The sequence below is a fragment of the Reyranella aquatilis genome, from assembly GCF_020880995.1.
Lineage (GTDB): Bacteria > Pseudomonadota > Alphaproteobacteria > Reyranellales > Reyranellaceae > Reyranella > Reyranella aquatilis.
The window spans coordinates 1-57,671 of record NZ_JAJISD010000005.1; the positions used below are offsets into that span (position 1 = coordinate 1).

42 protein-coding genes (1 of these 42 running past the window's edge) are annotated in these 57,671 nt (G+C 67.0%); 24 read left to right on the plus strand and 18 right to left on the minus strand.

Going from position 1 to position 57,671, the window contains the following annotated elements; all coding sequences use genetic code 11:
- Positions 1–217: 217 nt before the first annotated feature.
- Together LJ725_RS12630 and LJ725_RS12635 are read right to left on the minus strand one after the other, a co-directional pair.
- Positions 218–991 carry a potassium channel family protein gene (locus LJ725_RS12630; RefSeq protein WP_230551020.1) on the minus strand — a complete coding sequence of 258 codons (774 nt, stop codon included), beginning with the start codon at positions 989–991 and terminating at the stop codon, positions 218–220.
- A gap of 67 nt (positions 992–1,058) precedes the next feature.
- Positions 1,059–2,768: an N-acyl-D-amino-acid deacylase family protein gene (locus LJ725_RS12635; protein ID WP_230551021.1), complete on the minus strand. Its 1,710-nt coding sequence runs from the start codon at positions 2,766–2,768 to the stop codon at positions 1,059–1,061.
- A 200-nt stretch (positions 2,769–2,968) separates the two neighbouring features.
- On the opposite strand from LJ725_RS12635, the gene LJ725_RS12640 reads away from it, so the two are divergent.
- The 3 genes from LJ725_RS12640 (at position 2,969) to LJ725_RS12650 (ending at position 6,556) form a co-directional block, all read left to right on the plus strand.
- The gene (locus LJ725_RS12640) at positions 2,969–4,198 is read left to right on the plus strand and encodes a cation:proton antiporter (RefSeq protein WP_230551022.1); all 1,230 of its coding nucleotides are present in this window, start codon (positions 2,969–2,971) and stop codon (positions 4,196–4,198) included.
- Between the two features lie 105 nt (positions 4,199–4,303).
- On the plus strand, positions 4,304–4,813 hold the full coding sequence (locus LJ725_RS12645; RefSeq protein WP_230551023.1) for a hypothetical protein: 510 nt from the start codon (positions 4,304–4,306) through the stop codon (positions 4,811–4,813).
- 234 nt (positions 4,814–5,047) lie between these two features.
- Positions 5,048–6,556, plus strand: coding sequence for a phospholipase D-like domain-containing protein (locus LJ725_RS12650; RefSeq protein ID WP_230551024.1), 1,509 nt, complete (start codon positions 5,048–5,050; stop codon positions 6,554–6,556).
- 75 nt (positions 6,557–6,631) lie between these two features.
- Here LJ725_RS12650 and LJ725_RS12655 read toward each other — a convergent pair whose 3' ends face one another.
- Together LJ725_RS12655 and LJ725_RS12660 are read right to left on the minus strand one after the other, a co-directional pair.
- A complete protein-coding gene (locus tag LJ725_RS12655) occupies positions 6,632–9,778 on the minus strand; it encodes an efflux RND transporter permease subunit (RefSeq protein WP_230551025.1) in 3,147 nt (1,048 codons plus the stop codon).
- 3 nt (positions 9,779–9,781) lie between these two features.
- A complete protein-coding gene (locus tag LJ725_RS12660) occupies positions 9,782–10,960 on the minus strand; it encodes an efflux RND transporter periplasmic adaptor subunit (RefSeq protein ID WP_230551026.1) in 1,179 nt (392 codons plus the stop codon).
- 146 nt (positions 10,961–11,106) lie between these two features.
- Here LJ725_RS12660 and LJ725_RS12665 point away from each other — a divergent pair, with 146 nt between their 5' ends.
- Positions 11,107–11,988: a hypothetical protein gene (locus LJ725_RS12665; RefSeq protein ID WP_230551027.1), complete on the plus strand. Its 882-nt coding sequence runs from the start codon at positions 11,107–11,109 to the stop codon at positions 11,986–11,988.
- On the opposite strand, the gene LJ725_RS12670 is transcribed toward LJ725_RS12665, so the two are convergent.
- Together LJ725_RS12670 and LJ725_RS12675 are read right to left on the minus strand one after the other, a co-directional pair.
- Positions 11,975–12,490, minus strand: a complete 516-nt coding sequence (locus LJ725_RS12670) for a DUF4136 domain-containing protein (protein ID WP_230551028.1) — start codon at positions 12,488–12,490, stop codon at positions 11,975–11,977. The two genes, LJ725_RS12665 and LJ725_RS12670, sit on opposite strands and share 14 nt — an antisense overlap.
- A 128-nt stretch (positions 12,491–12,618) precedes the next feature.
- Complete coding sequence (locus tag LJ725_RS12675) at positions 12,619–12,810, minus strand: hypothetical protein (RefSeq protein ID WP_230551029.1); 192 nt, start codon at positions 12,808–12,810, stop codon at positions 12,619–12,621.
- Between the two features lie 451 nt (positions 12,811–13,261).
- Between LJ725_RS12675 and LJ725_RS12680 the strand changes: the two genes are divergently transcribed.
- From LJ725_RS12680 to LJ725_RS12700, 5 genes are all read left to right on the plus strand, one after another.
- The gene (locus LJ725_RS12680) at positions 13,262–14,536 is read left to right on the plus strand and encodes an MFS transporter (protein ID WP_230551030.1); all 1,275 of its coding nucleotides are present in this window, start codon (positions 13,262–13,264) and stop codon (positions 14,534–14,536) included.
- A gap of 41 nt (positions 14,537–14,577) precedes the next feature.
- Entirely contained in the window at positions 14,578–15,390 is an 813-nt protein-coding gene (locus LJ725_RS12685) for a glycoside hydrolase family 25 protein (protein WP_230551031.1), read from the plus strand.
- A gap of 73 nt (positions 15,391–15,463) precedes the next feature.
- Positions 15,464–15,832, plus strand: a complete 369-nt coding sequence (locus LJ725_RS12690; protein ID WP_230551032.1) for a hypothetical protein — start codon at positions 15,464–15,466, stop codon at positions 15,830–15,832.
- Positions 15,833–16,160: 328 nt separating this feature from the next.
- The gene (locus LJ725_RS12695) at positions 16,161–16,391 is read left to right on the plus strand and encodes a hypothetical protein (RefSeq protein WP_230551033.1); all 231 of its coding nucleotides are present in this window, start codon (positions 16,161–16,163) and stop codon (positions 16,389–16,391) included.
- An 80-nt stretch (positions 16,392–16,471) separates the two neighbouring features.
- Positions 16,472–16,825, plus strand: coding sequence for a bleomycin resistance protein (locus LJ725_RS12700; RefSeq protein WP_230551034.1), 354 nt, complete (start codon positions 16,472–16,474; stop codon positions 16,823–16,825).
- 6 nt (positions 16,826–16,831) lie between these two features.
- Here LJ725_RS12700 and LJ725_RS12705 read toward each other — a convergent pair whose 3' ends face one another.
- The 3 genes from LJ725_RS12705 to gcvA all read right to left on the minus strand — a co-directional run bounded on the left by LJ725_RS12705 (position 16,832) and on the right by gcvA (position 19,338).
- Positions 16,832–17,485, minus strand: coding sequence for an HAD family hydrolase (locus tag LJ725_RS12705; protein WP_230551035.1), 654 nt, complete (start codon positions 17,483–17,485; stop codon positions 16,832–16,834).
- Between the two features lie 37 nt (positions 17,486–17,522).
- On the minus strand, positions 17,523–18,281 hold the full coding sequence (locus tag LJ725_RS12710) for an aspartate/glutamate racemase family protein (protein ID WP_230551036.1): 759 nt from the start codon (positions 18,279–18,281) through the stop codon (positions 17,523–17,525).
- Positions 18,282–18,348: 67 nt separating this feature from the next.
- The gene (gene gcvA / locus LJ725_RS12715; RefSeq protein ID WP_230551037.1) at positions 18,349–19,338 is read right to left on the minus strand and encodes a transcriptional regulator GcvA; all 990 of its coding nucleotides are present in this window, start codon (positions 19,336–19,338) and stop codon (positions 18,349–18,351) included.
- A gap of 153 nt (positions 19,339–19,491) precedes the next feature.
- Here gcvA and LJ725_RS12720 point away from each other — a divergent pair, with 153 nt between their 5' ends.
- Together LJ725_RS12720 and LJ725_RS12725 are read left to right on the plus strand one after the other, a co-directional pair.
- On the plus strand, positions 19,492–20,061 hold the full coding sequence (locus tag LJ725_RS12720) for a pyridoxamine 5'-phosphate oxidase family protein (protein WP_230551038.1): 570 nt from the start codon (positions 19,492–19,494) through the stop codon (positions 20,059–20,061).
- 5 nt (positions 20,062–20,066) lie between these two features.
- A complete protein-coding gene (locus LJ725_RS12725) occupies positions 20,067–20,480 on the plus strand; it encodes a hypothetical protein (protein ID WP_230551039.1) in 414 nt (137 codons plus the stop codon).
- 63 nt (positions 20,481–20,543) lie between these two features.
- Here LJ725_RS12725 and LJ725_RS12730 read toward each other — a convergent pair whose 3' ends face one another.
- On the minus strand, positions 20,544–21,470 hold the full coding sequence (locus tag LJ725_RS12730; protein ID WP_230551040.1) for a GlxA family transcriptional regulator: 927 nt from the start codon (positions 21,468–21,470) through the stop codon (positions 20,544–20,546).
- 89 nt (positions 21,471–21,559) lie between these two features.
- Here LJ725_RS12730 and LJ725_RS12735 point away from each other — a divergent pair, with 89 nt between their 5' ends.
- From LJ725_RS12735 to LJ725_RS12760, 6 genes are all read left to right on the plus strand, one after another.
- The gene (locus tag LJ725_RS12735) at positions 21,560–22,396 is read left to right on the plus strand and encodes a dienelactone hydrolase family protein (protein WP_230551041.1); all 837 of its coding nucleotides are present in this window, start codon (positions 21,560–21,562) and stop codon (positions 22,394–22,396) included.
- A 93-nt stretch (positions 22,397–22,489) separates the two neighbouring features.
- Positions 22,490–23,629, plus strand: a complete 1,140-nt coding sequence (locus LJ725_RS12740) for an aromatic ring-hydroxylating oxygenase subunit alpha (protein ID WP_230551042.1) — start codon at positions 22,490–22,492, stop codon at positions 23,627–23,629.
- Between the two features lie 74 nt (positions 23,630–23,703).
- Positions 23,704–24,222, plus strand: a complete 519-nt coding sequence (locus LJ725_RS12745) for a DUF1993 domain-containing protein (RefSeq protein ID WP_230551043.1) — start codon at positions 23,704–23,706, stop codon at positions 24,220–24,222.
- A 307-nt stretch (positions 24,223–24,529) separates the two neighbouring features.
- Entirely contained in the window at positions 24,530–24,889 is a 360-nt protein-coding gene (locus tag LJ725_RS12750; protein WP_230551044.1) for a hypothetical protein, read from the plus strand.
- A gap of 4 nt (positions 24,890–24,893) precedes the next feature.
- Complete coding sequence (locus tag LJ725_RS12755; RefSeq protein ID WP_230551045.1) at positions 24,894–26,009, plus strand: BMP family ABC transporter substrate-binding protein; 1,116 nt, start codon at positions 24,894–24,896, stop codon at positions 26,007–26,009.
- 179 nt (positions 26,010–26,188) lie between these two features.
- The gene (locus tag LJ725_RS12760; protein ID WP_230551046.1) at positions 26,189–29,365 is read left to right on the plus strand and encodes a beta strand repeat-containing protein; all 3,177 of its coding nucleotides are present in this window, start codon (positions 26,189–26,191) and stop codon (positions 29,363–29,365) included.
- 30 nt (positions 29,366–29,395) lie between these two features.
- Here the strand turns inward: LJ725_RS12760 and LJ725_RS12765 are convergent, their stop codons facing one another.
- Positions 29,396–30,433 carry a glycosyltransferase family 9 protein gene (locus LJ725_RS12765; RefSeq protein WP_230551047.1) on the minus strand — a complete coding sequence of 346 codons (1,038 nt, stop codon included), beginning with the start codon at positions 30,431–30,433 and terminating at the stop codon, positions 29,396–29,398.
- A gap of 199 nt (positions 30,434–30,632) precedes the next feature.
- Here LJ725_RS12765 and LJ725_RS12770 point away from each other — a divergent pair, with 199 nt between their 5' ends.
- From LJ725_RS12770 to LJ725_RS12780, 3 genes are read left to right on the plus strand one after another with little or no spacing between them, the layout of a single operon-like run.
- Positions 30,633–32,567 (plus strand): tetratricopeptide repeat protein, encoded by a 1,935-nt coding sequence (locus LJ725_RS12770; RefSeq protein WP_230551048.1) that lies wholly within the window; start codon positions 30,633–30,635, stop codon positions 32,565–32,567.
- Complete coding sequence (locus tag LJ725_RS12775; protein ID WP_230551049.1) at positions 32,564–33,223, plus strand: ABC transporter ATP-binding protein; 660 nt, start codon at positions 32,564–32,566, stop codon at positions 33,221–33,223. The genes LJ725_RS12770 and LJ725_RS12775 overlap by 4 nt, the downstream gene beginning before the upstream one ends.
- Positions 33,224–33,239: 16 nt before the next feature.
- Positions 33,240–34,511 carry a hypothetical protein gene (locus LJ725_RS12780; protein ID WP_230551050.1) on the plus strand — a complete coding sequence of 424 codons (1,272 nt, stop codon included), beginning with the start codon at positions 33,240–33,242 and terminating at the stop codon, positions 34,509–34,511.
- A gap of 194 nt (positions 34,512–34,705) precedes the next feature.
- On the opposite strand, the gene LJ725_RS12785 is transcribed toward LJ725_RS12780, so the two are convergent.
- From LJ725_RS12785 to LJ725_RS12800, 4 genes are all read right to left on the minus strand, one after another.
- Entirely contained in the window at positions 34,706–36,073 is a 1,368-nt protein-coding gene (locus LJ725_RS12785; RefSeq protein ID WP_230551051.1) for a glycosyltransferase family protein, read from the minus strand.
- A gap of 99 nt (positions 36,074–36,172) precedes the next feature.
- Complete coding sequence (locus tag LJ725_RS12790; RefSeq protein WP_230551052.1) at positions 36,173–40,696, minus strand: beta strand repeat-containing protein; 4,524 nt, start codon at positions 40,694–40,696, stop codon at positions 36,173–36,175.
- A gap of 244 nt (positions 40,697–40,940) precedes the next feature.
- Positions 40,941–45,584 carry a beta strand repeat-containing protein gene (locus LJ725_RS12795; protein WP_230551053.1) on the minus strand — a complete coding sequence of 1,548 codons (4,644 nt, stop codon included), beginning with the start codon at positions 45,582–45,584 and terminating at the stop codon, positions 40,941–40,943.
- A gap of 245 nt (positions 45,585–45,829) precedes the next feature.
- Positions 45,830–49,945, minus strand: coding sequence for a hypothetical protein (locus LJ725_RS12800; RefSeq protein ID WP_230551054.1), 4,116 nt, complete (start codon positions 49,943–49,945; stop codon positions 45,830–45,832).
- A 303-nt stretch (positions 49,946–50,248) separates the two neighbouring features.
- On the opposite strand from LJ725_RS12800, the gene rfaE1 reads away from it, so the two are divergent.
- The gene (rfaE1, locus tag LJ725_RS12805; protein ID WP_230551055.1) at positions 50,249–51,817 is read left to right on the plus strand and encodes a D-glycero-beta-D-manno-heptose-7-phosphate kinase; all 1,569 of its coding nucleotides are present in this window, start codon (positions 50,249–50,251) and stop codon (positions 51,815–51,817) included.
- On the plus strand, positions 51,814–52,794 hold the full coding sequence (rfaD, locus tag LJ725_RS12810; RefSeq protein WP_230551056.1) for an ADP-glyceromanno-heptose 6-epimerase: 981 nt from the start codon (positions 51,814–51,816) through the stop codon (positions 52,792–52,794). Before rfaE1 ends, rfaD begins: the two co-directional genes overlap by 4 nt.
- 290 nt (positions 52,795–53,084) lie before the next feature.
- On the opposite strand, the gene LJ725_RS12815 is transcribed toward rfaD, so the two are convergent.
- Positions 53,085–54,101, minus strand: a complete 1,017-nt coding sequence (locus LJ725_RS12815) for a hypothetical protein (protein ID WP_230551057.1) — start codon at positions 54,099–54,101, stop codon at positions 53,085–53,087.
- Between the two features lie 168 nt (positions 54,102–54,269).
- Positions 54,270–56,273: a M10 family metallopeptidase C-terminal domain-containing protein gene (locus tag LJ725_RS12820; RefSeq protein ID WP_230551058.1), complete on the minus strand. Its 2,004-nt coding sequence runs from the start codon at positions 56,271–56,273 to the stop codon at positions 54,270–54,272.
- Between the two features lie 236 nt (positions 56,274–56,509).
- On the opposite strand from LJ725_RS12820, the gene msrB reads away from it, so the two are divergent.
- Together msrB and msrA are read left to right on the plus strand one after the other, a co-directional pair.
- Positions 56,510–56,959 (plus strand): peptide-methionine (R)-S-oxide reductase MsrB, encoded by a 450-nt coding sequence (gene msrB / locus LJ725_RS12825; RefSeq protein ID WP_230551059.1) that lies wholly within the window; start codon positions 56,510–56,512, stop codon positions 56,957–56,959.
- On the plus strand, positions 56,956–57,474 hold the full coding sequence (gene msrA / locus LJ725_RS12830) for a peptide-methionine (S)-S-oxide reductase MsrA (protein WP_230551060.1): 519 nt from the start codon (positions 56,956–56,958) through the stop codon (positions 57,472–57,474). Before msrB ends, msrA begins: the two co-directional genes overlap by 4 nt.
- Before the next feature lie 18 nt (positions 57,475–57,492).
- Here the strand turns inward: msrA and LJ725_RS12835 are convergent, their stop codons facing one another.
- Positions 57,493–57,671: the 3' end of an AsmA family protein gene (locus LJ725_RS12835; protein ID WP_230551061.1), read on the minus strand. 2,944 nt of this gene lie beyond the right edge of the window; the window shows 179 of its 3,123 coding nt (coding positions 2,945–3,123); its start codon lies off the right edge, out of view; the stop codon is at positions 57,493–57,495.

The following is a 57,671-nucleotide window of genomic DNA, read 5'->3' on the forward strand; positions in this document are numbered from 1 at the left end:
AGCCCGCAAAGGTCGCCATCGTCGCCTGCATGCGCAAGCTCGTGACCATCCTCAACGCAATCCTCAGGGACAAAAAGCCATGGGCAAACGCTTGACCCTCACGACGGTCGCTCAGGATGAGGTCATAGGGGCTTTTCATAGCCTGTTGTTTTGGTGCATTCATTTCCGGCCCGGCTCTCGGGATGAGGTCCGTGGGTCAGTCCGAGACGAAGCGGCCCTAGATCCCCTCGTTCGGGATCTTGAGCACGATGCCGCAATGCTTGCAGTGCACCGCGTCGATGTCGTGCACCAGCAGCGCGCAGGAGGGGCATTCGTAGCGGACCTTGTAGGGTCGGAAGATGGCCTGCAGCAGGCGCAGGAAGAGGCCGACGCCCACCACCATGATGATGACGGCGAGCAGGCGGCCGCCGGGCGTCTTGAGCGTGATGTCGCCGAAGCCGGTGGTCGTCAGCGTGGTGATGGTGAAGTAGAGCGCGTCGACATAGTTGGCGATCTGCGGGTTGATGCTGTGCTGGGTGACGTAGACCACCGACGTCACGATGAAGATGAAGACGCCGAGATTGACCGTGCGCTGGATGATGTCCTCGTTGCGCCGGAACCAGGCCGAATCGTGCCGCAGGTCGCGCAGCAGGTGGTAGGAGCGCAGCAGCCGCAGCGCGCGGGCGATGCGCAGGAAGGCGAGATTGTCGAGGAAGACCGGCAGCAGCAGCGACAGGATCACGATCACGTCGGCCGCCGAGGTAAGGCTGAACAGGTGGCGCATCGGCCGGCGCTGGACCCACAGCCGGGCCGCGAACTCGACGGACAGCAGGACGCCCAGCGCGAGATCGAGCGCGATCATCCAGGGCTGCTGCCCGCCGAACGGCGCCAGCAGGAACACGCCGATGGTGGCGATGTCGAAGGCGACGAGACCGTAACGAAACCGTCGCGCCTCCGGGCCGTCGCCGAAATAGAGATCCCGGAACTTCTCGCGCAATGACGTCGTTGCCATTCCTCCAGATATCATGGCCGAGGGTTCGGGGCACCGGGCGGGTGGAAACGACTCCGCCGCGCGACGACTACCCCGCGGCCTGCGCCGTCGGCATCGCGAGCGTGGGCGGGGCGGTGCTGAAGGAGCGCAGGACCTGCCCGGGCGGCGTCACCTTCACATAGTCCTCGCCGTCGAAGACCTGGACGCCGTTGACCCACACGCCCTTGAGGCCGGGAGCGCTGCGGATCAGGCGGTTGGCGCCGGCCGGAAGGTCGGCGACGCGGCGGGTGCGGCTGACATGGATGGTCGCCGGATCGAACAGCATGAGGTCGGCCCAGGCACCGACCTCGATGCGGCCGCGGTCGACGATGCCGTAGATGTGGGCCGGATCGCCGGTCAGCTTGCGGATGGCGTGCGGCAGGCTGAAGCGGCCGAGCTCGCGCACCCAGCGGCCGAGCAGGTGCATGGCGTAGCCCGCGTCGCAGAACAGCGTCAGATGCGCGCCGGCGTCGGACAGGCTGATCAGGTTGCCGTCGTCCGCGATGAGATCGCCGACACGCTTCTCGTCGACGTTCAGCAGCCGCACGATGAAGGTCGTCTCGAGATCGTCGGCGAGGCCGATGTCGAGCAGCGCGTCCACCGGATCGATGCCGCGCTCGCGCGCGATGTCCTCGATGGTGCGGCCCTCCAGGGCGGGTTCGGTCGGCGACACGGCCACTTCCATCAGGTGCCAGGTGCCGTTGAAGATGCGGCCGCCCTCGACCGGCGTCGCCAGCGACGTCTTGAAGGCGGCGCGAAAGGCAGGATCGACGAACAGCGCGCGATGCTGTGCCTTGTCGCCGGCCTTGGGCCACGGCGCAATGGTCTGCAGCATGTAGGCGTTGAGCAGCCCGAAGTTCATGTTGAGTGGCTGGCACGAGGCCTGGGCATAGACCGCGTGGCCGCGCGTGCGCGCCTCGGCGCAGGCGGCGGAGATCCCCGGCGCATGCTCGGGCCTGGTCGGATAGTCGAGCAGCGGGCAGTAGATCACCGGCCGGCCGGAGAGCCGGGCCAGTTCCTCCATGAAGGGAATGGTCGAGCGCTGGCCGCAGGTCGCCATGGTGACGCCGTGGCCGTGCCGCGCCATCACGCGCGCCAGCGCGCGGAACTCGTCGTCGCTGGCCAGGCGCGAGGGCACCGGGATGCCGCCATAGCCGTTGTGGTTCTCGAAAGTGGAGGAGCCGAGCCCGATCGCGCCGGCCGCCAGCGCCTCGTCGAACAGCGAGGACATCTTCGCCAGCTCATCCGCCGTCGCCTCGCGCTCGGAGCCCGCGTCGCCCATCACCACGGTGCGCAGCGCCGAGTGCGAGCAGAAGGAGGCGACGTTGGGCGTGACGCCGCGCCGGGCGATGAAGTCGAGATAGCTTCCGAAATCGTCGAACTGCCAGTCCACACCCTCGCGCAGCGCGTCGAGCGACATCGCCTCGACCTCGGAGAGGTTCTTCAGCAGCGTGTCACGCGTGGCTGGCGTCGCGGGTGCAATGCCGAACCCGCAATTGCCGATCACCACCGTCGTGACGCCCAGCGCCGGCGATGGCGAGGCCGTAGAGTCCCAGGTGAGCTGCGCGTCGTAGTGGGTGTGCACGTCGATCACCCCGGGCGCCAGCACCAGACCCGTCGCGTCCACCGTCTCGCGCGCCGGCCCGAGATCGCGGCCGATGGCGGCGATGCGGCCGTCCTTCACCGCGACGTCCAACTTGCGCAGCGGGTTGCCCAGACCGTCGGCCATGTCGGCATTCGTGACGACCAGATCGAACATGCAATCCTCCCGGAGCGTGCGGCACTTCGAGTGCGTTTGGCCGCCATTCTCCGCGAGAAGCGTGAGGTTGTACCGCCTCAATTCGCGGCATTTCCGCGTCGTGGATGGATCGGTATCGAACCGACGGCGGAACGACGCTCGGGTTTGCACGTTGGGGTCCGCAATTTCGCGGCCCCGGACTTCGGTCCCGAGCGAGGATCATGGACCCCTATATCGTGATGCTCGCCGGCTTCGGCGCGATCGTGCTTCTGACGGCATGGCTTCCCATGGTGCTGAAGGAGCTGCCGCTTTCGCTGCCGATCTTCTGTGTCGCGGTCGGCGCCCTGCTGACCGGCCTCTTCGACCAGGCGCAGGCGCCCTCGCCCCAGGCCCATCTCAAGCTGACGGAACGGCTGACGGAAGCCGTGGTCATCGTGGCGTTGATGGGGGCGGGGCTCAAGCTCGACCGGCCGCTGGCCTGGGCGACCGCCGGCCTGACCTGGCGGCTGCTGGGAGTTGCCATGCCGCTCACCATCGTCGCCATCGCCCTGCTGGCGCACGGGCTGCTAGGCGTCGGGCTGGCCGCGGCGCTCCTGCTGGGCGCCGCGCTCTCGCCCACCGATCCCGTGCTGGCGAGCGACGTCCAGGTCGGCCCGCCCGGCCAGGGCGGCGAAGACGAGGTGCGCTTCACCCTGACGGCCGAGGCCGGACTGAACGACGGGCTGGCATTTCCTTTCGTCCATCTTGCCATCCTGCTCGCGACGGTGAGCTCGGCCGACGCGTCCTGGCTGGAGTGGGTGACGCTCGACGTGGGGTGGCGGCTGGCGGCGGGGATCGCCGTCGGGGTCGCCGTCGGCCGCGGCCTCGGCTGGCTGACCTTCCGTCTCCCCAACCGCTCCAAGCTCTCGCGCACCGGCGACGGGTTCGTGGCGCTGGGCATCACCGCGATCGCCTACAGCCTCGCCGAGATGGCGCACGGCTACGGGTTCCTGGCGGTCTTCGTGTCCGCCGTCGCCTTCCGCGGCTTCGAACGGCGGCATCACTACCACGAGAAGCTGCACGACTTCGTCGAGCAGATCGAACGCCTGCTGATGATGATGCTTCTCGTGCTGTTCGGCGGCGCGCTGGCGGAGGGCGGCCTGTTGCGCAACACCGACTGGGCGATGGTCGGGTTCGCCGCGCTCACGCTGCTGGTCGTGAGGCCGCTGGTCGCCTGGATCAGCCTGCTCGGCCGCAAGGAGCCCACGCCGGAACGGGCGATCATCGCCTTCTTCGGCATTCGCGGCATCGGGTCCGTCTATTACATTGCCTTCGCGCTGGGCCGGGCGCCGTTCGCGGAGGCGGACCTGCTGTGGAACGCGGTATCTCTGGTGATCCTCGTCTCGATCACCCTGCACGGCACGACCGTCACGCCGATAATGCGGTTCATCGACAAGCGCCGCGGGCGCTGACGCAAGATCTCAGCCCGCCGGAACTTGCACGGCGAAGGACCGTTGTGTGTGCGGCATCGGCCGGACTGCGGAGGCCTCATCACGCGCCCGACGGTGGAGGACGGCATGAATCTCAGAGCCCTGGCGGGCAGCGTTGCCTCCCTCACACTATTGATTGCCGGACCGGCCTTCGGCCAGGGCACGTTCGGTCTCTCGATCGAAAACTGTTCCGATTACGTCGCCCGGGCGATGAGCCAGGTCCAGATGGCATCCGGCTGTAGCGTCTCGGGACCGAGCTGGAGCGCCGAGCCGGCCGACCATGCCGCCTGGTGCAAGCGCGCCTCGGCGCGCGAGCGCGGCCGCGAGGACGAGGCGCGCCGCAACGTCTTGATCACGTGCCGGGGAGATTTCGGCACCGTACAGATCAAGAGCTGCAACGAGTACGTGGCCCGGTCGCGCACGCAGCTGGAGCTTGCCCAGGCGCTCTCATCGAGCTGCACCTTCGACGGGATGCGGTGGAGTTCGAACATCGTCCAGCACATGCACTGGTGCAACCGCACGCCCGTCGACCGGCACGCCACCGAAGACGCCGCCCGCCGCAGGGAACTGGCCTCCTGCACCGCCCGGTCGAACTAGACCGGGGCGCCACGATGAAGATGAAGCGCCCGAGATCGATCGTGCGCCGGATGAGCCCGTAGCGGAACCTGCGGGCCTCCCTGTCGTGCCGCGCAAGCTACAGGAACTTTTCGTGCCATCGCTTCGTTGCCATGCCTCCGGATATCATGGCTTCGAGTCGGGGCACCGGGCCGCGCTTGCCGATGGCAGGCCCGTCGTCACCAAAACGACTGCCAGATGCGCTACGATGGGCCCATGAGAGACAATGAAAGTCCGGACCCGCCAAACCTGTTCTGGCGGCGGGAGACGGCGACACGCGCCGGGCTGATCGTCGACGCGGGCGCCTATTTCGAGGCCGGCCGCAAGGCGATGCTGAAGGCGCGCAAGCGCATCATGCTGATCGGCTGGGACTTCGACGCCCGCATCGCGCTCTCCGACGAGCGCCTCCCGGGCGAGCCGCGCACGCTGGGCGAGTTCGTGCTGTGGCTGGTGAAGCGCAATCCCGAGCTGGAAGTCTTCCTGCTGCGCTGGAACATCGGGGCGCTGAAGGCGCTGTTCCGCGGCACGACGATCTTCACGCTGATGCGCTGGATGGCCCATCCGCGCATCCACACGCGGCTCGACGGCGCCTCGACGCTGGGCGCCTCGCACCATCACAAGATCGTCGTGATCGACGATTGCCTGGCCTTCTGCGGCGGCATCGACATGACCAGCAACCGCTGGGACACGCCCGAGCATCGCGACGGCGACCCGCGCCGCGTCGGACCCGATGGCAGCCCCTACGCGCCGTGGCACGACACGACCTCGATCCTCGAGGGGCCGGTGGCGCAGGCGCTGGGCGAGCTGTCGCGCAAGCGCTGGCAGGCAGCGGGCGGCCACGCACTCGAACCGGTCGACTGCGGCGTCGACTGCTGGCCGGAGGGCGTCGAGGCGCAGTTCCGCAACGTCTCGGTGGCGATCAGCCGGTCGCGGCCCGAGGGCGACGATGGCGGCCCGCCGGTGCGCGAGATCGAGGCGACGTATCTCGCGCTGATCGCCCGCGCCCGGAAGTACATCTACGCCGAGAGCCAGTATTTCGCGTCGCGCCGCATCGCCGAGGCGATCGCCCACCGACTGGAGGAGGCCGACGGGCCCGAGATCGTGCTGGTCAATCCGTTCAAGTCGCAGGGCTGGCTGGAGCCGGTGGCGATGGATACCGCGCGCGCGCGCCTCTACGCGGCGCTGGAGCATCTCGATTGCCACGCGCGGCTCCGCATCTATCACCCGTTCACGCAGGCCGGCGAGCCGATCTACGTGCACGCCAAGATGATGATCGTCGACGACGAGGTGCTGCATGTGGGCTCGTCCAACATGAACAACCGCTCGATGCGCCTCGACACCGAATGCGACGTCACCCTCGACGCGGCCGTGCCCGGCAACGAGAGTGCCGCGCCGACCATCCGCGCGCTGCGCGACAGGCTGCTGGCCGAGCATCTCGGCGTGACCGCCGAAGCGGTGGCGGCAGCGGTCGACGGCAAGGGCTCGCTGATCGCCGCCGTCGAGGCGCTGCGCGGCCAGGGCCGGTCGCTGCGCCCCTACGAGATCCTCGACCTGCACGAGGTCGAGACCTGGCTGGCCGACAACCAGGTGCTCGATCCCGAGGGACCCGGCGAGATCTTCGAGGCGACGTCCAAGGGCGGCCTGCTGCGCGGCCTGCGCCGCCATCTCCACACCCACGCCGACCGCATGCGCCACCGCCTGCACAAGCACCGCTCGCGCGCCTGAACGCCAAGGCGGAAGGTCCCTGCCCGCATTCCAATGGGGAGGCGATTCTGCTTCGCTCGGAAAGACCCGATCGCCCTAGCCCGGCCGCTTGCGTCCGCGGAACGGGAGACGCAGCAGCGCCGGGAAGGCGCCGCGCATCTTCTCGAAGGCGACGTAGAGGCCGGGGATCACGAAGATGCCGAGGCAGGAGGCCGCCAGCATGCCGCCGAACACGGCGGTGCCGACCGCGCGCTGGGTCGCCGCACCCGCGCCCGAGGCGATCACCAGCGGCACGAGGCCCAGGATGAAGGCGAAGGACGTCATCATCACCGCGCGGAAGCGCTGCCCCGCGGCCGAGGTGGCGGCCGTTACGGGATCGCTGCCGCCGGCCCGCTCGTGCATGGCGACCTCGATCACCAGGATGGCGTTCTTGGCCGCCAGCGCGATCAGCACGACGATGCCGATCTGGGCATAGACGTTGTTGGCGAGGCCGGTCAGCCAGAGCGCCGCCAGCGCACCGAACAGGCCGACGATCACCGACAGCAGCGCCGCCACCGGCAGCGCCAGGCTCTCGTAGAGGCCCACCAGGAACAGGTAGGCGAACAGCACCGCCAGCGCGAGCACGAAGCCGGTCTGGCTGCCCGCCTCCTTCTCCTGCTGCGCGGTGCCGGCCCACTGGTAGGAATAGCCCGGCGGCAGGCTGGCGCGCGCCACCCGCTCCATCGCCGCGATCGCCTCGCCCGATGAATAGCCCACGGCGGGCGCGCCGTTCAGCGTCACCGAGCGCAGGTTGTTGTAGCGGTTGATGGTGGCGGGCGCCGTCGTGAGTTCGAGCGTCGCCATCGCCTGCAGCGGCACCAGCTTGCCGCTCGACGAGCGCACGCGCACCCGCTTCACGTCCTCGATGGTGCGGCGGTCGAGCGCGTCCGCCTGCACGCGCACCGTCCAGGTGCGACCGAACATGTTGAAGTTGTTGACGTTGCGGCTGCCCATCGCGGTCTGCAGGGCGGCGAAGATGTCGGGGATGGCGACGCCCAGCGTCTCGGCGCGGTCGCGGTCGAGTTCAAGCCGGATCTGCGGCGTCGAGGCGCTGTACGTGGTGAAGACGCCCGCCAGCTCGGGCGCGGCCTGGGCCGCGTTGATGACGCCGCGTGCCACCGCCACGATCTCCTCGGGCGGTGCGCCGGTGAGGCTCTGGACCTCGAACTCGAAGCCCGAGGAATTGCCCAGCCCCGCGATCGGCGGCGGGTTGAAGGCATAGATGTTGGCCACCGCCACGCGGTCGAACGCCCTGTTCAGCCGCTCCAGCACCGCGAAGGCCGTCATCTCGCGGCCGGGACGCTCGGCGTAGGGCTTGAGCGACACGATCATCATGGCGCGGTTGGGCAGGTTCAGCCCGTCGAGCAGGCTGTTGCCGCTCACGGTGAAGAAGTTCTGCAGCCACGGCTGGCCCTGCAGCATGTTCTCGACCTGCATCACCGCCTCCAGGGTGCGGCTGGTCGAGGCGGCGTCGGGCAGCTGGATCTCGGCCATGAAGGAGGACTGGTCCTCGTCGGGCAGGAAGCCGGTGGGCACGACGCGCAGCAGCCCGCCGGTCGCCAGCGCGAACAGGCCGACCAGGCCGACCGCCAGCAGACTGCGGCGGATCAGCGGGCCGGCGACGCGCAGGTAGCCGTTGCGCGTGGCGTCGAGGCCGCGCTGGATACGGGCCATCAGGCCGCGCGGCGCGCCGCGGCGGGTGAGCAGCAGCGCGCACAGCGCGGGCGACAGCGACAGCGCGTTGATCGCCGAGATCACCATGGCGACCGAGATCGTCACCGCGAACTGCTGGTATAGCTTGCCCGCGATGCCCGGCATGAAGGCGGTCGGGATGAACACCGAGAGCAGGACCAGGGTGATGGCGATGATCGGGGCCGTGACCTCGGCCATCGCCTTCTCGGTGGCCTCGGCGGGCGTGAGCCCGGGCTCCTTCTCCAGCGTGTGCTCGACCGCCTCGACCACCACGATGGCGTCGTCGACCACGATGCCGATGGCCAGCACCAGCGCCAGCAGCGACACGGTGTTGAGCGAGAAGCCCAGCACCTGCATCACCGCGAAGGTGCCGACCAGCGCCACCGGCACGGCGATGATGGGAATGAGCGTGGCGCGCACGCTGCCGAGGAACAGGAAGACCACGAGGGCCACCAGCACGAAGGCCTCGATCAGGGTCTTCACCACGCTGTGGATCGTCGCCTCGACGAACACGGTGGTGTCGTACATGACGTCGAAGGCCACGTCCTCGGGCAGCCGGTCCTGCAGCTCCTGCAGCACCTTGCGGACGCCCTCGGCGGTGGCGAGCGCGTTGGCGCCGGCCAGCTGGTAGATCTGGATGCCGGCCGCCGGCTTGCCGTTGTAGCGCGTTGTGACGTCGGCATTGGCCGAGCCCAGCTCGACCCGGCCGATGTCGCGGATGCGCAGCAGCGCGCCCTCCGGCGTGGCGCGCACGCTGATGTTGCCGAACTCCTCGGCCGAGGTGAGCCGCCCCTTGGCGGTGATGTTGAGCTGGAAGTCGACGCCGTCGAGCAGCGGCGCGGCGCCGACGCGGCCGACCGCGGCCTGCATGTTCTTGGCCTCGATCGCCTTCACCACGTCCTGCGCGGTGACGCCGAGGCTCGACATGCGGTCGAGGTCGAGCCAGACGCGCATGGCGTAGTCGAGGCCGCCGAATAGGCCGGCCGAGCCAACGCCCGGCACGCGCTGCATGGCGTCGAGCACGTTGATGGTGGCGAAGTTCGACAGGAACAGCGCGTCGCGCGTCCCCTTGGGCGAGTAGACCGCGACCACCTGCAGGAGCGCCGAGGACTGCTTCTTCACCAGCACGCCGTTGCGCTGCACCTCGTCGGGCAGCTGAGGCATGGCGCGGTTGATGCGGTTGTTGACGTTGACCGTGTGGTCCTGCGGGTTGGAGCCGACCTTGAAGTAGATGCTCAGGCTGTAGCTGCCGTCGCTGCCCGAGGTCGACTTCATCGAGATCATGTTCTCGACGCCGTTGACGTTGCGCTCGATGATCTGCGCCACGCTCTCCTCGACCACCTGGGCCGAGGCGCCGGCATAGCTGGTCGTGACGGTGACTTCCGGCGGCACGATGTTGGGGAACTGCGCGATCGGCAGGCTGCCCAGCGCCAGCAGGCCCGCGATCACCATGATCGCGGAGACGACGAAGGCCAGCCGCGGGCGGCGGATGAAGAGCGAGGCGATGCCCATGGATCAGCGCTTCGGCTGGTCGGCGGCGGCCGGCGCGGCCTGCGTCTCGACGGTCATGCCCGCGCGCACGCGCTGCTGGCCGCGCACGATCACCCGGTCGCCCGCCTTGAGGCCGCTCGCCACCGCGATCATGCCGTCGCGCACGAAGTCGACGGTGATGCGGCGCTGCTCGACGACGCCCTTGCCGTCGACGACATAGACATAGGGGCCGGTCTGGTCGATCGCCATCGCCGGCTGAGGCACCACCAGCACCTTGGCCGGCTCGTTGCCCTCGACGATCACCCGCACCGTCTGGCCGTCGGTCAGCAGTTCGTCGGCATTGTCGAACACCGCGCGCGCCATCTGGCCGTCGGTGTTGGGATCGACCGTGACGTCGATGAAGTCGACGCGGCCCTTCTCCGGGTAGAGCTTGCCGTCGGCCAGGCGCAGCCGCACCGGCAGGTGCTCGCCGGCGCGCAGGTCGCGCCGCACGTTCAGCAGCTCGGCCTGCGAGACCGAGAACAGCACGCGGATCTGCCGCTCGTTCACGATGGTGGCCAGCACGCCCGATTCCGGCCCGACGATGTTGCCCGGCGAGACGGCGGCGCGGCCGATCAGGCCGGCGATTGGCGCGGTGATCTTCGTGTAGGAAAGCTGCAGCTCGGCATCCTCGAGCTGGGCCTCGGCGTCGTCGAGCGTGGCCTTGGCCTGCAGCTGCTCGCTCAGCCGCTGGTCGTAGGCGACCTGCGAGACGTTGTTGGTCTTGAGCAGGTCGGCGGCGCGCTTCAGCTGCGCCTCGGCGTTGATCAGCGCCGCCTGCGCGCCGTCGCGCAGCGCCCGCTTCTGGTTGACGGCAATGCGGTAGGGCGCGGGATCGATGGTGAAGAGCAGCTGGCCCTCCGTCACCTTGGCGCCGTCCTCGAACTCGCGCTTGCCGAGCACGCCCTTCACGCGGGCGCGCACCTCGACCTTGTCGAACACCGCGATGCGGCCGATGTATTCCGACTGCGGCGCCAGCGGCCGCAGCTCGGCGGGCTGCACCAGCACGACCGGCGGCGCGTTGTCCGCGGCCTTCGTCTGGGCACCGGCCGCCGGGGCCAGGGCGAATGCCAGCAGCCCCGCCAGGGCAACCACCGCCGGGCGCAGGCCGCCGCGCGGCGGCGTTCCGGTGTCGTTGCGGGGAACGCGCGGCCAGTGGATCATCGTTCTACTCCGGAAAACGTCGAAGCCTTCCCTCGACCGGCCCCGGACACTTGCAGGCTTCGTCACCCGGGCGGACATAACGCATCCCCGTTTCAATATCGCTTCGCCATGATCGAGATCAAGCCAGACGGACCGGGAGACGGACGATGACGGCGAATGCCGCGCCCGGCTTCGACGAACTGCCCGTGCCGCTGGCATTGGGCTCGACCTTTTTCCACCCTGCGATCGAGCAGGTGCGCAAGTTCGCCGACGCGGTCGAAGACCCGGACGGCTGGCGGGTCGGCGATCCGTCGGACGGCCTCGTCCATCCGCTCTTCCTCGCCACCTATGTCTGGTTTCCGTCGGGCTTCCTGCGGCGCGCGCCGGGGGAGGCCGGGCATTTCGAGCTCTTCCGGGAACGCTATCCGCATCTGGTCGGCACGCCGTTCCTGCATTCCAGGAGCACCGCGCGTTTCTGCCGCCCGTTCGCGCTGGGACGACCGGTGCGCGCCGACGTGGCCGTGATCGCGAAGGACCGACGGCGGGGCCGCGACTTCATCGTGATGCGGGCCTCGTTCTTCGACGCCGATGGGCGGGCGCTCGCGCAGTTCGAGCATGCCTGCGCCATCCGCGGCAACGGCGCGCCGTCCGCCGCTGCGCCACGACCGTCGGCGCCCGTCGCGGCGGAGCCCGGCACCGTCCTGCCGCCCCGCCGCATCGAGATGACGCTGGAGAAATCGCGCCTGTTCAGCCTGCCGGGCGAGAACCACCACACCGACGACCGGCGGGCGCAGGCCCTGGGCGCCCGGGTCGCGATTCCGGCGGCCACCATGTCCTTCGCCTATCTGTCGCGTTTCGCGCAGGACCAGTTCGGCGAGGAGGCCTGGATGGCGCGCGGACGGCTCGACGCCACCTTCACACGCATGCTCCAGCGCGACGACGTGCTGGAAGTGGGCGGGCACCGCTGCGCCGACGTCCTCGATCTCGCGATCCGCAACGGCCGTCGCGAGACCGTCGCCGTGGCGATGGCGGGTCTCAATAGACGTTGAACAATCGTCTCTGGCTGCGCCCGTTTGCGCCCGGCCAGTCGGCGAAGGTCGCGCGGATCATGTAGGGCACGACTTCATTGATGTCCGACCGCCTGCCGGTGCTGTAGACGGTCGCTTCGTAGCTCCTCACCGTCTCGTTCCGGGCGTTCGACTTCCGGAGATCGATGAGGACCACGGTCATGCGGAAGTCGAAGGAGACGTCGGCGCCGTCCCGCGACCAGGTACGCGGGCGCTCGCCCTCATACGTGAAGATCACGCCGTAGTCGGCGGCGGCCTGCGTGGTAACCCGGCGCAATCCCTTGGCCTCGAACCCTGCGGCGAGCTGGTTGGCATGGGTCGCCCAGGCGAGGCTGGCTTCGGCAGGCTCGATGAAGAAGGTCTTGCCGGCCAGACTGTCGGGCAAATCGTGGAACGGCGTGAATTCCGTCCTCACGGGCGTGCCGCAGGCCGCAACCAGCGACATCAGCAATGCCAGGACGCCCAGCCGAGCCAACCGTTCCATGCCTCGCCCTTCCCTTCGGGGTACCAGGAGGCTGTTTATCGGTTGTGTGACAATATTTCTATACTCGTATCGGTTGTGACCACCGGGCAGCTGACCTAGCAGGCCGCGTCGTGAGGCTCGCGCCGGGCCTAGGGGTGATTGCCGCCGCGCACCGCGAGCGACGCAGCCCCGGCGACGACGGCAAAGGCGGCCAGCACCAGCAGGCTGCCGGCCACCGCCTCGACGAAGGCCGGGCCCATCGTGTCGGCAGCGCGCGACAGGCCGAGCCGCCAGGACAGCATCGACGAGGCGGCCGAGACGCCGAGGCAGCTTCCCAGCACGCGGCCGAGATTGACCAGCCCACCGGCCGAGGCGGCGTGGCCGGCGGGCGCGGCGTGAACGCGCCAGCACAGGTGACGCCGACGATCAGCCAGGGATGGATCGCCAGTCGTTCGAGGATGCGCAACGGCGGCGGTTCGAGGGACTTCATGGCCTGTGCGTGTGTACCGCGCCGGGACTTCCAAGCGAAATAGCCGATGGCCGCATCCGAACAAGGTCCTTCGCCGCGCTCAGCATGACACCGGTGGGGTGACTGGCGCAGTGCGCCTGTCCCGACAAAATTGTCATCGCGGGCGGGGTGACCCCCGCCCTGGAGCACAGCGAAGGACCCTACCTGCTTAGACACACAGCCATCGACGTCAGGTCACATCCGGCGGGCGGAACGTCACGATTGCGGCGGTGCCCTGTCGATAGCACTGTCATGGCAATGAACAGTCGAGGAAACGCTTCCTGATGTCGCCCAGCATCCGGCGGCAGGCCATCATCATCGTGGCGACGCTGGCGACGGCCTATGTCGCGAGCCACTTCTTCCGCGCGGCCAACGTCACGATCGGGCTCGACCTGATGCGCGACCTCGGCATCGGGCCGGAAGCGCTGGGCGCGCTGACCGGCGCCTTCTTCTTCGGCTTCTCGGCGATGCAGATTCCCTGCGGCTTCCTGTTCGACCGCTACGGGCCGCGCCGCACGGTGACCGGCATGCTGGTGGTCGCGGTGATCGGCGCGACGTTGTTCACCCTGGCGCCGGCCTGGCCGCAGCTGCTGGCGGGCCGCGCGCTGATGGGCGCGGGCTTCGGCGTGATGCTGATCGGCAGCATGGTGGTGATCTCGCGCTGGTTCCCGCCCGACCGCTTCGCCACGCTGGCGGGCATCGTCCTGTCGGTCGGCCTGCTGGGCAACCTGCTCGCCACCACGCCGCTCGCCTGGGGCACCGGCGAGATCGGCTGGCGCGGCGTGTTCGGGATCATGGTGGTCTTCACCGCGCTGACGGCACTCGCGGTCTGGACCATCGTGCGCGACGCGCCGCCGGGCCATCCCTTCCTCGAGCGCAAGACCGAGACGCCGGCGGAGATGATGCGCGGTCTGGGTGAGGTGCTGAAGAACCCGCAGCTCAAGTTCATCCTCGCGCTCAACTTCTGCAACTATGCCTGCACCTTCACCGTGCAGGGCCTGTGGGGCGGCCCGTTCCTGCGAGAGGTCCATGGGCTCAGCCGCGTCGAATCGGGCAACGTGCTGCTGGTCGCGGTGATCGCCTACCAGATCGGCATGCTGACCATCAGCCCGCTCGACCGCGTGTTCGACACGCGCAAGCGCATCGCCATCACCGGCACCCTGCTGATCGCCGCCATCCTCGCCACCTTGGCGCTGTGGGCCAATGCGCCGCTCTGGGTCGCCATGGCCGCCATCGTCGGCATCGGATTCCTGAGCGCGTCGAGCACCATGGTGATGACCCACGGGCGCGGCACCTTCCCCGACCGGCTGATCGGCCGCGGCATCGCCACCATGAACACCAGCGTGATGCTGGGCGTCGCCTGCATGCAGAGCCTGTCGGGTGTGATCGTCGGCGCCTTCCCGCCTTTGCCCGACGGTGCGCGTTCGGAGGAAGCGTACCGCAGCCTGTTCGGCTTCATGGTCGTGGTGCTGCTGGTCGCCGTGACCATCTACAGCCGGTCGCGCGACGTCCGCCCCAGCGACGAACTGCGCGCGCGGCAGGCGGCACTCAAGCCCTGACACAGGCTTGCCCGCAGCGCCGGGCGATCTACTCTCGCGGCATGATCACCCGCAGGACGACCCTCTTCTCCGGCCTCGCCGCGACGGCCGCCGCCGGCTGCACCCCGAGCCAGCCCGTCTCGACCGCCAGGCCCTACCCGATCGCCCCGCCGCCGCCCGACCGCGCGACGATGGGGCTCGACGCGGTGATCGACCTCAGCCGCAGCGTGGCCGTCTCCGATTTCCGCGCCGTGCGGCAGAGCGGCATGCTGGGCGTGATCCACAAGGCGACCGAGGGCGGCGACTATCTCGACACCGCCTATGCCGGGCGGCGGCCGCAGGCCGAGGCGGCCGGTCTGCTGTGGGGCGCCTATCATTTCGGCACCGGCCAGACGCCCGGCGCCCGTCAGGCCGCCTACTTCCTCTCCGTCTCGCGTCCCGGCCCGCGCACGCTGCTGGCACTCGACCTCGAGGCCAACGAGAACAACCCGCGCAACTCGATGCGGGTCGACCAGGCCGAGGAGTTCGTGCAGGCGGTGGCGGCGGCGACCGGCCGGCTGCCGGTGGTCTACGTCCACCCGACCTGGGCCAATGGCGAGCCGCTGCCCAACTCCGGCCTCAGCCTCGGCGCGCGCATCACGCCCGATTCGATCCTGGCGCGCTGCGGACTGTGGGTTGCCGACTATCACGATTCGCCCGAGATTCCGCTGGCCTGGGAAACGACCGGCTGGCGGCTCTGGCAGTATGCCGGCGACGAGAGCGAGGGAAAGCCCGCCTACGGCCAGACCAACATCGTGAAGGGCGTCAGCCACTGCGACCGCAATCTCTTCAACGGCGATGCCGGGGAACTGCGCCGCTTCTGGGGCGCCGCCTAGCCGGAATTCCCGCGGCCTGCGGCAAGCGCGAAAAGAGGCGGCGGGGCCGCGCCCGAGGAGCTAGACTGACCCCATGTCCGCCATCGAAGCCCTGCGCAAGTCGCTGTCCGCCTCCTCTGAAGACGCCTCTTCCGAGGACAAGAAGAAGATGGCGGTCGAGGCCATCACCAAGATTCTGGATGCGCTGGGCCGTGGCGTGGCCCCGTTCGGCGAATGGGAGCAGCGCTGCCTGGGCGCCGCCATCATCGCGCTGCGGTCGAGCAAGTTCGACGAGGCGCGGTCCTTCGCGCGGCGCGCGATCTGGCCGGAGGAGAACCGGCGCAACTCGGGCGTCGCCCGCTTCCCCCTGCGGCCCGGCATGCTGAGCCTCGCGGAACTCGCCCACGAGCTGGAAACCGCGCGCAAGCTGCCGCCGCGCGGTAAACCCCGCACGGTCGAATAGGCGACGGGAAAAGACCGGCTGCGCGGCGGCCGAAATTCGACAAAACCACCCATTGCGGATCGACCGGGGCAGGCGCATGTCTCGCACCATGAGCCCGGTCCCCGCCTTCGCTTGCCAACCGGCCCGCTGTCGACCCTCCCGCTGTCGACGCGGCTCCTGCCGCTAAGCCAATTCTTCGTTTCCTGGAATTCGAACTGCCAGAACCGGTCCACCGACCGGCGGGAGCGCAGTCATGTCCTATCTACATAAAGTGGCCGGGGAACCGGCGGCGGGTTCGACTGTTAAGGAGGGCGCAACGCCCCGCAACAACCCTTCGGGAGGTCAGGAGATGGAACGGAAGCAGGCGATTTACGATCTGGCCGTCCGCGTCTGCCGCGCCGTTCGCGGCGTCCGGAGCGATCGCCAGACCTGGATCGGGCTGGAACTGATCCATCGCGAGATGAGCGGCGAGCGTCCCACGGCGATCGACGCCGCGGTGGCCTTCGCGGCGGCCAAGGGCTGGCTGGCCATCGGCGGCCGTCCCTCGCACAGCGTTATGCTGGGCCAGGGCGCTCCCTGATACCGTCCGCATGAGGAAACCGGGTTCGCGTCGAACAGCCGTCATTTGACGCTCCCGCCCGGCCGCCGCAGGTTCTCGCGATGATTGCCGACCCCGCGCGTACCATCCCCATCCTCGCCTCGCTCGACATCGCCGAGAGCGCGGCCTTCTACGCCGAGCAGCTCGGCTTTGCCGTCGGCTACCAGGATGCGGGCTACCTGATCGTCAAACGCGACGAGATGGAGATCCATTTCTGGAGGACCGACGATCGCCGGTTTCCCGAGAACACGGGTTGTTACATCCGTGGCGGCCAGGTCGCAGCGCTGCATGCCGAATTCGAGAAGCGCGGCGTCCAGAAGCTCTCGCCCTTCGAGGTGCGGCCGTGGAACATGAAGGAGTTCTACGTCCACGATCCGCACGGCAACCTGCTGAGGTTCGGCTGCTCGCAGTGGTGAGGCCGCTCAGCGCCGGGACCTGCGCGAAGTCGCGCGGGCGACGATCGCGGGATCGAGAAGCTCCTCCAGTCGGCCGATGCGTGGATGGTCGCCCGGTTCGCTTTTCCCCGCCGGATCGTACAGGAGCGTATGCAGGCCGAGCCTGCGCGCGGCATCGAGATTGGCGACCCGATCGTCGACGAAGAGAAAGCCGCTGGCCGGCCCGCCGAGATGCACGCGCATGTGACGATAGATGCCGGGATCCGGTTTGCGCAGGCCGATCTCGCCGCTCACGAACCAGCGCGGGATTGCCCGGTCGAGCCCGTGACGGCGCCGCAGCTTGAGCGACCAGGCAGCGACGTCGTTGGACAGGCAGCAGACGGAGTCGAAAACCGCGCCGGCACCGTCGAGCAGCGCGCCCACGCCCGGCGAAACACGATGGCCCGCGAGATAGTCGTCTTCGCGAGCGGGTTCGACGCCGATCCGCTCCCAGAAGGACGACGCGTCGATCTGGCCGTAGCTTGCCGCGAGATAGGCTTGTCGGATCTCCTCCCCCGCGGCGGTCGAGCCATGGCGCACGGCAAAGGGAACGAGCAACTCGCCCACGTCGTCGCCGGTCTCGTACAGAACGCCCATCGCATCCAGCACGAGCACGGGGCGCGAGCGGCGCACGCGGGTCATCGCCCGCTCCTGTTGGTCGGCAACGGCATGCGGCGGATCAGAGCGGGCGCTGGCCCAGAGAGATCTGCAGCGCGGCCCGCACGTGTGCCGCCGTCGTGTTGACGAATCGGAAGCCTTCCGCTTCGAAAGTCGCGGCGTCGCCATGATCCGGAAAGGCGAGCGGCAGCTCGGTGCAGGCCAGCAGCACGACCGTCGAGTCCCGATCGCCGGCATGGCGGGCGCAGAAGTCGACCAGGCCGGCCCGCCCGGCTGGCGTGCAACCGGCATGGAACTCGCGGTCGATCAGCGCCTGCAATTCCTCGATCGACGCATCCGGCAGGCGTTCGTTGGGCTCGATGCCGCGCGCGCGCAGCAGGACGGCATAGTCGGCGGCACGCATCGTCACCTCCGTTCCCAGCACCAGCGCCTTGCGCGCGCCGGTCAGTCGCGCCGCCTCCGCCGCTTCGTCGAGGATGCTGACGACCGGAAGGCGCACGCCCCGCGTGATCGCCTGCAGCCGCGTGTGCGAGGTGTTGTTGGCGATGACGGCGAAATCGCAGCCCGCCGCCTCCAGCCGCAGCAAGGCATCGCGGAAGGCACCGTCATAGCGCGCCCAGGCCGCATCGCCGTCGCCCGGCCGGGCGCGATAGCCGCGCGTCTCGTGCATCACCAGCGATTCGATGGTCATGGGCGGCGTCGGATGCGGCAGGCTGGTTCCCAGCGCCTCGAAATGCGCGTTCGCGGCGGTGCAGAGCAGCCGGTAGTAGTCGAGGGTCGACGGCCAGCCGACGCCGCCCACGATTCCGATCTTCTTCATCCAGCCAGCGTGAGCGAGGGGGCGTCGCGGCGGCAACCGCGAACCTTTCAAGGCGCACGAGGAGAAGTCAGCCGAGCTTCCCTTCCATCCGCAGGGCGCGCCGGACGCCGCTGCGGGACGCGCCCGCCGATGCCGCGGGCAACCGTGCCGGAGCCGCTTCCGTTGGGCCTCCGTCGTTGGCGGCCTTGAGCTCGCTGTCGATCCATCGGCGGAACGCACTCACCTCGGGACGCATCACGGTCTCGCGCTGCATCACCAGCCAGTAACCGGTGGCGCAGACGAGCGGCGGTCCCAGGACCGGCACCAGCCGGCCGGCGGCGAAGTCCGGCTCGACCAGCGGCAGTCGGCCGAGCGCCACGCCGATACCCGCGACGGCCGCTTCCAGCGCCATCTGGATCGTGTCGAAGCGCAGCCCGCCCGTCGTCTTGGAAAGATCGACGCCGGCCAGGCCGCTCCAGGCGGCCCAGTCCTCGCCGGCCTTGGTGACGTGGAGCAGGGTCGCGCGCCGCAGATCGTCGGCGGAGCGGATCGAGGCGGCGAGCGCCGGCGCGCAGACCGGCACCAGCTTCTCGCGCACCAGGCAGGTCGCATGCAGACCGCTCCATTCGCCGCGCCCCATCCGGATGGCGACATCGATGCCGTCGCGGGAGAACTCGACCCGGCGCTGCGAGGTGTCGACGGTCACCTCGATGCGCGGATGGCGCTCGTTGAAGCGTCGCAGCCGCGGCAGCAGCCAGCGCATGCCGAAGGTGGGCGGCACGCTCACCGCCAGCCGCCCGGTCGGCTTGCGGCCCGGCACCGTCTCGGTCGCGCGCGCGAGCAGGTCGAGCGCGGCCTGCACCTGCGGCAGGTAGACCGCGCCCGCCTCGGTGAGCGACAGGGAACGATTGCCGCGCACGAACAGCTCGACGCCCAGCCACTCCTCGAGCGTCTGCACGCCGTGGCTGATCGCGCTCGGCGTGATGTTCAGGTCCTCGGCGGCGGCCTTGAAGCTGAGATGACGGCCCGCGGCCTCGAAGAGGCGCATCGAGCTGAGAGGGGGCAGGCGGTAAACCATGGGGATGCGCAGACCATAGGGTGAAACCGGCCGGGACGAAGGCGAGAAAATTTGGCGACGAGGCCGAGATTTTTGTCGAACCGACGTGAGCAGCCTTCGTGTGTGCCACGGCGCACGGTCCGCTAGCGTCCCCTCGCACAAGGGGGGCGATCCATGAGCAGTGCACCGCCGGTGAGACGCACCGACAAGCTGATGTCCGACGAGGACGCCCGCCTGTTCCTGGCGCGCGGCCATTGTGCCCGCGTGGCGACGGTCGGCGCGGACGGCGCACCCTACGTGACGCCTCTCCTCTATGTCTGCCTCGACGGCGAGATCCTGATGCACAACAGCGCCGCGCCGGGCCACTTCCGCGCCAACGTCGATGCCGCGCCGCGCGTCTGCCTGGTGGTCGACGAGCCGGGTGAGGTCTTCGACTATGGCCGCTTCGAATGCGACGTCTCGATCGCCCATGCCAGCGTCGTGGTGCATGGCACCATCCGCATCGTCGACGACCGCGCGCTGAAGCAGAGATTTTGCGACGCGCTGATGGCCAAGTATCACGGCCGCGACGTCGGCCGCCCCAAGGGCTTCTACCCGCGTCTCGACCACATCACCGTCTATGCCGTCACGCCCACGCGCATCACCGGCAAGGAAACGAAGCTGCCCGCCGCCGCCGACCAGTGGCCGGCGCGCGACGGCACGAAGACGCCCGACGCCGTCGCGCCCGCTCCGGCCGGGGAATAGCGGCGATGTTCGTGGAGCTGGCGGCGCTCGACGAGGGCGCGACCGAAGCGACGCGCGAGGCGGTGCGGCAGGCTCTCGCCTGCATCGACGCCTTCACAGAGCGCTTCAACGCGCGCGACGCCGAGGGGATGGATGCGCAGCTGCATTTCCCGCACGTGATCCTGGCGGGCGAGACGCTCGTCGTGTGGGACGGGCCCGGCCGGCATGGCGAGAGCTTCTTCCACGATCTCTCCGCCACCGGCTGGCACCGCACGCGCTACCGGCGGCAGGAGGTGGTGCTCGCCACACCCACCAAGGTCCATCTGCTGGTCGAGTATTCGCGGGACGACGCCGCGGGCGTGCCGCTCTCGGTCCACCGCAATCTGTGGATCGTGACGCTCGACGGCGGCCGCTGGGGCCTGAAGCAACGCTCCCATTGAGGGAGCCCGGCATGCCGGAGGCGCCGCCGATTGCCGTGCCGGCGCTCTTTCGGGCCGGAGAACCTAGCGCCTGAACGCCGCCGGCGAGCGCTGCCCATCGCTGCGCATGAGACGACGCAGCGTCGAGCCGTCGGCATAGCCCACGCGGCGCGCCACCTCCTCCACCGGCAGCTTCGTCGTCTCCAGCAGGAAGCGCGCCGTCTCGATGCGGATGCGGCGCACGAAACGGATCGGCGACAGGCCGCAGGTCGCGGTGACGCGGCGGGCGAAGGTGCGCGGGCTGAGCGCCATTGCGTCGGCCAGTTCCTCGACGGTGAAATCGCGGGCCACGTTGCGGCGCACCCAGCTCTCGGCCTTCGCGATCTTCGCATCCTGTCCCGCGAGATAGGTGATCGCCATGTAGGGCGCCTGCGAGCGGCGATCGTCCAGCAGCAGGTAGCCGGCGCAGGCCTTCGCCAGACCCGCACCCGCGAAGCGCGCGACGACCGCCAGCATCAGGTCCATCTGCGCCATCGCAGCACCTCCGGTGGCGACCGGCCAGTCCGCGACCACGATCTGATCGGTCAGCAGCGCGACCTCGGGATAGCGGCGGCGAAACAGCGGCGCGAACCACCAGGTAGTCGTGGCGCGCCGGCCGTCGAGCAGCCCGGCTTCGGCCAGCAGGAAGGTGCTGGCGCAGGAAGCGGCGATCGACGCGCCGGCCCGCGCGGCATTCGCAAGAAGGTGCGTGGCGCGCCGGCAATCCGGTGCCGCGATCCGCGCGAGCAGCGCCTCTTCGGTATCGACGCCGAGGCCCGGCACGATGACGAGATCGGTGCCCGAGGCCGGCGCGCGCGTCCTGGAGCCGGTGCAGGCGAGCGTCCGCACCTCGAACGGCGCGGGCCGGCCCGCGGCGAGGCTCACGCGATTGGCGGTGGCCAGCACGTCGTGGGTGATGGCGGCGCTCGACGCCATGCGGCCCGGCAGTTCGAGGACGGTGATTCGCGTCATGGCGGAAAAAGCCCGTTCAGTGTCGATCTAGACACCTATCGAAATCACCCGGACAGCGCAATGATCCCGCCGATCACCGGAGTAATCGAATGCCATCACGCGCTCTCGACCAGGACGATCCGCTCGACGATTTCGTCCCCCGCGAATTCACGCTGCACGGCGCGACGAAGACCGTGCATGTCGCGGGCCGGGGACCGGCGGTGATCGTGATGACCGAGATGCCGGGCATCAGCCCGCAGGTCGCGCGCTTCGCCCGCTGGGTGCGCGACGCCGGCTTCGCCGTCTACATGCCCTCGCTGTTCGGCCGCGACGGCGCCGTGGTCTCCGCCGAGGAAGGCGCCGGCGTGTTCAAGCGCGCCTGCGTCAGCGCGGAGTTCCGCGCGCTGGCCGACGGTGGCCAATCGCCCGTCGTGCAGTGGCTGCGGGCGCTCGCCCGCGTGGCGCATGTCGAATGCGGCGGCCCGGGAGTCGGCGCCATCGGCATGTGCTTCACCGGCAACTTCGCCCTGTCGATGATGCTCGAACCCGCGGTGCGGGCGCCGGTCCTGGCGCAGCCGTCGCTGCCGCTCGACGATCCGGCCGGCACTGGACTCTCCGAGAGCGAGTTGGCGGCGGTGCGCGAACGGCTGGAGCGAGACGATCTCACCGTGCGCGGCTATCGCTTCGCCGGCGACCAATTCTGCCGCGCCGAACGGTTCGCGGCCTTCTCGAAGGCGCTGGGCGACCGCTTCGTCCCGCGCGTCCTGCCCGACAGCGCCGCCAACAGGGAGGGATTGCCGCCGTTCTTCGGCAGCTTCGTTCCGACCCCGCACAGCGTCGTCACGGTCCATCTCATCGACGAAGCGGGCCAGCCGACCGTCGCCGCGCGCGACGAAATCCTGTCCTTCTTCAGCGAACGCCTGCGGCCGCCTCCGTCATCATCCTGACCGCCATCGGTCTCGCAGCGCGGCTCGGGCGTTTGTTGCGCACGATGGTCTCCCGGCTAGTATCGGCGCCGCCCGATTGCCCAAGGAAGACGAATGGCCGCGCTGCTGAACGAGACCGACCTGATCGATCGCATCTTCGCCCACATCGACGGCAAGACGACCGACAAGGGCACGACGGTGTGGCGCGAGCCGGTCGAGAACTATCATTCGCCCGAGCGCTTCGCGGCGGAACTCCAGGTGCTGCGGCGCGTGCCGATGGCCTTCTGTCCCTCGGCGGCGCTGCCGGAACCGGGTTCCTACATCGCGCGCACGACGGTCGGCACGCCGCTGCTGGTGGTGCGCGGCACCGACGGCGTGGTGCGCGGCTTCCGCAACGCCTGCCGTCATCGCGGCATGAAGCTCGAGGAGGGCGAGGGCTGCAAGCGCGCCTTCGCCTGTCCCTATCACGCCTGGACCTACGGGCTGGACGGCGCGCTGCGCCACGTCCCCGGCGAGGACGGTTTCCCCGGGCTCGACAAGGAAACGCATGGGCTGGTGCCGGTGGCCGCGGTGCAGGAGCGCAACGGAATCGTGTTCGTGACGCAAGACGAACCCCTGTCGGACGGCGCCCTCGGCGACCTGCCGGAGGTGCTCACCGACGACTACGTGCTGTTCAACAAGATCGAGTTCGACGACAAGGCGAACTGGAAGGTGCTGGGCGAGACCTCGATGGAGGGCTACCACATCAAGGCGCTGCACAATCAGTCGTTCTTCCCCTACGGCTACGACAACCTGAACGTGGTCGAGCTGCACGGCCGCAATTCGCGCATCGTCTTCCCGTTCCGCCGCATCGAGAAGCTGCGAGCGATGCCGCGGGAGGAATGGAGCACGCAGGGCCGCATCACCGACGTCCACCAGCTCTTCCCCAACACGCATGTCAGCGTGCTGTCGAGCCACGCCATCCTGATCATCCTCGAGCCGGTGTCGCCGTCGGAGACCCACTGGGTCGTCTACCAGCTGGCGCCGCGCATCAAGAACGGCAAGCCGCTCGACATCGAGCAGGCGCGCAAGGACGCCAACTTCGTGCAGGAGAGCGGCATCCTGGAAGACCGCCACGCCGCGCGCGAGATTCAACTTGGGTTGGCGTCGGGCGCCAACAGCCACTTCACCTTCGGCCATTACGAGCAGGCGATCGGCCACTTCCATCGCCATCTCACCGAGCATGTCGAGTTGCTGAAGACCAAACAGGCGTAGCGACGCACGCTCTGGCGGCGGGCGGTGGAATCGCGTAGGGGCCTGCGCTCCCTTCCATTCCCCCCGAGGTTCGCATGATCCAGACGCTCGTCGTTCGCCAGTTCAGCAAGATGCTGGGCAATCTCACCGAATTCCTGAACGACGCCGAGAAGTATGCCGGCGAGAAGAAGTTCGATGTCGCCGTGCTGCTGCACGCACGCCTGGCGCCCGATCAGTTCGACCTGATCCAGCAGATCCGGATCGCCTGCGACACCGCCAAGCTCGGCGCCGCGCGGCTGGCCGGCACCGAGAAGGATGCGCCGGTCCACGCCGATACCGAGACGACGCTGGCCGAGATCAAGGCGCGCATCGAGAGCACCGTCGCCTATCTGCACGGCTTCACCGCCCAGTCGTTCGCCGGGGCGGCCGAGCGGCGGATCACCCAGCCGCGCTGGAACGGCAAGTCGTTGTCGGGCGAGGAGTTCCTCGTCCAGCACGTCATTCCGAACTTCTACTTCCACGTCACGACCGCCTACGCGATCCTGCGCCACAACGGCGTGCCGGTCGGCAAGAAGAACTATCTGGGTGCGATGCCGTATCGCGACGCGGCGTAACGCCCGCGCGCCTGCCCCGAAGGGACCGCGCCCCTCACATAGGAGGGCGATCCCACATGGCTCGAAGAGGGCCACGGGTATCGGTGTCTCGATGAACGCGAAGGGTCCCTCGCCGGACGCTCGGGATGACATTCTTGTCGGGGTTTGCGCCGTGCGCCGATCCGACAGACGGAGTCGTCCCGAACGGAGCGAGGGACCCTTGGCTCTCATGCGTTTGCCCCAGGCATGATGGGCGCGCCGCTCGCGGGCTGGCCCCGTGCCATTCCGTCCGCCACAATGCGGATAGGTGCGGCCTCGGGGGAGCGTTGTGAACCTTTCAGTCTGGCGAATCGCCGCCGCGCTCGGCGTGCTGGCGGCAACGGCGTTGGCGCAGCCGGTTCCGATCATCGAAGGCGGCAGCCATGCCGAGCTCCAGAAGAAGTTCTGCGCCGCCAATCCCAACATCGAGCATGTGCTGATCGCGCCGGCGACAATGTTCGTCGATTCGCATCAGATCATCTGCGACAACGGCCCCTACAAGCTCTACCGGGTGGTCAACGCGCAGGATACAGACGACTTCGACTATTTCCTCGACCCGCCTTTCTACGCGCACGGCAAGCGGCTGGGCTGCGACGGCAAGGCCGGACGCTCGGTGCGGACCGTCGCCCTGAACTGCCGGCCCCTCTAGGCCGATGAAGCGGCGCGCTCTGCTCGCGGCCGCGGCGCTTGCCCCTCTCACGGTGCCGGGCCGTCCAGCACAGGCCGCCGGGTTCACCGTCGGCTTCGTCTATATCGGCCCGCGCCTCGACTGGGGCTGGAACCAGTCGCATGCCGTCGCCGCGGCCGAACTCGCGCGGCTGCCGGGCGTGCGCCTGGTCGAGGCGCCCTACCTGCCCGAGAGCACGGACTATGGAAGCGGCCGGGACGATGTCGCGACGCGCGCCTATGCCGGCGCCCTCGGCGGGTTGGTCGCAGCCGGTGCCGGCATCGTCATCTCCACCGCCTTCGACAACGATCCCTTCCTGCGCACCGCCGCGCGACGGTTCCCCGCCACCGCCTTCCGCCAAGCCTCGCTACTTCCCTTGAAGGAGCGACCGGGCCGCCTCGGCAGCCAGAATGCGCTGATCTACCAGGGCCACTATGTGAACGGCGTCGCGGCCGGGCTCAGCACGCGCACCAACCGGCTGGGCTTCGTGGCCGGCCTGCCGCTCGGCTCCGTGTTGCTGAACGTGAACGCCTTCCTGCTGGGTGCCCGCCGCACCAATCCGCAGGCGAAGGTCCACGTCACCTTCACCGGCGGCTGGGAGGATGCGATGCGCGACGCCGCGGCGACCAATGCGCTGATCGATGCAGGCTGCGACGTGATCACCTGCCATCTCGATGCGCCCGCGCCCGTCATCGCGACGGCCGAGAGCCGGGGCGTGCGCAGTTGCGGCCATGCCTTCGACCAGGCGCCGCTCGCGCCCCGCGGCTACATCACCGGCGCCGAGTACCACTGGACCGCGATGTTCCGCGGCCTGGTCGAGACCTGCCGCGCCGGCGGCGTCCTGCCCGAGTTCGTCACCGGCGGCTACGCGCAAGACTATGTGCGCTCGAGTCCGTTCGCTGCGGGTGCAAGCCCCGAGGCCATCGCAGCCGCGACAGACGCCATCGCCGCGATGAAGGAAGGCCAGCCGATCTTCATTGGACCGCTCGACGACAACAGGGGCCGGCGCGTCCTTCCGGCGGGCACCGTGCTCGATGCCACCGCCGAAGCCCTGCAGCGCACGGACTATCTGCTCGACGGAGTCGTCGGCACGATCCCCTGATCGCACCGAAGGTGCAAACACACGCCTTTTGGGACGGCCTACTCTTCCATCGATGCATTCGCGTTGCTGAATGGCCGGCGCTTCAACGCAAGATTCATCGGGCGATGAGCGAGATGTGATAAGGGATGCAGCGCGCGTACGCGTTAACCGATCCAGCTCAACCGCACGGAGAATCCGGCATGACCACTTTCATTGTCTCCACCCTGGATGACGCCGGCCCCGGCTCGCTCCGCGCCGCGATCACCGCGCTCAATTCGACCAACGCCGCCAGCAACTCGATCGTCTTCACCGTCGCGGGCGAGATCGTGCTCGCAAGCTCGCTTCCCACCATCCTCAAGCCCGTCACGCTCGACGGCATGACGGCGCCGGGCTTTGCGGCGCTGGGCGTGCCGACGGTCGAGATCAACTTCGGCGGCAATTCCGGCCTCACCTTCTCGGGCGGATCGAGCGGCTCGGCCGTGTTCGGCCTCGCGCTCGGCAATTCCGGCAGCAACGGCATCACGCTCAACAGTTCCGACATCACGCTGAATGCCAACTACATCGGCATCCATGCCGACGGCAGTGCCTTCGGCAACGCGCTGGACGGCATCCACGTCAACTCGACCTCGTCGGGCAACCTGATCGGCCTCAATCCCGAGAGCCATCCGGATACGGTCACGAACGTGATCTCCGGCAATGGCGGCAACGGCATCGCCTTCTGGGGATCGTCGGGCAACACGGTGGTCGGCAACCGCATCGGCACGGACGCCGACGGCACCACGGCCGTGGCCAACGGCCAGAACGGTATCCTGATCACCAACGGCGCGCACGACAACATGATCGGCGGCACCGTGTACGTAAACTCGCAGACCGGCGAGGCCAACGATCCGACCGGCAACAAGGGCACGATCGTCCCGCCGGTTCTGGTGACGCCGCCGCTCGGCAACCTGATCTCGGGCAACGGCCAGAACGGCGTGCTGATCCAGAACGGTTCGGAAAACAACGTGCTGAGCGGCAACTTCATCGGCACCGACGCCGACGGCACGGCCGCCATCGGCAACGGCAGCGACGGCGTGCAGATCCTCAACGCCGACAACAACTCCCTGCTGGGCTGCGACTTCTATACCGAGCCTTTCGTCTACTACAACGTGCTGAGCGGCAACGGCGGCAACGGCGTCCACATCACCAACTCCGACAATGCCGTCATCCAGGCCAACTTCTTCGGCATCGGTGCCGACAACGCGACGACGGTCGGCAACGCCCTGAACGGCATCCTGGTCGACGGCGATTCGCGCGACACCACGGTGGGCGGCGTCATTCCGCTCGGCAACGTCTCGGCCGGCAACGGCCAGAACGGCATCTACGTCACGGATACCGCCAGCGGCTTCACGAGCTTCAACACGTTCGGCGGCCTGCTCGCCTTCCAGGGCTCGGCGCCCAACGGCAACGACGGCATCCTGATCGATTCGACGGGCGGCAACATCCTCCTCCGCACAAACGTCTTCTCCGGCAACACCAACAACGGCATCGAGATCACCGGCGATGCCTGGGGCGTCACCGTCGATCCCAACATCGTCGGCCTGAACACGACGGGCACCAGCACGACCGTCAATACCGGCATCGGCATCCCGAGCATGGCCAACGGCGGCAGCGGCGTCGTCATCAGCGGCAACGCCCACGACAACATCATCGGCGGCAACAACGGCTCGGTCATCCCGCAGAACACCTTCTCGAACAATGGCGGCTACGGAATCGAGATCACGGGCACTGCCTACAACAATCAGGTCCTGAACACCGCCATCGGCACCAACTCCCTGATCACCAGCGGCTTCGGCAACAGCCAGGGCGGCATCCTCGTGTCGACCACCGGCACCGGGAACCTGATCGGCGGCGTCGAGACGAGCCCCGACGACCCGCGCGCCAACTACATCAGCGGCAACACCGGCAACGGCATCACGCTCGCCGCCGGCGTCACCGGAACGCAGATCGTCGACAATGTGATCGGCGAGAACTCGCTCGGCGCGCCGCTGCCCAATACCGGCGACCAGATCGACGACCAGAGCGGCGCGACCAACTTCATCGTCGGCAACGAGCCCGGACCGACGCCGCCGGGCACGCCGCCGGACATCACTTCGAACGGCGGCGGCCCGACCGCCAGCATCACCATGGTGACCAGCCAGACGCTGGTGACGACCGTCACCGCCGTCGATGTGGACCCCGCCCAGACCATCTCCTACGCCATCACCGGCGGCGAGGACGCGGCGCTGTTCGACATGGTGGGCGGCAACCAGCTGAGCTTCATCACCGCCCCCGACCTCAGCCACCTGCCGTCGGCTGGCGCGACTCCGGGCTATCAGGTGACGGTCTCGGCCGCCGATTCCGTCGGCGCCTTCTCGAGCCAGCACATCACCGTCTGGATCTCGGCCAATCCGGTGCTGAGCAGCGGCGGCGTGAGCTACTACGACGCGATCGGCGGCGTCTATGTCGACCTGCCGGCCCAGATCGGACAGCGCGGCGACGTCGGCGCGAGCTACTGGGACGGACCGTCCACGGTGACGCCGATCGCCGTCGACTACTTCCCGGGCGGCATCCACAACGCGACCGGATCGGCGTTCGACGACCTGCTGGTCGGCGGCAATACGACCGGCCGCCTGAACGGGCTGGACGGCGACGACCTGATCTACGCCAGCACCGCGCAGGCGGCGGCCGATGCCGGCGCCGTCACGGTGCTGAACGGCGATGGCGGCAGCAATGCGCTCTACGGCGGCGGCGCCTTCAACACCTTCCTGCTGGGCAATGTCGACGACGACGGCGTGAACCAGGTGTGGGGCGGCGCATCGCAGATGGCGGGCGTCACGGGCTTCGCCAACAACACGATCTCGTTCGCCGAGATGGCGGTCGGTCGCAGCGTCTATGTCGACCTGCTCAACGGCCACAATGCCTACGTCAACGACGGCGCCAACAACGACGGCATCTTCACGCTCGAAGCCTCGATCGTGAACGTGCCGAACGTGATCGGTTCGTCGGGCGGGGACGTCATCATAGCCGACAACAACTCCGACCGGATCCAGGGCGGCGGCAGCGCCGATTCGCTCTATGCCGGCGGCGGCACGGACACCTTCGTCTATGCGGACTACCTCGACAGCAACCTGGTCACCGGCTACGACACGATCGTCGGCTTCCAGCTCGGCGTCGACAAGATCGACCTGTCGGCGCTGGGCATCACCGCCGACAATCTCCTGATCCAGACGTCCGGCACCTCGAACAACATCTATGTCGAGTACGATCCGGGCGTCTTCAACGCCAACACCGATCTCGCGCTGGTCGCGATCACCACGACGTCGGGCGGGCTGCAGCTCTCCGACTTCATCCTCTGACGCGGCGGCGTCCGAGAGAGACGAAAGCGGTCAGGCCCCGGCGGGCCTGGCCGGCACCGGGCGGGCGAGCTGGCGGGCCGTGAGATCGACCAGCGCGCCCATGTCGAACAGCGACATGCAGTTGTCGACCTTGCGGCAGTCGCCGTAGCATCCCAGGCAATCCAGCGTGTCGACCGAGCTCTTGAGCACCAGACCGCCGAAATCGGCGAGCTCGGCCGAGCTGGTCGGGCCGACGAGGCACACGGTCGGCAGGCCGATCGCGGTGGCAATGTGCAGCGCCAGCGTGTCGCCGCACAGCAGGGCATCGACCTGGCGCAGCACGCCGACGAATTCCGGCACCGAATGCGAGGTGAGCGCGGACCGGACCGGCGTGCCGGGTCCGCAGGCGGCCAGGATCGCCTCGGTCTTGCCGATCTCGGCCGGTCCGCCCACCAGCAGGATGTCGGCATCGAGCCGCTCGCGCGCGAGGCGGGCATACGCCGCGATCTGATCGACCTCGAGCATCTTCTTGGGCCAGCGCGCGCCCGAACCGACATTGATCGCGATGCGGCGGCGCCCGCTGCCGGCGAACAGGCCCGCGATCCAGCCGGCCGCGTGATCCAGATGCTTGCGCTCGACCGTGAGCCTAGGCGGCTCGATCGGTCCCTCGACGCCCACGATGTCGAGCATCAGCTTCTGGTAGCTCTCGGTGTTGGCGCGCTTCAGCCGGTCGAAGGCCGCCATCTCCAGCCAGCGCTCGGCCGCGGCATTGCTGGGGTGCAGGCGGCCTTCCTTCATCGAGTAGCCGACCGGCGGGTTCGCCGCGCGCGCCGCGGTGGCAAGCGAGGCGGTGCTGTGGTCGTTCGACAGGGCGTAGACATGGTCCCAGCCACCCTCGGCGATACGCGCCAGCCCGTCGACGTTGAGCGGCACCACCTCGTCGACGCCGTCGATCATGCGCACGATCTCGACCGCCTCGGGCCGCGTGATCCAGCAGACGTAGGGTCGCGGATGCAGCCTGTGCAGGATCGGGACCAGGCTGCCGGTCCTCAGCACGTCGCCCAGCGCATCGAGCTTGACGATCAGCACGCGGCAACGGAATTCATCGGCGCGGGTGCAGGTCGGGCACTCCATGCCCTCGGTTTTGTTGAACGTGCAGGGTTTCGAACCCTTATAGTGTCGGCAATGAAAATTGATCATGACCAGCAGAGGGTTCGGAATCCGGAGCGGTGGCGCGGGCTACTGCTGAGGGCAGTGCCGGTTTTTGTCAACTCGCACCGGAGCCGCCGTGACGGACGCTGAGCGTCTTTCGGCGGAAACGCCGATCGAGGCGGTGCGCGCGCGCCTGGCCTCGGACGAGGCTGCGGCCGCGTTGTCCGTCGACGACCTGCTGATCGCCTCCGAGATCGCCTATGTGAGCCGCGACCTCGTGACCTCGGTTCGCGCCATGACGCTGCTGGTGGCGCGCGCGCCGGAGTCGGCACCGTTCCACCATCGCCTGGCGATCCTGCTGTTCGAGAGCGGCGATGCAGCGGGCGCCGCGGCAAGCGCGGCCCTGGCCGTGCGGCACGACCCAGCCCTGGAGCCGGCGCACGACCTGCTGGTCCAGGCGCGCCTCCAGGCGGGCGACATCGAGGGCGCGATCTCGGCCGCCGAGGCGCGGGCCACCCTGTGCGTTCCCAGCCAGGCGGGGCAATTGCAGATGGCGCGGCTGCTGGTCCAGGCGAACCGTGTCGAGGAGGCGCTGCAGGCGGTCCATTCGGTCAACGACGGCGGCGCGCCGACCGAGGAGAGCCTGCTGATGGAGATCGAGCTCGCCTACCGCTCGGGCGACCTCCATGCCGCCTCCAACGCGGCGGCGCGCGCGGCGCGGCTGTGGCCCGACGCGGCGGCGCCGCGCGACAAGCTCGCCCGCATCCTGTTCGAACTCAGCCATCACGGGCGGGCGATCCCCCTGCTGCTGCGGCTGCGCGAGGAGCAGCCGGACGACGCCTCGGTCTGCCACCTGCTGGCGGCGTCCTATGCCTCGATGGGCAAGAACCGGCTGGCGCTGGACGCGATCCTCGAGGCGCTGCGCATCGATCCGGGCAACGGCGAATATCTCTACATGGCGGGCGCGCTCTCCAACCGGCTGGGCGAGCGCGACCAGGGCATCCTGTACCTGCGCCAGGCCGTGGCGGCCGCGCCCGACAAGGCCGAGATCCATGTCGAACTGGCGCACGCGCTGGCCCATGCCAACGAGGACGAGGAGGCGGTCGAGGTGATCGACCGCGCCTCGCAACTGGCGCCCGCCAGTACCAGCGTGCGCGACCTCCGGCTGTTCCTGCTCGCCAAGCGCTCGGGCCGCGAGCCGGTGGCTCCTGCCGGCGGCTCGGGCCTGTTCCCGCCGATGCCGCGCGCGCCCTGGCGCGACCGACCGCCCCGGCCGCCCTCGCGCCTCGGCGCGATCGGCGAGCAGCTCCTGACCCAGGCGCGCGTGCTCACGGCGCTGGTGCTGCGCGACTTCCGTCATCGCACGGCGCAGGGCCGCTTCGGCTTCCTGTCCCTGTTCATCCCGCAGGCCATCAATATCCTGACCCTGGGCATCGTGCTCAGCCTGTTCAACGGCGGCATGCCGCCGATCGGCGGGCACCTGTTCTTCTTCTATGCGACGGGCGTGATGCCCTTCTACCTGTTCATCCACGTCATCGACCACTCGCAGAACCTGTTCCAGGACAATATCGGCGTGCTGCAGGTCCCGGTGATCGCCCGCCTCGACCTGGTGCTGGCGATGGCGCTGACCGAACTGCTGATCGGCTTCACGGTGATCGTGGTCACCTTCGGCACCTTCGAGCTGATCTCCTACGGGCCGCGTTCGGACAATCATATCGAGGCGGTCTATGCGACGCTGGCGGTCTGGCTGTTCGCCCTGGGACTCGGGCTGATCAGTGCCGTCATGAACAACCTGTGGCGGCCATGGGCCAACGGCTGGATGATCACGCAGCGCTTCCTGTACGTGGCCTCCGGCGTGTTCTTCCTGCCGCAGAGCATGCCGGAGTGGATTCGCGAGCCGCTGTCGTGGAACCCGCTGCTGCAATGCATCGAGTGGTTCCGAACCGGCTTCTTCCGCGACTACGAGCCGCCCTGGCTCGACAAGAGCTACATCCTTGCCGTCGCCTTCGGCACGGTGCTGGTCGGCCTGATCCTCGAACGGGCGCTGCGTCGGCGCATGAGGACGCAATGATCCGCCTCGAACGGGTCAGCAAGAGCTACGCCGTGCCGGGCGGCCGCCACGTCATCCTGGACGATGTGAGCTTCGAGCTGCCGCCGCTCAGCCGCGTCGGCATCTTCGGCGTGAACGGTGCGGGCAAGTCCGCCCTGCTGCGCCTGATCGCGGGCAGCGAGATGCCCGACCGCGGCCGCATCGTGCGCGAGGGGCGCATTTCGTTCCCGGTGGGCTTCACCGGGACCTTCCACCCTCACCTCTCGGCCCGCGAGAACGTGGCCTTCCTCGCCCGCGTCTACGGCATGAACCACGACGAGGTCAGCGCCTGGATCGAGGAGTTCGCCGAGCTCGACCGCTACTTCGACATGCCGGTGGGCACCTATTCGTCCGGCATGTTCGCCCGCATCGCCGTGGCCACCAGCTTCGCCTTCGATTTCGACCTCTACCTGGTGGACGAGGTGATCGAGGTCGGCGATGCCTCGTTCCGCCGCAAGTGCGCCGCCGCCTTCGGGGAGCGCATGCATTCGGCCTCGCTGATCCTGGTCTCGCAGCATGTCGAGACGATCCGCCAGTACTGCAACCTGGGCGCCGTCCTGCACCGCGGCAAGCTCAGCGACTTCACGACGATTGACGAGGCTCTCGAGACCTACGAACGTTCGCTCCGGGCGACGTGAGCGATTTGCAGGCAGCATGACCCAACCCCAGAGGCCCCCTGTTAAGCTGGTCCAGACCGCGCCGCTGCCGGCACGCGCCGACGACCAGCGCGCGCTCGCCCCCGGCGAGGACGGTCAGCCCCGCCCGGCCGAGACGCTCTCGGCGCGGCGAATCTCGCGGCGCTGGACGCCGGCGGACGAGCGCGCGGGCCGGCCGGCGCGCTGGCTGTCGATCCTGGTCTTCCTGCTGGTGGTCGGCCTGCCGACCGCGCTGGCCGCCGTCTACTACGGATTCTTCGCGTCCAGCCAGTATGCGACCGAGATCCAGTTCGGCGTGCGCTCCGCCGACGCCCAGCGCAACGACGCCACCTCGATCTTCCAGGGGATGGCCTCGGCCTCGCAGATCGGTCTGCAGTCGAACATCGTGGTGAAGTACATCAAGAGCCGCTCAATGGTCGATGCGATCAGCGAGAAGATCGACCTGCGCAGGATGTTCTCCGGCCCCGAGATCGACGAGCTCTCGCGACTCGATCCGAACGCCTCGATCGAGACCCTGGTCGAATACTGGCGCGGCAAGGTCGAGCCCTATTTCGAGCTGACCACCGGCATCGTCAGCGTCCAGGTCCGCGCCTTCACGCCCGAGGACGCGCTGACCATCGGCCGCAACGTGCTGGCGCTGTCGGAGACCCTGGCCGACGACCTTTCGAAGAAGGCGCGCGCGGACTACGTGAAGTTCGCGCAGGAGCAGGTCGAGGAAGCATCCGAGAAGCTGCGCCAGGCCCGGCAGGCGATGCTGGAGTTCCGCGACCGCGAACGCTCGATCGATCCCAACAAGGAGGCCGATTCGGCGCGCCTGGGGCTCGCCAAGCTGCGCGACGAGCTGGGCCGCGTCCGGGCCGACTATCTGACGACACGCGCCCGCACGGGCGAGAAGTCCACCGTGCTGGTGTCGCTGCGCGACCGCATCGCCGCGCTGGAATCGCTGATCCGCGACGCCGAGGCCCGGATGACGGGCGAACAGTCGAAGGACAGCGTGCCGATCAGCCAGAACATCCGCAGCTTCGAGAGCGTCGAGACCGAGCGGCAACTCGCCGAGAAGTTCTACGACGCGGCGATGCAGTCGCTGCAGCGGGCCCAGTTCGAGGCCTCGCGCCGCGCCATGTACCTCGAGGTCTTCGTCACGCCGTCGCTGGCCGAACACCCGGTCTATCCACGCCGCGTCGTGTCCGTCCTGATCGTGGCGCTGGCCTCGTTCGGCGCCTGGATATTCCTGCTGATGATCTACTACTCGGTCAGGGACCACGTGTGAGGCGGGTAGCTCGCTTCGTCGCTTAGGGCCTTTCCACTTCAAGTCGACCTGCACACCTCATCCTGAGGAGCGGCAGCAGGCCGCGTCTCGAAGGATCGGCAACAGACGTGGTGCTCGTGCCCACCCTTCGAGACGCACGCCTTCGGCGCGCTCCTCAGGATGAGGTCCGTGGGTCAATCTGAGGCGGAAAGCCCCTAAGCCTCGATGAGGCGCCGGTAGGCGTCGACCATGCCCTTGGGATTGTAGGTCTCGATGGCGACGCGACGCCTGGCGTCGAGGCCGGGCACGAAGCCGTCGAAGCGCTGCAGCTGGTCGGCCAGCTCCATGAAGTTGCCGATGTTGAAGTACTGCATCGCGCCCTCGAAATACAAACCCATCTCGCGGAAGACGGGCGCGTTCGAGAACAGGGCGCGCGAGCCGAACTCGATGGCGAAGGTCGCCGGACCGGAGCCGCTCTGCCCCTCCTTGGTGCGCATGTAGGGGTGCACCACGTAGTCGAGCATGGCGTAGAACTTGGGCATCTCCTCGTCCGACGCCTGGCCGAGATAGTGGATGCGGTGCTTGATCTCGCTGGTCGGGAAGAAATACTTGAACTCGGACTTGGCGAAGAGCTTGTCGCGCAATTCGCGGCGATAGACCTGGTCGGATCGCACCACCGGGCCGCCGAGGAAGGTCTTGAGTCCGCCCTCGACTTCCAGGCTGGCGTCCGCAGAGGGTCTGTCCACGGCCAGCGGGAAGGACAGGAGCTGGCGCACGTAGCCGCCGATGTCGCGGCCCGGCTCGAGCGCCTGCGGATGCTCGCCGCCCACCAGCACGAGGCGCCAGTCGTCGGGCAGGAATTCCAGCGCCTTCATCGCCGTCAGGTGGCCCTTGTAGGCGGCGAAGAAGCCGCAGACCGCGAAGTACTTGTATTTCGGGTCGAGCCCGTACTGCGCCAGGAACCGCTCGCGGTCGAGCGAGGCACGGACCTCCCCCACCTCCTCCTGGTCGAAGTAGCAGATCGGATAGTTCGTGATCTGACCCAGGTTGAAGAACCGCTGGAGCAGGACCTGGTCGCCGCGATTGAAGGTCATGACCTTCACATGCGGTGACTTCCGCACGTAGCTCCAGAAGCTCTCGTAGATCGGATCAAGGGCCCCCTCGATCAAGCCCATCACGGCGGCCCCCGGCCGCAGGTTCAGCATGTTGCTGCCGAAGGCCATGAGCGAGCGGCTCGACATCTGCCGGTCGAAGCCGTGGATGGTGATGACGGCGCACTTCGCCGCCTTGAGGAGGCGCAGGACCCGGGTATAGGAGGTCTTGGGTCGGGTACCGTACAACCCGGGCTCGAATTGCAGAAAAACCGCATCGAAGTCGGCGATTTCCCGCGCGATCCGCGCGATTTCCTGGTCGCCCTTGCGGCGCAGGAAGGTCGGCGACTGCAGCCGCAGCAGCGACACCGGGAGGCGCTTGACCTCGACCTCGTAGCCGGCAGCCAGCAGGTGCTTCAACAGCCGTGAGCTGTAGTATGCGGCTCCGCATTCCTCGTTGTAGCTGGATACGATCGCCACACGCTTCTTCATCGCTCACTCCGGTCGGCCCTTCGGCGGACCGGACATTAGCAGCGATTGCGGGAATTTGCGGCCGGATTCAGCAGAAAATCCGGCCGCCGGCGGTGGGCGTCAGACGAACAGGAAATCCGACGCCTGCAGGGTCGTGATCCCCTGCAGCGTGATGCTGTCGCCGTTGCTGCCGTCGATCACGGTGTTGCCGCCGACCACGCTGCTGTGGGCCTGGACGTAGGCGAAATTTGCGAACTCCGAGGTCGACAACGAAATCTTGTCGGTGCCGCTGGCGAAGTCGGTGATCGTCGCGTCCCCGAAGAACGGCGTGAAGTTGAAGATGTCCGCGCCACCGCCGCCGGTCGTCAGGTCGTCGTAGATGCTGTCGATCGTCTGGCTGATGGTGGAGCCGATGATGCGGTGGCTCCCGTCGTTCATGTTGTAGATCTCGAGCGCCAGCGCGCCGGTCGAAGTCAGATCCACTTCGTAGGTCGAGTAGCCCTGGTTCTGGACGTTCGTGTAGTAGAATTTCTGGCCGGTCAGCACACCGCCGGCATAGTCGTTCTCGTACGAAGTGTAGGGCTGGTTGGTTACACCGGTGTACATCTGCTGGATGAGCTGGCCGGACGCATCGAAACCATGCACCTCGCCGGTCCAGTTCTTTCCAGCAATGTTGTCGATATAGCCGTTATAGGCGCCGGTCCGAACCCCACCGGAATAGAAGTATTCCAGCGAGGCATAGGGCTGCGTGCCGTTGACCGTGTAGCCGCTGTAGGTGGCGCTGGTCCAATTGCCCGAGCCGTCGAGCTCGACCTCGTAGGATGAGTACGACTGGCCCGCGACGTTGGTGTAGAAATAGGTCTGCCCGACGAGGGCACCGCCGCCCCAGGCGCCGTTGTCGTAGGAGTAGTCGTAGCCATACGACGAATAGGGCTGGCTCGTGACCCCGGTGAAGAGGAACTGGGAGATGTTGTTGTCGGCATCGAGGCTGATCTCGATGCCGGCATAGGAACGTCCCTTGAGCGCGTTCGTGACATACCGGCTGCCGCTGTGCACGCCGCCCAGGAAGTCGTGCTCGTACGACGAGAAGATCTGGCCTTCGACGCCGAACAGGCCGGAGAATACCTGCTTCAACGCACGTCCGGAGGAATCCAGCGTCTCCTGCGCCAGCGTGTAGTGGTTGCCGTTCACCGGGATGGAATACTGGTAGAAATTGGTCGTCGAGGTCGTCGCCTGGACGCCGTTGATCAGGGCATAGCTCGTCTCGGTGGCCACGACGCCATTGTGGATGTCGGGATTGAAGCCGGTGAGCGTCTGGCTGATCAGGTTGTCGTTCACGTCGAAGACGTCGATCTCCCCGGTCGAGCCCGCCGGCCCGGCATTGCCGAAGGTGAACGTCGACAGCATCGGCGTCGCGACGCCGTTGGCATAGTCGTACTCGACGGACGTGAAGGTGTCGCGGGCCTCGGCGCCGCCGGTCTGGTAGAGCGCCGGCAGGGCCGCTTCCGCGACGGTGATCCCGTTGACGGCGGTGCCGGAATAGAGGTCGCCCACCACGCGGCTCATCCCGTCGAGATCGTGCTCCCAGGTCCCGGCATTGGTGATGTTGCCGCCGGTATAATTGCTCGCGAACTGCTGTGTCAGCGACAGGACACCCGTGCCGTTCGCGCCGCTCGACAGGACGCCGTGCGTGTAGTTCTGGGTGAACGATGTGTAGTTCTGACCGGTCACGCCGGTGACGGCGATCGAGCGCTCGCCCATCATCTCGCCGATCGCGGTGCTGTAGGTCGTGGTGTACTCGGTGTCGGTAAAGGTCAGGGTCGGCGGCGTGGCATCCGTGAAGCCAATCCCCACGACCTTGGCGTTGCCGTTCAGGGCGGCGATGTTCGCCATGATGGTGGTCGAGCTGTCGACGACGTCGAGCGTGTAGGCGCCGCCGGGAATGAGCGCAAGCGCCGCCGCATCGGCGGTGATGTCCGCCCAGCTGATGGTGAGCGGCTGGCCATCGGTGATCGTGATCGAAGTGAGCGAGGCCGCCACAGCCTGGTAGGCGTCGAGCGCGCCCGAGATGCGCGCTGCCGTGTCGGAGATGGCGCCGGTCGCGGACACCACGACATAGACCGGCGAACTGGTGTTGCCGTACGGCGTGATCTGGTCCGACAGCATCTCCGTCATGGTGACGGCATAGGCGCCCTCGGTGAAATTGAACGCGGTCGGGGTCAGCCACTGGCCGTCGATGTCGGGCGTCACGAACCAGCTCTGCGCCGACAGGCCGGCGGCAAGGTCGACGGCGTTGACGAAAGCCAGGTTGGCCGCGCCGACCTTGTTGGTGACGGCCGAGATCCAGCTCGGCTGGTTGACCGCGGTGCTCAATCCTGTCCATCCGAAGGCCAGCTCTGTTGCCGCCGTGAGGTAGACCGAGGAATTCGTATCGACGGCCTGCCCTGCCGTCGTCTGCAGCGGCGTGAGGACGGAACCTGCCAGCGTGCCGGCCACCGGCGCGGTCGGCTGCGGCAGGGTCGCGAGCGTGGTGGCGGTCGAATAGGATTCCATGACCGCGCCCGGCAGCGCGTCCATGAAGCCTGGCACGACCGACAGCGAAATCGACGCCTGCCCGGCGGTCGGCTGGGTGACGGAAGCCAGCCCATCCGCCGCCACCACCGTCACGTTGGAGGAGCCGTCGAGCGTGGCATAGAAGTTGAAGATCTTGCCGCCGACGAGCAGCTGATACCAGTTGGTCGCCCCCGCCACCGCCGGCAGATTGTCGAAGGACAGCGAGCCGACCTGGTCCGAGGACGTATAGGGGATATAGGGCTGCGGCGGGACGGCGCTGAAGTTTCCCGGGATCGGAATGGACTCGATCGCATATTGCTGTCCCGCCGGCTTGGTCGTGTCCTGCGTGATCGTCCAGACCTGCCACGGACCGCCGCCGTTCTGGGCTGCGCCGCTCGGCAGCGACAGATACTGGAACTGGCCGGTGCCGAGATAGATGCCGAGCTGGATGTCGGCGGCGTCCGGGTCCACCACCATGCCGTTGTTGGCAAGCGTGAGGCTGAGACTGTTGCCGCCGCTCGGACCGGTCGGCACGGCATAGTCCGAACCGCCGGGCGCGATGTAGTTGTCGATCGTGTAGGGCGCGTAGAAGTTCGTCGTCGTGCCCGGTACCGTGGTCATGGTCTCGGTCGCGGCGAAGGCCCACAGGTCGATGTTGGAGACGTTGCTGCCGGTGCCGACGGCGCCGGTGAACACGGGCAGCGTCACCGAGGTGTTGAAGTTGGCCGTCAGCGCATCGCCATAGGCCGTGCCGTAGATGTTCGAATTGTCGAAGAAGATCTTGGCGTAGGGATCGTAGTGCTGCCCGGTGAGGGTCGTGCCGCTGCGCGCCCCGTCGAACGCGTAGGTCGGATCCCAGTTGTAGCTCTGGTTGAGATTGACGGTATAGGCCGGCGCGTGCGGACTGCTCTCGCTGGTCGGGATCGACTGGCCGGTGCCCCCGTAATAGCCGCCCGTGAAGCCCGTGAAGAGCTGGGTGAAGATGTCGCCCCACTGGTTGTTGGCGCCCGTGTTCATCTCGCCCGTCGCGGAGCTGCCATCGATGTTGTACGGGTTCTCCAACGCCGCATCGCTGAACACATAGGCGGGCGACGTGGCCAGGCCGGGCGAGTAGAGGTTGCCCATCAGCGCGGTTTCACCGATGACGAGGTAGCCCCTGATCTGGCTCTGTGCCGAGGGCGACAGCACGAAATAGGTGCCGTCCGTCAGGTTCGCATTGCCCGAAATCGTCTGCACCGCGACCGTGTAATCGAAATAGCCGGCGCTGTGATAGACGCCGGCCGCATCCTCGGCGCCGTTGAAGTGGCCGACCAGTTCGATGCCGGTGAGCCCGCTCACCGTGGTGACGTACTGCTGCCAGTCGGACGGCTGCCAGATGGTCGTGTAGTCGGGCGTCGTCGGCGGCGGGTTGTACGGCGGCGCCTGATCGCCATTGTCCGTCGCCGGCGTGATGGCGATCATCCCCAGCGTCGCCAGCGTGCTGCCGGCCGGGAAATTGATGACCGGCGCGGTCGTCCCGGCGCCCGGCACGGCGGCGGCCGCGTCATTGATCAGCGTACCGATGCCGCCGGCGTCGTAGGTCGAGTTGTAGCCGCGCGCCAGGGTTTCGCCGTTGACGACCGCGCTGATGCCGAACTGGTGCCCGAAGCTGTTGATGGCGCTGAGATCGGCGACGTCGCCCGTGCTGTTGGCCAGCGCGACCTCGAACGTGTCGTAGCTGAAATTGTAGGCGACGGCATTGGCTGGGTTGATGTTGCCTTCGGTGGTGCCGATCAGGGTCGTCAGGTCGTTGATCGTGGGCGTCGAGGTCGGGTTGCTCTGGATGATGAGATAGACCTTGCCCCCCGAAACGGGGTTGGCCACCGAATCGGTGGTGAGCGTCAGATCCCAGTCGGTCGTCCCGGTGCTGCTGTTGAATGTGCCGCTGGCGTTCGCCACGCCATTCGAGATGATGGTGGTGAAGGGCGACGAAGCACCGGCCGCACTATAGCTGTTGTACCAGAGGTAGGCGTTTACGCCGTTGCCGCTTCCATTGTTCGTGAGTTCGGAGAGCAGGGCCGCCGAAACGTGGTAGGTCAGAGTCACCGGCACGGCCATCGTTCCTCGCTCTACGCTCTCACGAGCGTCACTGGTTTCACAGCCTATGTATGCGACCGTGGAAATTCCACCGTCAACGCGCCCGATGGGCACCAGACGTTAATTTTTCGTAACGTTTCCTTCCCGTTGCAAGCGCCACTTCGCATCGGCCAATCTCCTTCGCCTCGATCGGCCTCGCTGCGCGCGGCCTCTCGAAGCTCGGGGTTGGCGTTGGCAATTCGATTGGACCGGCAGGATCCTAGACGAACAGGAAGTCGGACTCCTGCAGGCTGGTAATCCCGTTCAGCGTGATGCTGTCGCCGTTGGTGCCGTCGATCACGGTGTTGCCGCCGACCACGCTGCTGTGGGCCTGGACGTAGGCGAAATTTGCGAACTCCGAGGTCGACAACGAAATCTTGTCGGTGCCGCTGGCGAAGTCGGTGATCGTCGCGTCCCCGAAGAACGGCGTGTAGGAAAAGACGTCTGCGCCGCCTCCGCCCGTCGTCAGGTCGTTGTAGATGCTGTCGATCGTCTGGCTGATCGTGGAGCCGATGATGCGGTGGCTGCCGTTGTTCATGTTGTAGATCTCGAGCGCCAGCGCGCCCGTCGCGGTCAGGTCGACCTCGTAGGTCGAGTACTGCTCACCGTCCGGATGCTTACCCACGACGTTCGTGTGGTAGACCTTCTGGCCGGTGAGCACACCGCCAGCGTAGTCGTTTTCATACGACGTATAGGGCTGCTTGGTGACCCCGGTGAACATCTGCCGGACGAGCTGACCCGACGTATCGAAGCCATGCATCTCGCCGGTCCAGTCCTTGCCCGCAATGTGGGTGACGTAGCCGTTGTAGGCACCGGTCGCCGCACCGCCCGAGTAAAAATACTCCAGCGAAGCATAGGGCTGCGTGCTCGTAACCGTATAGCCGCTGTAGGTGATGCTGGTCGTATTGCCAGACCCGTCGAGTTCGACCTCATAGGACGAATACGACTGGCCAGTGACGTTGGTATAGAAGTACGTCTGCGCCACCACAGCGCCCCCGCCCCACGCGCCGTTGTCATATGAGTAGTCGTACGAATAGGAAGAGTATGGCTGGCTGGTGACGCCGGTAAACAGCAATTGAGAGAGGTGATTGCCGGAATCGAAGCTGACTTCCACGCCACTTAATGGCAGCCCTTCGATGGTGTTTGAGACGTATTTTTTGCCGCTGTAGGTCCCCCCCAGGAAGTATTCTTCGTGCGAAGAGTATACTAGGCCATCGATTCCGAAAATGCCCGAGTATACGTTCTTCAGCTTGTGGCCCAACGAATCCTTTGTCTCCTCCGCCAATGTGTAGTTGTTGCCGTTCACGGGGAGAGAGTACTCATAAAAGTTCGTGGTCGACGTGATGACCTGAACGTTGTTGATCATGGCGAAGCTCGTCTCGTTTTCCGCGACGCCATTGTTCGACTGGGGATTGAAACCGGAAAACGACTGGCTGATCTGATGGTTGTTGACGTCGAACACGTCGACTTCGGTAGTCGAGCCGGGCGGACCGGAAGTGTTGCCGTAGGTGTATGTCGTCTGGACGGGCGTCGCGCCGCCATTGGCATAGTCGTACTGGACCGAAGTGAACGTGTTGTTCGACGGACCGGGCGAATCAAAGACGGGGGGCGGTTTTAGGGGGGGGACCGTGACGGGATAAGGGACAGCCGCGACGGGATATGGCGCCGGCAGCGTCGCAAAGACGGCGGTCGTATAGATGTCCCGCACGGTGCGGCCGGCATTGTCGATATCATGTTCCAAAGTGGCTGCGCTGGTGATGGGGCCCGCGCTGGAGTAGCCGGTCGTGAACTGCTGCGTCAGTGCCAGCACGCCGGCGCCGTTGGCACCACTGGACAGTACGCCGTGCTCGTAGATCTGATTGAAGGCCCCATAGCTTTCGCCTGTAACGCCGGTGACGGCGATCGTGCGCTCACCCATCATCTTGCCGATCGCCGTACTGTAAGTCGTCGTATATTCCGCGTTCGTGAAGGTGAGTGTCGGCGGCGTGTCGTCCGTGAACCCGATCCCGGCCACCTTCGTATTGCCGTTGAGGGCGGCTATGTTCGCCATGATGGTGGTCGAGCTGTCGACGACGTTCAGGGTGTAGGCGCCGCCGGGTATCAGCGCCAGCGCATGTGCATCGGCGGTGATATCCGCCCAGTCGATCGTGAGGGGCTGGCCGTCCGAGATTGTGATCGAGGTGAGCGAGGCGTTCACCGCCTGGTAGGCGTCGAGGGCTCCCGAAATCTCCGCGGCAGTGCCGGTGATGGCTCCCGTGGCAGAAACCACGACATAGACCGGGGAACTGGCCTTAACGAAGGGTATAATTCCGTCCGACAGCATCTCGGTCATCGTCACCGCGTAGGCCCCGGCGGTGAAACTGAACGATGTCGGTGTCAGCCACTGGCCGTCGATATCCGGTGTGACGTTCCAGACCATGGCCGAAAGGCCGGTAACGAGATCGACCGCCTCCACCCGCGCAATGTCGGAGGCGAGGACCTTGTTGGTGGCACCGGAAATCCAGCTCGGCTGATTTACCGAGTTGCTCTCACCCGTCCAGCCGAAGCCCAGGGAGGTTGTGGCCGTCAGATAAACCGACGAGTTGAGGTTGACCGACTGCCCCTGGCCCGCCCCCGTCTGGATGGCACTGAGGACAAGCGCGTCGGGCGGACCGGAGAGCGCGCCCGCCACAGGCGAGGTGGGCTGCACCGTCCCCGCAATGGTGGATTCGGTCGCGTACGCCTCCATCAGCGCTCCCGGCAGCGCGTTCATGGAGCCCGGCACCAGCAACAGCGACATCGACGTCTGGCTGGCGCCAGGTGGCGTGATGCTGGCAAGGCCGTCCGCCGCCAGGGCCGTCACATAGGATGAGCCATCCAGCGTGGCGTAGAAGTTGAAGGTCTTGCCGCCGACAATCAGCTGATACCAGTTCGTTGCATTCGCCACTGCCGGCAGATTGTTGAAGCCCAGCGCCCCGACCTGCCCCGAAGTCGTGTAGGGAACGTAGGCCGTCGGGGGCGTTGCGCCGAAGTTCGCCGGAATCGGAATGGACTCGATCGCAAACGGCTGATCGGCGGGGTGTCCCTGGGCGCTAGCGACGATCTTCCAGTTCTGCCAGGCGCCACCGCCGTTCTGTGCCGCGCCGCTCGGCAGGTCGATATACTGGAACTGGCCGCTGCCGAGATAGATCCCGAGCTGGATGTCGGCGGTGTCGGAATCGACGACGAGGCCGTTGTTCGCGAGATTGAGGCTGAGGTTGTTGCTGGTACTGGGAGCCGTGGGGACGGCGTAGTCGGCGCCCCCGGGCGCGAGGTAATTGTTGATCGTGTATGGGGCATAGAACTGGGTGAGCGGCGGCTGGCCCGATCCACCGGTACCCGGCACCGTCGTCATCTTTTCGCTCGACCCGAACGCCCACAGGTCGATGTTGGCGACGTCGGTGCCGGTTTTGGCCGGACCGGTGAAGACAGGAAGCGTCACAGAGGCCGTGAACTGCGTCGTCAGGGCGTCGCCATAGGCCGTTCCATACACGTTCGAATTGTCGAAGAAGATCTTGGCATAGGGATCGTAGTGCTGTCCGGTGAGGGTCGTGCCGCTCGCGCGTGCGCCGTCGAAGGCGTAGGTCGGATCCCAGTTGTAGTTCTGGTTGAGATTGACGGTGTTCGTCGGCGCGTGCGGGTTGCCCTCGCTGGCCGGGATCGACACGCCGGTGCCGCCGAAATAGCCGCCCGTGAACCCCGTGAAGAGCTCGGTGAATATGTTGCCCCACTGGTCGTTGCGGCCGGTGTTGGTCTCCCCCGCGGGAAGGGTGGAGTTCTCGATGGTGTAGGGATCCTGCAGCGCCGCATCGCTGAATATGTAGGCCGGGGCCGAGGCAAGTCCCGGCGAGTAGAGATTACCCCTCAGGCTCGCTTCGCTGATGGCGATGTATCCCTTGATCTGGCTGCTGGCGGTCGGCGACAGGATGAAATAGTTGCCGTCGCTCAGCGTCGCATTGCCCGAGATTGCCTGCGCCGCCACCGTATAGGCGTAGTAGCCGGGGTTGTGATAGATGCCGTTGACCTTCGCGTCCGAAGCACCGTTGAAGTGGCCGACCAGTTCCACTCCCGAAAGGCCGCCGACTGTCGTCACATAGTTCTGCCAGTTCGAGGCCTGCCAGATATCGGTATAGTTGGGCGTCGTTGGAGGCGGATTGTAGGGCGGCGCCTGTTGCCCGTTGTCGGTCGCAGGCGTGATCGCGATCATGGGCGTCCCGGCAAGCGTGCTGCCGGTTGGAAAGTCGATCACCGGCGCCGTGGTGCTGGGATTGGGGACACCTGCAGCAGCAGTGTTGATCAGCCCGGCGATGCCTTCCGCGTCGTAGGTAGAATTGTAACCGCGGGCGACGACCGCCCCGTCGACCACGGCGCTGATGCCGAACTGGTGACCGAAGCTGTTGATGGCGCTGAGGTCTGCGACGTCGGCCGAGTTGTTTGCCAGCGCCACCTCGAACGTGTCGTAGCTGAAGTTCCAGGCCACGGCATTGGCCGGGGTGATGTTGCCTTCGGTCGTACCGATGAGGGTAATGAGATCGTTGGCCGTCGGCGTCGTTGTCGGATTGCTCTGAATGATGAGATAGACCTTGCCGCCGGAAACCTGCGTGGCTGCCACGCTCGCATCCGTCGTCAGACTGAGAGTCCAGTCGGTGGTGCCGGTCGTGCTGTTGAATGTCCCGCCGCTGGCCGAGCCGTTCGAAATGACGGTCGTGAAGGGACTGGCGTTACCCCCCGCCGCGTAGGCGTTGTACCAGAGATAGGCGTTGACGCCGTTGCCGCTGCCCCCCTGCGTCAGCTCGGACAGCAAATTGGCCGACAGGTGATAAGTCAGCTGTACCGGTGTCGCCATGGTTCCCCCCTGACGGCCCCGTTCCGGGGCGTCTTGTTATTCCCATATTGACCTTGGGGTTACTTAGGGAGACAGGTCAATCCGTTCGGAGCCTGACAGACGTTAATTCTCGTCCACGTTCCGACAGGCGCGCCGAGTTAAGGCGGCGGCGCGTTCCCGGCATGGAACGTCGACGACGCCCGGTTTGGCCGTCGCTGATGCCGCACGAATGTTCATGCCCGGACGGATTGGTCCGGCTCGCGTCGCTAGGCGAACAGGAAGTCGGACTCCTGCAGGGTCGTGATGCCCAGCAACGTGACGCTGTCGCCGTTGCTGCCGACGATCACGGTGTTGCCGCCGACCACGCTGCTGTGCGCCTGGACGTATGCCCAGTTCGCGAACTCCGCGGTCGGCAGCGTGACCGTGTCGCCCTGGGCCGAACTGAAGTCGGTGATGACCGAGGTGCCGAACAGCGGCGCGTAGTCGAAATTGTCGGCGCCGCTGCCGCCGGTCATCGTGTCGTTGAAGATGCTGTTGAGCGTCTGCGCCGTCGGCAGCAGGCCTTTGATCGTGTGGCTGCCGTCGTTCATGTTGTAGATCACCTGCGACTCGGTGGAGGTCGCGCCGCTCACGACATAATCGAGCTGGTAGCTCGAAAACTCGGTGTTCTGCACGTTGGTAAAGTAGCGCGAGATGCCGGTGACCACGCCGTCGCCATTGGCGTACTCGTATTCGTAGGCGGAGTAGGCCTGGCCGGTGACGCCGGTCCAGGTCTCGCCGATCTTCTGGCCCGTGGCGTTCAGGGCGACCACGTAGCCGGTATAGTCCTGGCCCGTGATATCGGTCTGGTAGTACTTCTGGCCCGTCAGTACTCCGCTGGCATACTCGTTCTCCCACGACGAGTAGACCTGCGTGGCCGAGGTCTGGCCGCCGGTGAAGATCTCCTTGATCACGTTGCCGCTGGTGTCGAGGTCCTTCTCCAGCCCGGTGTAGTTCCGGCCGACGATGTCGGTGAAGTAATACTTCTGGCCGGCGAAGTGGCTGCCGGTGCCGTTGACGATGTAGTCGTCCTCGTAGGCCGAATAGAGCTGGGTCTTGACGCCGCTGTAGTAGATGCGCGTCGTCAGCCCGTTCTCGTCGAGATCGTGCTGGTAGTTCGTGTAGGCCTGGCCCTGCACGTTGGCGAAGAAGTACTTCTGTCCGATCAGCCCGCTGTTCGGCAGCACGCCCGCATAGCCGGGCGCATAGTCGTACTCGTAGGCGTGGTAGGCCTGTCCGCTGACGCCGGTGAAGGTGTAGTTGAGCAGCCGGTTCGAGCCGTCATAGGCCACTTCGTAGCCGGTATAGGCCTGGCCGGTGATGCCGGTATAGAAATACGCCGCACCGGTGAGCTCGTTGTCGTCGTTGTAGTCGTAGAGCATCGACGAATAGGCCTGGCCCGTGACGCTCATCAGCAGGCTGCGCGCGCCCGTCATCTTGTCGATCGCCGCGCCGCTCGCCTGGTAGTCGGTGTAGGCAATCTCCAGCACCGACGGGCCCACGTCCGTGAACTCGATCTGCTGCAGATGGGTGTTGCTGCTGAGGGCGCTGAGCGCCGCCGCGATGTTCCCCGCCTTGTCCTGCACGATCAGCGCGTAAGGCGAGGTGTCGGCATTCAGCGCCACGGCCAGCGCGCCGGCGTCGCCCGTGATCTGCCCGACCGTGACGGTGAGCGCCTCGTTGTCGGAAATGGTGATCGAGGTCGGCAGGTTGGCGCCGTAGGCGTCGAGGTCGTCCGAGATGTTGGCCGCCGTGTCGGTGATGGCGCCGTTCGCGGCAACGCCGCTGACGGTGAGCGTGAGCGCCACGCTGGGCGGCCCGTAGGGCGTGACGCCGTCGGCCAGCAGTTCCTGCATCACCACCGAATAGGTGCCGTTGCCCAGCGTCGCCGTCGACTCCGTCAGCCAGCGTCCGTCGAGATCCGGGATCGCCTGCAGCACGCCCTGGAAGCTGCCGCCGCTGGTCTGGGTGATCTGGACCTGGGCGATGTGCCCGGGGACGATCTGGTTGGTGTACTGCGAGGTCAGACCGTACACGGTAATGCCGCCGGTGGCCGTCGCGGTGGAGTTCGTCGGCGTGCCCGTATGCGTGCCGTTGTTGGTGCCGGTCCAGCCGAAAGCCAGCGCCTGCTCGCCGGTGATCGAAACCGAGGGCGGCAGTGACGACGGAATGTTGCCCTGGGCGGGCATGCCTGTGCCGTTCTGCTGATCGACGGCCGTGAAGGCCCCACCGCTCAGGGTGCCGACGATGGGCGCCGCGGCGGGCTGATTCAGCGACGCGCCGCCGGCATAGGCGAAGGTCAGCATCTCGACCGGCGCCGACCGGTATTCGTTGAGATCGATCTCGAGAAAATTCGAAGCGAGATTGTTCGGATTGATGTTGGCGCCGCCCGCAACCGCCACGTCGAAGATCGTGTCCTCGATGTCGCCGGGAGTCGTCGAGGCCGCGGTCGTGTAGAATTCGTAGACCTTCTGGCGGCCCTCGAGATCGGAGAGGACGAGCTGGTACCAGCCGATGTCGCCCTTGGCGACGGTGCTGGCGACCGGCAGGCCCGCAATGCCGAAGGTCCCCAGCGAGTTGGTGCCGCCGGTCACGGTCCAGGCACCCGGCGAGCCGCTGAAGGTGTAGGTCTGCCAGAGGTTGCCGCCGGTCGGCAGGGTCACGTACTCGAACTGGCCGTGGCCGTTGGCATCCTTGCCGATATAGATGCCGAGCTGGGCCGTGAGATCGGACCGGAGCAGCGCCGACCCGTCCCTGCCGACGACGTTGAGATAGAGCGCGCTTGTCGTGTCCGGAATCAGATAGTCGGTCTGGCTGGAGGCCGGTGACAGGAACGGCCCGCCGGTGGGCGCCGTGTAGTTCGGCGCCGTTTCCTGCGATCCATAGACGTAGAGGTTGATGTTGCCGACGTTGTTGGCCGGCGAGGTGCCGGATACGCCGGGCTGGCCGAGCGGGATCAGCGGACCGGGCGTGATGTCGACCGACAGGTTGTCCGAGAAGGCCGATCCGTAGACGTTGGAATGGTAGAAGAAGTATTCGCTGTAGGCGTCGTAGTGGATGTAGGTCGGCTTGGGCGAGACTGCCGTGTCGCGGTAGTTGTCGAACGCGTAGGCCGCGTCCCAGTTGGCATTGTTGTTGAGGTTGATGTTCTGGGCGGCCCAGTTGCTCGGCCCGTAGGTCCCGCCGTTGTAGGGGTTGGACTGCGTTGCGACGGTCGCCCAGTAGCCCGCGGTGAAGCCGGTGAAGGCCTGCGTGAGCACGTTGCCGAACTCATCGTTGGTGCCGCCCGGCGTGACGTAGATCTGGTCCGGCGAGCCCGGCGGGCTGCCGCTGCCGGGAACCGTGAACGGCTTCGTCAGGTAGGGATCTTCATAGATGTAGAGATTGCCCTGGCCCGCGGAATAGAGGTTGGACTGCAGGTCGGACTCGCTGATCACCATCCAGGCCCTGGTCTGGCTGCCCTCCTTCGGGCTGAACACGAAGTACTGGCCCGCGGCCCCCCAGGTGCCGGCGCCCAGCTCCACCGACTGGATCTTGTAGGAATAATACTGGCCGTTGTGCCAGACGCCGTTGGCATCCGGCTCGCCGTTGGTCGCGCCGGACAGAAGCAGGTCGTGCTGCGCGGCGAATCCCTCGGTGACGTAGTCGAACCAATCGGAATCCGGATAGAGACTGCCGCCGCCCATCTGGATGTTCGATGGCGAGATCACCATCATGTTCTTGCCGGACAGTTCGCCGCCATTGTAGGTCAGCGTGTTCGAGGGCGTGGCGCCGTTGTCGAGGGCCGTGAATATCGACTGCTGCGTCTGTCCATAGCCGCGATACTGCGTCGTGCCGTCGTCGTAGGTCACCGCCACCTGGGTATTGAGCGCGAAACCCGGGATCGCCGTCAGGTCGCCCGCGTCGCCTCCCTTGCCGAGCAGCGAGTATTCGAACTGCGCGTAGCCGTACTGGTACGCGGACACGTTGATCGCGATATCGGCTTCGGCGGAGATCAGCGTTGTGAGATCGTTGGCATGATCGCTGGTGCCGGGCGTCGTCAGCGGCTCGCTCTGGAGGATCAGGTAGAGGGCCGCGCCGTTCGCCGTCGTCGTAGTGGCGTTGGTGAGGTCGATCGTGACGGTATAGGTGTTCGTGGTCGGGTCCAGGGTGCCGTTCTGGAGTTGGCCGCCATCGATCAGGGTGGTGAAGTTCGTTTCGCCCGAGGGCGGCGCGCTGTTCCACAGATAGGCCCAGACGCCGGTATAGTTCGAACCGGTCTGGCCGCCCGATTGTCCCGTGACCTCCGTGATGAAGGCATCGGACATCTGAAACGTGAGAGTCACCGGCGGCGGAGTTGTCATTTCGCTCTCCTGTGTTCACCGTCGCAGAGCGCGGCCGCGGCGAACTCTGGTTCATCAGACCCCACACGTCGCGAGGGTCTTCCCAATCCGCGCAAAATCTGCCGGTGCTCGTGCGGTATGGCAATGCGTCAGACGGCGAACACGGATTAAATTTTTGATAACTTCCTGACGCCGGCCGATTGGCGCGGTGATTGCACCGACAATTTCACTACAACCAAAATGAATGCTGGCGTTCATGCGGCCCGCAACGGCAAACTGCGGAGAAGTTGGCCCGGGGGCGGGCATCCAGTTGCAGGACGACAGATGAAGAACGGCGCGGATGCCGCCATACCGACTGAATCCGGCGCCGCGGACCGCGCAGCCTCCTTTCGGCAGTATCTCACCCGCCGCTGGGCGCCCACTGCGGAACCGGTCCTCATCGTCGGCGATTCGATGCTCGACCTCTATGTCTTCGGGACGGTCGAGCGAATCTCGCCCGAAGCGCCGGTCCCCGTCATGCGCCAGCAGGAAACGCGCGAGGCGGCCGGCGGGGCGGCGAACGCGGCGGTCAACATCGCGAGCCTGGGCGGCAGCGCCCATCTCGTCTCCTGCGTCGGCGCGGATGCCGACGGCGAGCGGCTCGCCACGGTTCTGACGGCGGCCGGCATCACCTTCGATCTCGTCCGCTCGCCGGGAAAGCCGACCACGGTCAAGACACGCTTCGCCGTGGGACAGCATCAGATCCTGCGGCTCGACCGCGAGGATGCGTCCATGGCGACGCCCGACTGCGAGCGGCAGGTTCTTGCAGCGATAGAGCAGCGAATCGGGAACTGCCGCCTCGTCGTCCTGTCGGACTACGACAAGGGCGTGCTCACCGACCGGGTCCTGCAGCAGACGATCGCCTGGGCGCGCGAACGCGGCGTGCCCGTCGTCGTCGATCCCAAGCGACGCGACTTCTCGGCCTATCGCGGCGCCACCTACATCAAGCCCAACCTCGCCGAACTCGAGCGGGCGACCGGTCTGTCCGTCCCCTCCCGCGACGATCGCGCGGTCGAGCGCGCCGCCGGCATCGTAGCGGCGGCCACCACGGCCAACGTGCTGGTCACGCGGTCCGAGGCCGGCATGTCGCTCGTCCCGCCCGAGGGCCCCGTCCTGCACATGTCGACGCACGCTCAGCAGGTGTTCGACGTGACCGGCGCCGGCGATACCGTGATCGCAGCCTTCGCGCTCGGCATCGCGTCCGACCATTCGACGGCCGAGGCGATGGCCTTCGCCAATCTCGCGGCCGGCATCGCCGTCTCCAAGCCCGGCACCGCCATGGTGCTGGCCGACGAGGTCGAGGCCGAACGCTCGCTGCTTGCCGACGGAGAGATGGTGTCGAGGGGTGCCCTCGTCTCGGCCGAGACGGCGATGCGCCTGCGCCGCATCTGGAAGCGGCAGGGCCTCAGCGTCGGCTTCACCAACGGCTGCTTCGACCTGCTCCACCCCGGGCACGTCTCGCTGCTGCGCCAGGCGGCTTCGGGCTGCGACCGGCTGATCCTGGGGCTGAACAGCGACGCCTCCGTGCGCCGTCTCAAGGGCGACGGCCGCCCCGTCCAGACCGAGGCCAACCGCGCCGCCGTGCTGGGCGCGCTCGAACCGGTCAACCTCGTGGTGATCTTCGACGAGGACACGCCGGCGGCGCTGATCGAGCAACTGGTGCCCGACCTGCTGGTCAAGGGCGCCGACTACCGGATCGAGGACATCGTCGGCGCCGATACCGTGCTGAAGGCCGGTGGCAGGGTGGTCACCGCCGAACTCGTGCCCGGCCAGTCGACCACGAAGCTGGTCGCCGCCTCCCGGCCCGTGAAGACTGACGCGCCCGGAAAGGCCGACGTTAAGGTGAACGCGTGATCCTCGTCACCGGCGCCGCCGGCTTCATCGGCTCTAACGTCGCCGCCGCCCTGAACGAGAAGGGTCGCGACGATCTCGTGGTCTGCGACTGGCTGGGGCAGGACGCGCGCTGGATGAACCTGCGCAAGCGCATGTTCCGCGACTTCGTGTTCCCCGAAGATCTCGAGGGCTACCTGCGGAGGGCCGACGGGATCGAGGCCGTCATCCACATGGGCGCCAACTCCTCGACGACGGCAACCGACGGCGACTCGATCCTGCGGACGAATTTCAAGTTCTCGCTCATGCTGCTGGACTGGTGCGCCGCGCGCGGCGTGCCGCTGGTCTATGCCTCCTCGGCCGCGACCTACGGCGACGGTGACAGCGGGTTTGCCGACGGCCTCTCCTTCGAGGCGCTGCGCGCGCTGCGACCGCTCAACCTCTACGGCTGGAGCAAGCACCAGTTCGACCTGGTCGTGGCCGAGCGCGTCGCCCGCGGCCTGCCGCTGCCGCCGAAATGCATCGGGCTGAAGTTCTTCAACGTGTTCGGGCAGAACGAGTATCACAAGGGCGACATGATGAGCGTGGTCGCCAAGAACCACGCGACCGCCGCCGAGGGCGGCGAGGTGAAACTCTTCAAGAGCCACCGCCCCGACTTCGTCGATGGCGGCCAGAGGCGCGACTTCATCTATGTCGACGACGTGGTGGACGTGGTGCTGTGGTGCCTCGAGGCCGGTCCGCGGCAGGGCCTGTTCAACGTCGGCACCGGCACCGCCGTCTCCTTCCGCGAACTGATCGAGGCGCTGTTCGCCGCCGTCGGCCGCGCGCCCAACATCTCCTACGTGCCGATGCCGGAGAGCCTGCGCGCGAAGTACCAGTATTTCACGCTGGCCCCGCTCGATTCGCTGCGGGCCGCCGGCTACGCCGCGCCCTTCACGAATGTCGGCCCGGCCGTGGCCCGCTACGTGAAGTACCTCTCGGGCAACGACCGGTATCGGTAGAGCCTTTCCGCTTCAAGTCGACCCGCACACCTCATCCCTAGAGTCTTTCCGGCTCAGATTGACCCACGGAACCTCATCCAGAGAGGCTGGCTCGAAATGAATTGAATCGCTTCAAGCACTTACCTCATCCTGAGGAGCGCGCCACCGGCGCGCGTCTCGAAGGATGGGCAACAGGCAAGGTGCGCGTTCCCACCCTTCGAGACGCATCGCTGCGCGATGCTCCTCAGGGTGAGGGCGTTGTTGAAGCGCGCGGTGATTCTATTTCATCCCGACAGGCCCTAGGAGCGGCCTCACGCTGGCGGCAGCTCGCCCTTCTTCTTCACGAAGCGGATGAAGGTGTTGGGCGCGATTCGGTCGCTGTCGAACACCAGTTCCACCGCGCCGCAGGCCAGCAGGGCGTCGAGCCAGGGCGCGACGGTCGGCGTTTCGGGGCGGCCGACATCGTCGATGCCGATGACCGTATCGGGACCGCACTTCGACCAGATCGTGCGCAGCACCGGGTCCATCAGCACGCCCATGTCGAGGTCGAGCCAGACGAAGCTGAGCGGCGCCTTCAACTGGGCGCAGGTCTTGGTCGCATCGCCCTTGACCGGCGTCAGCGGCAGGATGCGCGACCACTTGGTGAGGAAGCCGAACGCGTCGAACTCGTCGTCGCGGAACGAGCCGACACCCAGCGCACCGCCCGCCGGGTCGTCGATCTCGAAGCCGTGGAACGTATCGAACGCGTAGTAATGCTTGCTCGCGCCCAGCGCCCTGATCAGCCAGGCGAGCTTCACCGACAGGATGCCGCGGAAGCAGCCGAACTCCGCCACGTCGCCCTCGACCGCTAGCGCCTTCTCGAGGAACGGGAAGATCAGCGAGATGTTGGCTTCCTGCCGCATCCCGGCGATCTCGGGCGGCATCAGCGCCTTGATCCGGGCCTGCGTGTAGTCGACCAGGCTCTGATAGGCCTGGGCCGGCTCGGAAAAGGAGCGCAGGTGGCCGGCGATCTCGTCGACCACCTGGGCGATTACGGTGTTGTTGTCGCTCTTCACCGCATTCGACGGCCAGTCGCCGCGCGGGTTGGCGCGGAACTCGACGACCTTCTCGTCGAGATAGCGATCGTACTCGGCGCACTTGGCGACGAAGGTGAAGGTCTCGGCCGTCGTGCCCTGCTGGGAGGCCCGCTTCAGGCAGTCGAGGAAGGCGCAGACCGCCTCATGCTGGCCGCGCGCATCGCCCAAGGCACGCCCCTCGGCGGCCCCCTTCAGAACGTCCAGGGCCGGCCCGCCGCCAAGCCCGGGCTGCATCCGGCCGGCGTGGTCCACGAAAACCCTTGCCGTCGACCGGAAGGCCTCCGCGTCAGCCAGCCCGAAGCCCCTTCCCGATACCACTACGCTCGATCTCGAATTCACCAGCGGTCCTTTCCGGGACTGAACAGGCGCGGATGCTCGCACACTCCTCCCTCCGGTTGAAGCGCGATACGGCCGCAAACGTCAGGCGAAGAGAATGTCGCTGAGCGCGATGGCGTTGGCCCCGAGGAAGGAGATGGCGAGGTCGGTCGGCGCGTTGAAGACGTCGACGGTGGCGTGGAGATAAAGGCTCGTCGAGCTTCCGTCCGACTGGATCTGGACGTGCGAGGCGTTGGTGTTGAACGCCGTCAGGTCGAGCTTGCTGGTGCCCGACATGAAATCGAAGATCGTGTCGTAGCCGGTGAGCAGATTGCTGTCGAGGAACTGCAGGTAGACGAAGATGTCGGCGCCGCCCATGCCGTGCAACGCGTCGCCGCCGCCGGCGCCAGTCAGGACATTGGCGCCGGCATTGCCGATCAGCGTGTCCGACGTCGAGCCGCCGATCAGGTTCTCGACCGAGTTCATCGTGTCGAACAGCACGCCGTCGACATAGCCCGCCTGGGCGCGCAGGTCGGCATAGACGTGGCCGGTCGTGCCCTCGTAGGAGGCCGTGTCGATGCCGCCCTGGCCCCAGAGCTGGTTGGGCGTGCCGGCGTTGATGCCGCCGCCGATCAGCATGTCGTTACCCTCGCCGCCGTAGAGCAGGTCGCTCGACGCGCCGCCGGTCAGTCGGTTGGCGCCGGCATCGCCGACCAGCGTGCTGCGGCCGAGGCCCGCGGTGAGGTTCTCGATGCTGTCGTAGGTGTCGGCCAGCATGTAGTTCACCATGCCGTAGCCGGCCGACAGGTCGGCGTGGACGATTCCGCTGCGGCCGGCATAGGAGGCCGTGTCGATGCCCTCGCCGCCCCACAGCTCGTTGGTGCCGAAGCTGCCCATCAGCGTGTCGTCGCCTGCCCCACCGTACAGCACGTCCTTGCCGATGCCGCCGTCGATGAAGTCGTTGCCGCCGTTGCCGTGCAGCACGTTGGCGAGTTCGTTGCCGATGATGGTGTCGTTGCCGCCGCCGGCCACCAGCGTGCCGATCAGGGACTTCGTTTCACCCTCGAAGAGCAGCGTGTTGTAGACGTTGCCGTGCGCCTGGTACTCCGGCGTGCCCGCGGGCGCGTCGGAATTGAGGTCTGCAAGCTGGTCGACCGAGAAGCGCAGCCACTGGCCCGCCCGCAGATCGTCGTACTGGTCGCCGTTGAAGTTGCTGAGGTCGTAGGTCGTGTCGGCGCCCTGGGTCCACACCGTCTGGAAGATCTTGTGCGTCTCCGTCGTGCCGGTGTCCGGCGCCTCTTCACCGTTGATGTACTGCTGCCCGGTGCTGTTGCTCCAGGTGTAGACCGACTTCTCGGCCGGCGTCGTGTCGGTCTTTCCCTTGGCGAAGTTCGCGCCGTACATCGCCTGGAGGGCTGCGATGTCGTACATCATGTAGCCCGACACCGAGGAGCCGTTCGGCGCAATGGTGTTGGCATTGACGCTCACCTCGCCCGACAGGAACGAGGAGTAGCTCATCACCGTGAATTCGATGTTGCTGCGGTCGGCCGAGATGGCGCCGTTCGGAAAGGGCTCGAACGGGTGCTTGAGGCCCATCGCGTGGCCGATCTCGTGGATGATCGTGGCGAAGGAATCGTTGCCGTAGAGCTGGTCGGAGTCGGGGTCACCGTTGTCGCCGAGGAAGACGTCGCCCGAACTGTTCGAGATCGCGCCCTCGTGATTGTACGGGTAGCTCGCATGCGAGCCGCCTTCGTTGCCGGGTAGGCTGGTCGCGCCCGCGACGCGGATGGCGGCGTCCGAGTCCTCCGCCAGATCGAAGGAAACGCCAGTGAACTGCGTGATCAGCCTGAAGCCGATTTCGGAGGCGTCCTGCTGCTCCTGGGTCGTCGGCTTGAAGGCGGCCAGGCCGCTCGGGTCCTGGTAATCGTCCGGATACTCGTCCGCGGAGGTCGGGAAGAAGTAGGTAAAGGCCGTCGCCGCTTCCAGGCCGTCGGCATCCGATGTCCAGTAATTATTGGACAGCAGGGCCCGCACGTTCGCGTCGACGAGGGTGTAGGAAGCGAAGGTGCCGGCATAAAGGCCGCCCTTGGTGATCGCCGGATCGGCCATGTTCAGCATCCTCACAGAAAGCCACTCACGGATATCGGCTCTAGCCCTGCGCCTCATTCCTGACAAGTTCGAGTACACCGTTTGCGTGCAGAATCACGGTGGGTGCGACGCGAAGTGGCACGCTTCGCGCGCAAAATCACCCCGTTGCGTTCGCGCGCGTACCCCCGATGGTGCCCCTGACACGGGCGGGCGGGCTCCCTATATTCACGCACGAGGCGGATGCGACAGGAGCGGACATGCCGACATACACGAAGACCCCCGAAGCCCTTGCGAAACTTTCCCCCGAACAGTTCTACGTGACGCAGGAGAGCGGCACCGAACGTCCCGGGACGGGCGCGCTGCTGCACAACAAGCAGCCCGGCATCTACGTCGACATCGTGTCGGGCGAACCGCTCTTCGCCTCGTCCGACAAATATGAATCGGGATGCGGCTGGCCGAGCTTCACCAAGCCGATCGAGCCGGCAAACGTTTCCGAGTTCAAGGACATGTCGCACGGCATGGTGCGCATCGAGGTGCGCTCGAAGCATGGCGACAGCCATCTCGGCCACGTCTTCCCGGACGGCCCGCGCGACCGCGGCGGCCTGCGCTATTGCATCAATTCAGCCTCGCTGCGCTTCGTCCATCGCGACGACATGGCGGCGCAGGGCTATGGCGACTATCTCGACCAGGTGGAGGACGTGAAATGAGCACGGAACGCGCGGTTCTCGCCGGCGGCTGCTTCTGGGGCATGCAGGATCTGATCCGCCGCATGCCCGGCGTCGTGTCGACGCGGGTCGGCTACACCGGCGGCCATGTCGCCAACGCGACCTACCGCAACCATGACGGCCATGCCGAGGCGATCGAGATCGTCTTCGATCCGGCAAAAACCAGCTTCCGCAAGATCCTGGAGTTCTTCTTCCAGATCCACGATCCCTCGACGCTGAATCGCCAGGGCAACGACCGCGGGACTTCCTACCGCTCGGCCATTTTCTACACGAGCGACGAGCAGCGCCGGGTCGCGGAAGACACGATCGCCGACGTCGATGCCTCGGGCCTGTGGCCCGGTAAGGTGGTGACTGAAGTGACCGCGGCCGCCGAATTCTGGGAGGCCGAGCCCGAGCACCAGGATTATCTGGAGCGGATTCCCAACGGCTACACCTGCCACTTCGTCCGGCCGAACTGGAAGCTCCCGGTGCGCGCCAAGGCGGCCCAGCCCGCCTGAGGCCGGACGGCTGCGGTCTCAGCGCTCGGGCGCGGGCAGCGATCGCAGGGTCGGCGACGACAGGGGCCCTTGCACCGACATGACGTAGTCGACAGACCCCGGCGTGCCGGTGTCGAGGGCGATCAGCGTGTCGACGGTGCCCTGCCGCAGGTCGAAGCGGCTTTTGACATAGGCCGTGGCATGCGGTGCCTTCGCCG

Bases quoted from the DNA above. Each gene is read 5' to 3' on its own strand.
- LJ725_RS12630 (WP_230551020.1), bottom strand. From the start codon at position 991: ATGGCAACGACGTCATTGCGCGAGAAGTTCCGGGATCTCTATTTCGGC.
- LJ725_RS12635 (WP_230551021.1), bottom strand. From the start codon at position 2,768: ATGTTCGATCTGGTCGTCACGAATGCCGACATGGCCGACGGTCTGGGC.
- LJ725_RS12640 (WP_230551022.1), top strand. From the start codon at position 2,969: ATGGACCCCTATATCGTGATGCTCGCCGGCTTCGGCGCGATCGTGCTT.
- LJ725_RS12645 (WP_230551023.1), top strand. From the start codon at position 4,304: ATGAATCTCAGAGCCCTGGCGGGCAGCGTTGCCTCCCTCACACTATTG.
- LJ725_RS12650 (WP_230551024.1), top strand. From the start codon at position 5,048: ATGAGAGACAATGAAAGTCCGGACCCGCCAAACCTGTTCTGGCGGCGG.
- LJ725_RS12655 (WP_230551025.1), bottom strand. From the start codon at position 9,778: ATGGGCATCGCCTCGCTCTTCATCCGCCGCCCGCGGCTGGCCTTCGTC.
- LJ725_RS12660 (WP_230551026.1), bottom strand. From the start codon at position 10,960: ATGATCCACTGGCCGCGCGTTCCCCGCAACGACACCGGAACGCCGCCG.
- LJ725_RS12665 (WP_230551027.1), top strand. From the start codon at position 11,107: ATGACGGCGAATGCCGCGCCCGGCTTCGACGAACTGCCCGTGCCGCTG.
- LJ725_RS12670 (WP_230551028.1), bottom strand. From the start codon at position 12,490: ATGGAACGGTTGGCTCGGCTGGGCGTCCTGGCATTGCTGATGTCGCTG.
- LJ725_RS12680 (WP_230551030.1), top strand. From the start codon at position 13,262: ATGTCGCCCAGCATCCGGCGGCAGGCCATCATCATCGTGGCGACGCTG.
- LJ725_RS12685 (WP_230551031.1), top strand. From the start codon at position 14,578: ATGATCACCCGCAGGACGACCCTCTTCTCCGGCCTCGCCGCGACGGCC.
- LJ725_RS12690 (WP_230551032.1), top strand. From the start codon at position 15,464: ATGTCCGCCATCGAAGCCCTGCGCAAGTCGCTGTCCGCCTCCTCTGAA.
- LJ725_RS12695 (WP_230551033.1), top strand. From the start codon at position 16,161: ATGGAACGGAAGCAGGCGATTTACGATCTGGCCGTCCGCGTCTGCCGC.
- LJ725_RS12700 (WP_230551034.1), top strand. From the start codon at position 16,472: ATGATTGCCGACCCCGCGCGTACCATCCCCATCCTCGCCTCGCTCGAC.
- LJ725_RS12705 (WP_230551035.1), bottom strand. From the start codon at position 17,485: ATGACCCGCGTGCGCCGCTCGCGCCCCGTGCTCGTGCTGGATGCGATG.
- LJ725_RS12710 (WP_230551036.1), bottom strand. From the start codon at position 18,281: ATGAAGAAGATCGGAATCGTGGGCGGCGTCGGCTGGCCGTCGACCCTC.
- gcvA (WP_230551037.1), bottom strand. From the start codon at position 19,338: ATGGTTTACCGCCTGCCCCCTCTCAGCTCGATGCGCCTCTTCGAGGCC.
- LJ725_RS12720 (WP_230551038.1), top strand. From the start codon at position 19,492: ATGAGCAGTGCACCGCCGGTGAGACGCACCGACAAGCTGATGTCCGAC.
- LJ725_RS12725 (WP_230551039.1), top strand. From the start codon at position 20,067: ATGTTCGTGGAGCTGGCGGCGCTCGACGAGGGCGCGACCGAAGCGACG.
- LJ725_RS12730 (WP_230551040.1), bottom strand. From the start codon at position 21,470: ATGACGCGAATCACCGTCCTCGAACTGCCGGGCCGCATGGCGTCGAGC.
- LJ725_RS12735 (WP_230551041.1), top strand. From the start codon at position 21,560: ATGCCATCACGCGCTCTCGACCAGGACGATCCGCTCGACGATTTCGTC.
- LJ725_RS12740 (WP_230551042.1), top strand. From the start codon at position 22,490: ATGGCCGCGCTGCTGAACGAGACCGACCTGATCGATCGCATCTTCGCC.
- LJ725_RS12745 (WP_230551043.1), top strand. From the start codon at position 23,704: ATGATCCAGACGCTCGTCGTTCGCCAGTTCAGCAAGATGCTGGGCAAT.
- LJ725_RS12755 (WP_230551045.1), top strand. From the start codon at position 24,894: ATGAAGCGGCGCGCTCTGCTCGCGGCCGCGGCGCTTGCCCCTCTCACG.
- LJ725_RS12760 (WP_230551046.1), top strand. From the start codon at position 26,189: ATGACCACTTTCATTGTCTCCACCCTGGATGACGCCGGCCCCGGCTCG.
- LJ725_RS12775 (WP_230551049.1), top strand. From the start codon at position 32,564: ATGATCCGCCTCGAACGGGTCAGCAAGAGCTACGCCGTGCCGGGCGGC.
- LJ725_RS12780 (WP_230551050.1), top strand. From the start codon at position 33,240: ATGACCCAACCCCAGAGGCCCCCTGTTAAGCTGGTCCAGACCGCGCCG.
- LJ725_RS12785 (WP_230551051.1), bottom strand. From the start codon at position 36,073: ATGAAGAAGCGTGTGGCGATCGTATCCAGCTACAACGAGGAATGCGGA.
- LJ725_RS12795 (WP_230551053.1), bottom strand. From the start codon at position 45,584: ATGGCGACACCGGTACAGCTGACTTATCACCTGTCGGCCAATTTGCTG.
- LJ725_RS12800 (WP_230551054.1), bottom strand. From the start codon at position 49,945: ATGACAACTCCGCCGCCGGTGACTCTCACGTTTCAGATGTCCGATGCC.
- rfaE1 (WP_230551055.1), top strand. From the start codon at position 50,249: ATGAAGAACGGCGCGGATGCCGCCATACCGACTGAATCCGGCGCCGCG.
- LJ725_RS12820 (WP_230551058.1), bottom strand. From the start codon at position 56,273: ATGGCCGATCCGGCGATCACCAAGGGCGGCCTTTATGCCGGCACCTTC.
- msrB (WP_230551059.1), top strand. From the start codon at position 56,510: ATGCCGACATACACGAAGACCCCCGAAGCCCTTGCGAAACTTTCCCCC.
- msrA (WP_230551060.1), top strand. From the start codon at position 56,956: ATGAGCACGGAACGCGCGGTTCTCGCCGGCGGCTGCTTCTGGGGCATG.